The 57671-nt window shown below is 34.0% G+C and carries 66 protein-coding genes; 41 read left to right on the forward strand and 25 right to left on the reverse strand.

All coding sequences use genetic code 11. The features are described from left to right. Positions 1-36 precede the first annotated feature (36 nt). Positions 37-717: a hypothetical protein gene (locus tag AC6UD8_RS00525; RefSeq protein ID WP_500698984.1), complete on the forward strand. Its 681-nt coding sequence runs from the start codon at positions 37-39 to the stop codon at positions 715-717. Beyond that, on the forward strand, positions 683-1822 hold the full coding sequence (locus AC6UD8_RS00530; protein ID WP_500698986.1) for a helix-turn-helix domain-containing protein: 1140 nt from the start codon (positions 683-685) through the stop codon (positions 1820-1822). The genes AC6UD8_RS00525 and AC6UD8_RS00530 overlap by 35 nt, the downstream gene beginning before the upstream one ends. Before the next feature lie 55 nt (positions 1823-1877). On the opposite strand, the gene AC6UD8_RS00535 is transcribed toward AC6UD8_RS00530, so the two are convergent. Then, positions 1878-3005 carry a DUF3290 family protein gene (locus AC6UD8_RS00535; RefSeq protein ID WP_500698988.1) on the reverse strand — a complete coding sequence of 376 codons (1128 nt, stop codon included), beginning with the start codon at positions 3003-3005 and terminating at the stop codon, positions 1878-1880. 368 nt (positions 3006-3373) lie between these two features. Here AC6UD8_RS00535 and AC6UD8_RS00540 point away from each other — a divergent pair, with 368 nt between their 5' ends. The 5 genes from AC6UD8_RS00540 to AC6UD8_RS00560 all read left to right on the forward strand — a co-directional run bounded on the left by AC6UD8_RS00540 (position 3374) and on the right by AC6UD8_RS00560 (position 7541). Then, on the forward strand, positions 3374-3907 hold the full coding sequence (locus AC6UD8_RS00540; RefSeq protein ID WP_500693352.1) for a hypothetical protein: 534 nt from the start codon (positions 3374-3376) through the stop codon (positions 3905-3907). Then, on the forward strand, positions 3904-5103 hold the full coding sequence (locus tag AC6UD8_RS00545; RefSeq protein ID WP_500698990.1) for a hypothetical protein: 1200 nt from the start codon (positions 3904-3906) through the stop codon (positions 5101-5103). The genes AC6UD8_RS00540 and AC6UD8_RS00545 overlap by 4 nt, the downstream gene beginning before the upstream one ends. A 61-nt stretch (positions 5104-5164) precedes the next feature. After that, positions 5165-5338 carry a hypothetical protein gene (locus tag AC6UD8_RS00550; protein ID WP_500698992.1) on the forward strand — a complete coding sequence of 58 codons (174 nt, stop codon included), beginning with the start codon at positions 5165-5167 and terminating at the stop codon, positions 5336-5338. Then, a complete protein-coding gene (locus AC6UD8_RS00555) occupies positions 5338-5598 on the forward strand; it encodes a hypothetical protein (protein ID WP_500698994.1) in 261 nt (86 codons plus the stop codon). Before AC6UD8_RS00550 ends, AC6UD8_RS00555 begins: the two co-directional genes overlap by 1 nt. 107 nt (positions 5599-5705) lie before the next feature. Then, the gene (locus tag AC6UD8_RS00560) at positions 5706-7541 is read left to right on the forward strand and encodes a putative glycosyltransferase family protein (protein ID WP_500698996.1); all 1836 of its coding nucleotides are present in this window, start codon (positions 5706-5708) and stop codon (positions 7539-7541) included. Positions 7542-7593: 52 nt separating this feature from the next. Here AC6UD8_RS00560 and AC6UD8_RS00565 read toward each other — a convergent pair whose 3' ends face one another. Together AC6UD8_RS00565 and AC6UD8_RS00570 are read right to left on the reverse strand one after the other, a co-directional pair. Then, on the reverse strand, positions 7594-7740 hold the full coding sequence (locus AC6UD8_RS00565; protein WP_500723541.1) for a hypothetical protein: 147 nt from the start codon (positions 7738-7740) through the stop codon (positions 7594-7596). Beyond that, a complete protein-coding gene (locus AC6UD8_RS00570; protein ID WP_500699001.1) occupies positions 7724-8770 on the reverse strand; it encodes a zinc-binding alcohol dehydrogenase family protein in 1047 nt (348 codons plus the stop codon). The genes AC6UD8_RS00565 and AC6UD8_RS00570 overlap by 17 nt, the downstream gene beginning before the upstream one ends. 131 nt (positions 8771-8901) lie before the next feature. On the opposite strand from AC6UD8_RS00570, the gene AC6UD8_RS00575 reads away from it, so the two are divergent. From AC6UD8_RS00575 to AC6UD8_RS00595, 5 genes are all read left to right on the forward strand, one after another. Continuing rightward, the gene (locus AC6UD8_RS00575) at positions 8902-9399 is read left to right on the forward strand and encodes a methylated-DNA--[protein]-cysteine S-methyltransferase (protein ID WP_500699003.1); all 498 of its coding nucleotides are present in this window, start codon (positions 8902-8904) and stop codon (positions 9397-9399) included. Positions 9400-9528: 129 nt separating this feature from the next. Then, the gene (locus AC6UD8_RS00580) at positions 9529-10287 is read left to right on the forward strand and encodes a hypothetical protein (RefSeq protein ID WP_500699005.1); all 759 of its coding nucleotides are present in this window, start codon (positions 9529-9531) and stop codon (positions 10285-10287) included. Positions 10288-10482: 195 nt separating this feature from the next. Continuing rightward, positions 10483-10821, forward strand: a complete 339-nt coding sequence (locus AC6UD8_RS00585; protein ID WP_500699008.1) for a hypothetical protein — start codon at positions 10483-10485, stop codon at positions 10819-10821. Between the two features lie 16 nt (positions 10822-10837). Beyond that, the gene (locus AC6UD8_RS00590) at positions 10838-11278 is read left to right on the forward strand and encodes a helix-turn-helix domain-containing protein (RefSeq protein WP_500723543.1); all 441 of its coding nucleotides are present in this window, start codon (positions 10838-10840) and stop codon (positions 11276-11278) included. Between the two features lie 93 nt (positions 11279-11371). Next, the gene (locus AC6UD8_RS00595) at positions 11372-12355 is read left to right on the forward strand and encodes an AbiH family protein (protein WP_500699013.1); all 984 of its coding nucleotides are present in this window, start codon (positions 11372-11374) and stop codon (positions 12353-12355) included. A gap of 20 nt (positions 12356-12375) precedes the next feature. Here the strand turns inward: AC6UD8_RS00595 and AC6UD8_RS00600 are convergent, their stop codons facing one another. Continuing rightward, positions 12376-12972 (reverse strand): hypothetical protein, encoded by a 597-nt coding sequence (locus AC6UD8_RS00600; protein WP_500699016.1) that lies wholly within the window; start codon positions 12970-12972, stop codon positions 12376-12378. 239 nt (positions 12973-13211) lie between these two features. Here AC6UD8_RS00600 and AC6UD8_RS00605 point away from each other — a divergent pair, with 239 nt between their 5' ends. The 4 genes from AC6UD8_RS00605 to AC6UD8_RS00620 all read left to right on the forward strand — a co-directional run bounded on the left by AC6UD8_RS00605 (position 13212) and on the right by AC6UD8_RS00620 (position 17091). Further along, positions 13212-14726, forward strand: coding sequence for an FGGY-family carbohydrate kinase (locus tag AC6UD8_RS00605; RefSeq protein ID WP_500699019.1), 1515 nt, complete (start codon positions 13212-13214; stop codon positions 14724-14726). A 265-nt stretch (positions 14727-14991) separates the two neighbouring features. After that, positions 14992-15618, forward strand: a complete 627-nt coding sequence (locus AC6UD8_RS00610) for a CPBP family intramembrane glutamic endopeptidase (RefSeq protein WP_500699321.1) — start codon at positions 14992-14994, stop codon at positions 15616-15618. A gap of 76 nt (positions 15619-15694) precedes the next feature. Beyond that, the gene (locus AC6UD8_RS00615) at positions 15695-16738 is read left to right on the forward strand and encodes a ketopantoate reductase family protein (RefSeq protein ID WP_500699021.1); all 1044 of its coding nucleotides are present in this window, start codon (positions 15695-15697) and stop codon (positions 16736-16738) included. A gap of 155 nt (positions 16739-16893) precedes the next feature. Further along, positions 16894-17091 (forward strand): hypothetical protein, encoded by a 198-nt coding sequence (locus AC6UD8_RS00620; protein ID WP_500695384.1) that lies wholly within the window; start codon positions 16894-16896, stop codon positions 17089-17091. Between the two features lie 78 nt (positions 17092-17169). On the opposite strand, the gene AC6UD8_RS00625 is transcribed toward AC6UD8_RS00620, so the two are convergent. Together AC6UD8_RS00625 and AC6UD8_RS00630 are read right to left on the reverse strand one after the other, a co-directional pair. Continuing rightward, on the reverse strand, positions 17170-18498 hold the full coding sequence (locus AC6UD8_RS00625) for a replication-associated recombination protein A (RefSeq protein WP_500699023.1): 1329 nt from the start codon (positions 18496-18498) through the stop codon (positions 17170-17172). Between the two features lie 133 nt (positions 18499-18631). Then, positions 18632-19576 (reverse strand): NmrA family NAD(P)-binding protein, encoded by a 945-nt coding sequence (locus AC6UD8_RS00630; protein ID WP_500699026.1) that lies wholly within the window; start codon positions 19574-19576, stop codon positions 18632-18634. Positions 19577-19722: 146 nt separating this feature from the next. Between AC6UD8_RS00630 and AC6UD8_RS00635 the strand changes: the two genes are divergently transcribed. Further along, entirely contained in the window at positions 19723-19896 is a 174-nt protein-coding gene (locus tag AC6UD8_RS00635) for a hypothetical protein (RefSeq protein ID WP_500693369.1), read from the forward strand. 47 nt (positions 19897-19943) lie between these two features. On the opposite strand, the gene AC6UD8_RS00640 is transcribed toward AC6UD8_RS00635, so the two are convergent. Beyond that, complete coding sequence (locus tag AC6UD8_RS00640; RefSeq protein ID WP_500693370.1) at positions 19944-20465, reverse strand: HdeD family acid-resistance protein; 522 nt, start codon at positions 20463-20465, stop codon at positions 19944-19946. 314 nt (positions 20466-20779) lie between these two features. On the opposite strand from AC6UD8_RS00640, the gene AC6UD8_RS00645 reads away from it, so the two are divergent. The 4 genes from AC6UD8_RS00645 to AC6UD8_RS00660 all read left to right on the forward strand — a co-directional run bounded on the left by AC6UD8_RS00645 (position 20780) and on the right by AC6UD8_RS00660 (position 25763). Beyond that, positions 20780-23443 carry a YfhO family protein gene (locus tag AC6UD8_RS00645; protein WP_500699028.1) on the forward strand — a complete coding sequence of 888 codons (2664 nt, stop codon included), beginning with the start codon at positions 20780-20782 and terminating at the stop codon, positions 23441-23443. Between the two features lie 82 nt (positions 23444-23525). Continuing rightward, the gene (locus AC6UD8_RS00650) at positions 23526-24185 is read left to right on the forward strand and encodes a histidine phosphatase family protein (protein ID WP_500693372.1); all 660 of its coding nucleotides are present in this window, start codon (positions 23526-23528) and stop codon (positions 24183-24185) included. A 104-nt stretch (positions 24186-24289) separates the two neighbouring features. Next, positions 24290-25405, forward strand: a complete 1116-nt coding sequence (locus AC6UD8_RS00655) for a glycerol dehydrogenase (protein ID WP_500699030.1) — start codon at positions 24290-24292, stop codon at positions 25403-25405. Position 25406: 1 nt separating this feature from the next. Beyond that, complete coding sequence (locus tag AC6UD8_RS00660; protein ID WP_500699032.1) at positions 25407-25763, forward strand: MmcQ/YjbR family DNA-binding protein; 357 nt, start codon at positions 25407-25409, stop codon at positions 25761-25763. On the opposite strand, the gene AC6UD8_RS00665 is transcribed toward AC6UD8_RS00660, so the two are convergent. The 3 genes from AC6UD8_RS00665 to AC6UD8_RS00675 all read right to left on the reverse strand — a co-directional run bounded on the left by AC6UD8_RS00665 (position 25744) and on the right by AC6UD8_RS00675 (position 27632). Then, positions 25744-26529 (reverse strand): energy-coupling factor transporter transmembrane component T family protein, encoded by a 786-nt coding sequence (locus AC6UD8_RS00665; protein ID WP_500699035.1) that lies wholly within the window; start codon positions 26527-26529, stop codon positions 25744-25746. The genes AC6UD8_RS00660 and AC6UD8_RS00665 overlap by 20 nt on opposite strands. Continuing rightward, complete coding sequence (locus AC6UD8_RS00670) at positions 26522-27073, reverse strand: biotin transporter BioY (protein WP_500699037.1); 552 nt, start codon at positions 27071-27073, stop codon at positions 26522-26524. Before AC6UD8_RS00670 ends, AC6UD8_RS00665 begins: the two co-directional genes overlap by 8 nt. Before the next feature lie 415 nt (positions 27074-27488). Further along, a complete protein-coding gene (locus tag AC6UD8_RS00675; protein WP_500699039.1) occupies positions 27489-27632 on the reverse strand; it encodes a hypothetical protein in 144 nt (47 codons plus the stop codon). A gap of 72 nt (positions 27633-27704) precedes the next feature. On the opposite strand from AC6UD8_RS00675, the gene AC6UD8_RS00680 reads away from it, so the two are divergent. Both AC6UD8_RS00680 and AC6UD8_RS00685 read left to right on the forward strand, forming a co-directional pair. After that, the gene (locus AC6UD8_RS00680) at positions 27705-28034 is read left to right on the forward strand and encodes a DUF4260 family protein (RefSeq protein ID WP_500699041.1); all 330 of its coding nucleotides are present in this window, start codon (positions 27705-27707) and stop codon (positions 28032-28034) included. Positions 28035-28138: 104 nt separating this feature from the next. After that, complete coding sequence (locus AC6UD8_RS00685) at positions 28139-29311, forward strand: FAD-dependent monooxygenase (protein ID WP_500699043.1); 1173 nt, start codon at positions 28139-28141, stop codon at positions 29309-29311. A 155-nt stretch (positions 29312-29466) separates the two neighbouring features. On the opposite strand, the gene AC6UD8_RS00690 is transcribed toward AC6UD8_RS00685, so the two are convergent. From AC6UD8_RS00690 to AC6UD8_RS00710, 5 genes are all read right to left on the reverse strand, one after another. Next, positions 29467-29727, reverse strand: a complete 261-nt coding sequence (locus AC6UD8_RS00690; RefSeq protein ID WP_500699046.1) for an IS3 family transposase — start codon at positions 29725-29727, stop codon at positions 29467-29469. Further along, positions 29696-30070 (reverse strand): DDE-type integrase/transposase/recombinase, encoded by a 375-nt coding sequence (locus AC6UD8_RS00695; protein ID WP_500723545.1) that lies wholly within the window; start codon positions 30068-30070, stop codon positions 29696-29698. Before AC6UD8_RS00695 ends, AC6UD8_RS00690 begins: the two co-directional genes overlap by 32 nt. Before the next feature lie 13 nt (positions 30071-30083). Beyond that, positions 30084-30290, reverse strand: coding sequence for a hypothetical protein (locus AC6UD8_RS00700; RefSeq protein ID WP_500723547.1), 207 nt, complete (start codon positions 30288-30290; stop codon positions 30084-30086). Positions 30291-30427: 137 nt separating this feature from the next. Further along, positions 30428-30850, reverse strand: a complete 423-nt coding sequence (locus AC6UD8_RS00705) for a transposase (protein ID WP_500699049.1) — start codon at positions 30848-30850, stop codon at positions 30428-30430. Positions 30851-30920: 70 nt separating this feature from the next. Further along, positions 30921-31361 (reverse strand): flavodoxin domain-containing protein, encoded by a 441-nt coding sequence (locus AC6UD8_RS00710; RefSeq protein ID WP_500699052.1) that lies wholly within the window; start codon positions 31359-31361, stop codon positions 30921-30923. Positions 31362-31483: 122 nt separating this feature from the next. On the opposite strand from AC6UD8_RS00710, the gene AC6UD8_RS00715 reads away from it, so the two are divergent. The 18 genes from AC6UD8_RS00715 to AC6UD8_RS00800 all read left to right on the forward strand — a co-directional run bounded on the left by AC6UD8_RS00715 (position 31484) and on the right by AC6UD8_RS00800 (position 48223). After that, complete coding sequence (locus AC6UD8_RS00715) at positions 31484-32068, forward strand: TetR/AcrR family transcriptional regulator (RefSeq protein ID WP_500699054.1); 585 nt, start codon at positions 31484-31486, stop codon at positions 32066-32068. Further along, positions 32049-32741, forward strand: coding sequence for an MBL fold metallo-hydrolase (locus tag AC6UD8_RS00720; RefSeq protein ID WP_500699056.1), 693 nt, complete (start codon positions 32049-32051; stop codon positions 32739-32741). The genes AC6UD8_RS00715 and AC6UD8_RS00720 overlap by 20 nt, the downstream gene beginning before the upstream one ends. Continuing rightward, positions 32731-34812, forward strand: coding sequence for a beta-ketoacyl-[acyl-carrier-protein] synthase family protein (locus AC6UD8_RS00725; RefSeq protein ID WP_500699058.1), 2082 nt, complete (start codon positions 32731-32733; stop codon positions 34810-34812). The genes AC6UD8_RS00720 and AC6UD8_RS00725 overlap by 11 nt, the downstream gene beginning before the upstream one ends. 5 nt (positions 34813-34817) lie before the next feature. After that, positions 34818-35093: an acyl carrier protein gene (locus AC6UD8_RS00730; protein WP_500699060.1), complete on the forward strand. Its 276-nt coding sequence runs from the start codon at positions 34818-34820 to the stop codon at positions 35091-35093. A 1-nt stretch (position 35094) separates the two neighbouring features. Then, positions 35095-36564, forward strand: a complete 1470-nt coding sequence (locus AC6UD8_RS00735; protein WP_500699062.1) for a phytoene desaturase family protein — start codon at positions 35095-35097, stop codon at positions 36562-36564. Next, the gene (locus AC6UD8_RS00740; RefSeq protein ID WP_500699064.1) at positions 36557-37246 is read left to right on the forward strand and encodes an SDR family NAD(P)-dependent oxidoreductase; all 690 of its coding nucleotides are present in this window, start codon (positions 36557-36559) and stop codon (positions 37244-37246) included. The genes AC6UD8_RS00735 and AC6UD8_RS00740 overlap by 8 nt, the downstream gene beginning before the upstream one ends. Next, complete coding sequence (locus AC6UD8_RS00745; RefSeq protein WP_500699066.1) at positions 37243-37845, forward strand: hypothetical protein; 603 nt, start codon at positions 37243-37245, stop codon at positions 37843-37845. Before AC6UD8_RS00740 ends, AC6UD8_RS00745 begins: the two co-directional genes overlap by 4 nt. A gap of 24 nt (positions 37846-37869) precedes the next feature. Continuing rightward, positions 37870-38880: a 3-oxoacyl-ACP synthase III family protein gene (locus AC6UD8_RS00750; RefSeq protein ID WP_500699068.1), complete on the forward strand. Its 1011-nt coding sequence runs from the start codon at positions 37870-37872 to the stop codon at positions 38878-38880. Positions 38881-38882: 2 nt separating this feature from the next. Continuing rightward, positions 38883-40640, forward strand: a complete 1758-nt coding sequence (locus AC6UD8_RS00755) for an HAD-IIIC family phosphatase (protein ID WP_500699070.1) — start codon at positions 38883-38885, stop codon at positions 40638-40640. Position 40641: 1 nt separating this feature from the next. Next, complete coding sequence (locus tag AC6UD8_RS00760) at positions 40642-40887, forward strand: acyl carrier protein (protein ID WP_500699072.1); 246 nt, start codon at positions 40642-40644, stop codon at positions 40885-40887. Continuing rightward, positions 40877-41563 carry a 2-oxo acid dehydrogenase subunit E2 gene (locus AC6UD8_RS00765; RefSeq protein ID WP_500699074.1) on the forward strand — a complete coding sequence of 229 codons (687 nt, stop codon included), beginning with the start codon at positions 40877-40879 and terminating at the stop codon, positions 41561-41563. Before AC6UD8_RS00760 ends, AC6UD8_RS00765 begins: the two co-directional genes overlap by 11 nt. Positions 41564-41578: 15 nt before the next feature. Then, the gene (locus AC6UD8_RS00770) at positions 41579-43066 is read left to right on the forward strand and encodes a phytoene desaturase family protein (protein WP_500699076.1); all 1488 of its coding nucleotides are present in this window, start codon (positions 41579-41581) and stop codon (positions 43064-43066) included. Beyond that, positions 43067-43798 carry an enoyl-CoA hydratase/isomerase family protein gene (locus tag AC6UD8_RS00775; RefSeq protein ID WP_500699078.1) on the forward strand — a complete coding sequence of 244 codons (732 nt, stop codon included), beginning with the start codon at positions 43067-43069 and terminating at the stop codon, positions 43796-43798. After that, the gene (locus tag AC6UD8_RS00780) at positions 43791-44189 is read left to right on the forward strand and encodes a hotdog family protein (RefSeq protein ID WP_500699080.1); all 399 of its coding nucleotides are present in this window, start codon (positions 43791-43793) and stop codon (positions 44187-44189) included. Before AC6UD8_RS00775 ends, AC6UD8_RS00780 begins: the two co-directional genes overlap by 8 nt. Positions 44190-44202: 13 nt before the next feature. Then, positions 44203-44724, forward strand: coding sequence for a 4'-phosphopantetheinyl transferase family protein (locus tag AC6UD8_RS00785; protein ID WP_500699082.1), 522 nt, complete (start codon positions 44203-44205; stop codon positions 44722-44724). Position 44725: 1 nt separating this feature from the next. Then, complete coding sequence (locus AC6UD8_RS00790) at positions 44726-45628, forward strand: NAD(P)/FAD-dependent oxidoreductase (protein WP_500699084.1); 903 nt, start codon at positions 44726-44728, stop codon at positions 45626-45628. 27 nt (positions 45629-45655) lie between these two features. Next, on the forward strand, positions 45656-46546 hold the full coding sequence (locus tag AC6UD8_RS00795) for an MBL fold metallo-hydrolase (protein WP_500699086.1): 891 nt from the start codon (positions 45656-45658) through the stop codon (positions 46544-46546). Positions 46547-47005: 459 nt separating this feature from the next. Continuing rightward, a complete protein-coding gene (locus AC6UD8_RS00800) occupies positions 47006-48223 on the forward strand; it encodes a DNA cytosine methyltransferase (protein ID WP_500723549.1) in 1218 nt (405 codons plus the stop codon). A 51-nt stretch (positions 48224-48274) separates the two neighbouring features. Here the strand turns inward: AC6UD8_RS00800 and AC6UD8_RS00805 are convergent, their stop codons facing one another. The 10 genes from AC6UD8_RS00805 to AC6UD8_RS00850 form a co-directional block, all read right to left on the reverse strand. Next, positions 48275-50143, reverse strand: coding sequence for an ATP-binding protein (locus tag AC6UD8_RS00805; RefSeq protein ID WP_500699089.1), 1869 nt, complete (start codon positions 50141-50143; stop codon positions 48275-48277). Between the two features lie 153 nt (positions 50144-50296). After that, positions 50297-50644 (reverse strand): type II toxin-antitoxin system PemK/MazF family toxin, encoded by a 348-nt coding sequence (locus AC6UD8_RS00810; protein WP_500693377.1) that lies wholly within the window; start codon positions 50642-50644, stop codon positions 50297-50299. Further along, positions 50644-50910: an AbrB/MazE/SpoVT family DNA-binding domain-containing protein gene (locus AC6UD8_RS00815; RefSeq protein ID WP_500693378.1), complete on the reverse strand. Its 267-nt coding sequence runs from the start codon at positions 50908-50910 to the stop codon at positions 50644-50646. The genes AC6UD8_RS00810 and AC6UD8_RS00815 overlap by 1 nt, the downstream gene beginning before the upstream one ends. Positions 50911-50980: 70 nt before the next feature. Continuing rightward, the gene (locus AC6UD8_RS00820; protein WP_500693379.1) at positions 50981-51625 is read right to left on the reverse strand and encodes an amino acid ABC transporter permease; all 645 of its coding nucleotides are present in this window, start codon (positions 51623-51625) and stop codon (positions 50981-50983) included. Beyond that, positions 51622-52272, reverse strand: a complete 651-nt coding sequence (locus AC6UD8_RS00825) for an amino acid ABC transporter permease (protein ID WP_500693380.1) — start codon at positions 52270-52272, stop codon at positions 51622-51624. The genes AC6UD8_RS00820 and AC6UD8_RS00825 overlap by 4 nt, the downstream gene beginning before the upstream one ends. Further along, positions 52269-53132: a transporter substrate-binding domain-containing protein gene (locus AC6UD8_RS00830; protein ID WP_500699091.1), complete on the reverse strand. Its 864-nt coding sequence runs from the start codon at positions 53130-53132 to the stop codon at positions 52269-52271. The genes AC6UD8_RS00825 and AC6UD8_RS00830 overlap by 4 nt, the downstream gene beginning before the upstream one ends. A 17-nt stretch (positions 53133-53149) precedes the next feature. Then, positions 53150-53890 (reverse strand): amino acid ABC transporter ATP-binding protein, encoded by a 741-nt coding sequence (locus AC6UD8_RS00835; RefSeq protein WP_500699093.1) that lies wholly within the window; start codon positions 53888-53890, stop codon positions 53150-53152. Positions 53891-54091: 201 nt separating this feature from the next. After that, a complete protein-coding gene (locus AC6UD8_RS00840) occupies positions 54092-55315 on the reverse strand; it encodes a DUF2075 domain-containing protein (RefSeq protein ID WP_500699095.1) in 1224 nt (407 codons plus the stop codon). Next, a complete protein-coding gene (locus AC6UD8_RS00845; RefSeq protein WP_500699097.1) occupies positions 55308-56717 on the reverse strand; it encodes an MFS transporter in 1410 nt (469 codons plus the stop codon). The genes AC6UD8_RS00840 and AC6UD8_RS00845 overlap by 8 nt, the downstream gene beginning before the upstream one ends. Before the next feature lie 23 nt (positions 56718-56740). After that, positions 56741-57502 carry a pyrroline-5-carboxylate reductase family protein gene (locus AC6UD8_RS00850; protein ID WP_500693385.1) on the reverse strand — a complete coding sequence of 254 codons (762 nt, stop codon included), beginning with the start codon at positions 57500-57502 and terminating at the stop codon, positions 56741-56743. Positions 57503-57671: the final 169 nt, after the last annotated feature.

A 57671-nucleotide genomic window follows, 5' to 3' on the forward strand; every position in this document is an offset into this window, starting at 1 on the left:
GGAATAACTATACTATGTAATTAAGGAGAAGATGCAATGGTTTTGTTACAAGATTATTTGAAATCTCAATGTGATCCAAAGTTACCAGGAGTTCTTTCATTTGGAATTAAAAAAGCATATGAATATTTTGCTGTATTAATTGGCTCTAACCCGATTTTACAAGAAAGCGATATGAGAAATTCTTATGGACATTTGATCAATGGGTTTATTAAAATTGGGGTTAGGGAAGCTTTGGAGAGTTCTGGGATTTATTGTAGTATTAAAAATATTCCTACTAGCATGTATAGTAATGGATACTATTATCAGTACATAAAGGTAGATGGTGCTATAATCTCTATAGCGAAGACCAGAGCAGAGGGCAGTTTTCCTAGAGACACAAATTATAGAGATACAGAAAGAAATAATAGTATTCAAACAAGTTTATTTGATACTCAACAAGAAATTGAAAATTTAACTCCTAGTGAGGTACTTCCATATCTCATAGTAACCTATGGAGGTACAAATTATGAATTAGATTATGTAAATGTCGGTATTCCTAGTCCAACAGACAAAAATTGGATTGATACATTTTCAATTATTAACTCTCCTCTTTTAATAGATAACGATAGTTATCAAAGGGTAAATGATAATATTGATCTACGACTTACTGCCCATGGGGAGAAGCTTAAGGAAGGAAATAAGAATGGGAAAGAAAAGGGATTTATTCAACCCTTGTAAACTAAGTAGTGCCCGTAAAGCAAGGGGTCTTACTATAAAATCACTTGCAGAAAAGTCTGGTATATCGAGACAAATGATCTCACATTATGAGTCTGGCAAAACAATCCCCCAGGAACAAAATATTTTAAAGTTAGCTAAGGCTTTAAATTTTCCAAATACTTTTTTCTCTGGAGATAGTCAGCAATTAAACTTTGATGCAACATTTTTTAGGAGTCAAAGTTCAGTTACAAAGAAGAAAAGACAGATGCAAGGTGTTAGACTTGAATTCATAAAAACTATTTTTGACGTTTTTTCAGTTTACGTTCAGTTTCCAAATATCAACTTACCTAATGAAAGTGAGAAGGATTTTGAAGATTTAACTGATTCTAATATCGAAATGATGGCTAGAAATCTTAGAAAAAAATGGGGTATAGATAATACTATTCCGATTCCTAACCTTATTAGACTTGCTGAGGCAAATGGGATAGTTATTGCTCAAGCAAATATGAGTGATAAAAAGCTGGATGCTGTTTCAAAGTGGATAGATGGAAGACCCTTTATTGTTCTTACTGATAATGGTGAATCTGGTGTAAGAAGAAGATTTAATATTGCTCATGAAATAGGTCATATATTATTACATGATTTTGTAGAAAATACTGAAGATTTATCGTCTGATGATCTGAAAAAAATTGAAAAACAAGCAGATGAATTTGCTAGTTATTTACTTCTTCCCGATGATGCTTTTATGAGGTCACTAATGTCAACTTCTTTAGAAAGCTTTAAAAGGTTAAAATCATATTGGAAAGTTTCTATTCAAGCAATGATTTACAAGGCTAGTGATATGAATTTAATTAATGAAGATCAAAATTTATATTTAAATAAGAAAATTAATATAAATCATTGGAGGAAAGTAGAACCATTAGATGATAAAATCTCTTTAGAGAAACCATCTTTATTTAAAAAAGCATATAACATGATTATTAGTAATAAAATTATTTCAAATAAAGGATTACAAGTGAAACTAAGTCTTCCTAATGATGAGGTAAATAAGGCTTTGGGTATGAATGTTTTTAATGATGGATATAATGAAATTAATGTTAGTCCTAAACTAAAACTTATTAAATAAAATTTTAGTAATAAATAAGCCTAATCCAGATGGATTGGGCTTATTTATTTACAATCTATTTAGTTTTCTTCAAACTTTTTCTCTTTCTTGGATACAACACGAGGTCTAAATCACCTTTAGATCCAAATTGACCTAAGTAGACATCCTGAATGGTGCATCCCTGTTTCTCACACATTTGTTCAACTTGATCGTCGTTTAAGTTACGACGTTTAGCAACGTTTTCGTTTAGCTGACCATCGGTAATAATCGGGTAGTTCATAGTAGGTTCATCGTTTAACGTTACGGTCAACTGACCGTTTTCTTCAAGGGTGGCGTTCTTAACATCCTTGAAGTCATTAACTCCATGAGTTCTTAGTTTGAAAGCAAGCTGATTAGCAGTTAAACCGTTCCGCAGTGCACGGTTGACGTTTACGACACCATTTAAAATCAGTATCTGCGGACTTCCGTTGATCAACTTATTCAGCGTATTACTCGTTCCGGTTAAGAACTTACTTGCAAAGACGATAACAGACCAAATTAACAGAATGATGACAAATTGAATTGGAGTGATGTCTTGGTTGTAAATAACACCACCAATAATTCCACCAAGAATATAGTTTTGTAGTTGGTCGACGGCATTTGATGGAGCCAGGTTACCTTTACCAGAAAGGTTAATCTGTAAGACAATCATGATGAATCCAATCAGGAACTTCAAGAAGATGGTCCAATATTGAGAGTCACTACTACTCCACGTGAAGCCACCCTTGTTGATATGCTTGGGTTTAGATACTAGTTTAGTTGGGGTGACCGTGTAGGTGGTCATGTCAGTATTGAAGTGAACCACGTAGGCGTCTTTTCCCGCTTGAATCGTCATCCCATCAACCAGATTATTGCTACTAGCATACATCTGGTTTAGCGGAACTTTTTTCTGTTTACTGATGTTTTTCATGATTTGGACGGTCTGAGTAGTTTGACTATCAGCGTTTTTTTGCTGAAAGACTCGGCCCGTCTGCATCGCGATAATCAGTGCCCCTAACATCGTAACTAGGATGAATAGGCTTCGAAATCTTAGATTACTTCTATTTCGATAATAGAAGATCCCAGTTCCAATGATGACCAACGCAATCACAATGATTAAACCAATAAAGATGTAGTTGGTAAAATTGAAATTGTGGGAAATAAATGAATATGAATAAAGCTTCACTACTCTCACTCCAGTTCTGTATTAGTTATGTAACAATTATACTCAATTCAGGCGGTTTGTGTTTTATATTTAGCAAGAAATTAACTTTTTGTTTATTTTATTGTCTGGCAGGACGTGAAAATGGTATTAATCTAAAGCTTATGAAAGTGATACAATGGTTTGTGCTATAATATCTGTATTATTAACGTATCTATTAATTAAAAATAATATATACATTAATCGTATTATCATTTATAAGTAGGAGTGGTATTATCAAATATTCAAATACGCAATGGGTTATATACAAAGCCTCTGAGCTACTATCTAGCAAACTATTTGTATTATTAATATTACTGGTAGCGTTTGTTATTTTAGTCCTTGGATATGTTTTGATCAGAAATAGTTACTATCAAGACAAGGCAAGCAATAGCCATGGCATCAAACCAAATCATAAAAAAACAGGTGTATGGCTGGTTTGTATTGGGATCGTCTTCATCGGAATCTTTTTTGTTGGCTCTAAGTACGTTAAGGCTAGAGCGGTGGACCCGAATGAGATTGAAAGGACGAATCAAGTTAACTTTGATGAGACTGGTACGATCACCAACATTAATCAATCTGATGATAATTACTTGTATGAGATTAAGGTTAACGGTAAACGTAAAAATCAGACCGTCTATGTCTCGATGCTTGATAAACCCGTTAGCATGGACGTTCAACCGCCAATTCATCCCTTCAGTGGGACGATAATTACGCAACCAGTGATTAGTAATGCAACGGTGGGCAGTAAAGTAACATTAAGGTCATGTAAATACGACTTTAAGTATAAAAACCATAAGGATTTTGTGCCTAATGACGATTCTGCTAATAAACAATTGAAATTATTAAATGAGAATTACGTAAATGGAGTTGTAACCGAAAAATGATAAAAGATTCAATTTATTTTTTAAAAAAACATGAATCTTCTTTGTATCTTTGTGCTCTGGTAGTCGGAATCCTCGATGCATTAGTTGGGACCACGATGATCATTAAAATGCACCCAGTCATTGGACACGTGCTACATTTGGTGCTCCTGTTGGCGTTTGTCTATGTGTTTTTTAAGATTTTTTTCTTTGATAACTTAAAGCCGATTTATTTGGTGGGAATTTTTGTCCTAATTACTTTCATATTCATAAATGGTCATTTTGCTAGAGACCAAAGTTTGTTGTATACGATGGTGTTTCTTGTTGGTATGAAAGACGTTCCGATTAAACGAATTATTAAAACGGAAATAATTGTTACGATCTGTGTGATTGGGGTAGTTATTTTATTTTCCGCATTTGGCATTTTGCCAAACCTGCAATTCCCACGAAACGGATTAATTCGCAATAGTTTAGGATTTGTTTACCCATTATTATTGTCCTCAGCGGTCTTTTTCTTGAACGTTGCGTTAGCGAGTTATTTATTGATTAATAAAATATCGTTTAAGAACAAACTGATTGGCGCATTAATAATGGCGGTTGGAACGATTGCCATCTACTTGATTACTGATTCCAGAACCGATCTGTTGCTTAACATCGCGATCGTGATTGTTATCATCCTTTCATGTTTTTCCATTAATTTAAGAAATCGATACACGAAGATACTGGCGGAACTGACGCCACTATTGATTGCTTTCTGGACCATCATATCAATGATTTTTTATAAAAATGATAGTCTTTGGTTAACTTTAAATAAGCTTTTTAGTAATCGGTTGGCTCTGGTGCATGAAGCCTATTTAAAGTACATGCCAGGCATGCTTGGTCAATACATCAAGCAGCGCGGAAACGGCGGTAAGGTGAGTGATGTCTTACATTACTTTTACATTGATTCCAGTTTTTCACGGGTGCTGTTTATGGATGGTTACATTGTGTTTGTAATATTGATGGTTTTAATTACCATTGGACTCGTTCGTTTATTGTCGAAAGACAGTGCGGTGGCCTCTTACTTAGCCTTGATTATTATCATTACTCTAATCGAAGGGGTCTTTACCGACCACATGTTTTACGCTAACAACGTCGCTTTATTTATGATTGCCGGTCAGATCATGGAACTAATCAGTCAACGTGGTTCTAGTGAGAACCTTTTGAAGAGTGCTATATAAAGTTTATTGAAGTGTTTTGTAATTACTAGGGTGAATCTAGGAGTTACAGAGCGCTTTTTTTGTGAGTAAATTTGTTTCAAACATGCTTAATCGGATTGAAAATGATAAAATAGTTCAAACGAAACAACAGGATAATTTATTTAAAGCGGCTCAAAATTCAGTAATCTTTAACACGTGGACGACTGATCATCACGATTTTGCTACCAAAACGGGGAAACTAAAGGAGTCTTTTTAATGGAGTCAAAAAGTAAAGAGGAAGCATTAAACAAAAAGATTAAGAATCTGCATAACTTTGCGAATTGGGGTTTAACGCCACTGGTTGTGATCTTTATCGTTGTTTACTTTTTAACCAAGCCAACCTCGATCTGGACGATTTTATTGGCATTACTAGTGGTCTTTACGACGTTTATCGTCTGTGTAATGGCGCTAGTTTACATTCACCAGAAGAAGAAACTCCAAAAGGAAGCCAGTCAACAGAATTCTGATCAAAAATAGCGAGATAATGGCGGTACGATAGGTAACCGTCTTTTTTTGTGGCAATTAATTAGTGTATAATTGATGATAATTAAGAAGTTAATCACAATTACTTATAAGAGGAAATCATGAAGAAGAATAAATATGCTAAAACGACGCTAGCGGTTCTTTTAATTTTGTTAGCTGCCTTTTTCTTAGTTGGAATTCAGTACTTTTCACACAGTATCCTACTAGGAAACGACTCGCTCTTTCATTTTAATCGCATTTATGACGTTGAAAGACAGCTTCAGACTGGCAACTTCAACTATTTCATGACTAACTACGGCTTCAATCAGACTGGGCGAATCGTCAACGCGGTCTATGGACCTTACATGGCATTTATTTTGGGCGTAGTTTTGCTAGCGACTAAGAGTTGGTTTAGCTTCCAACTGGTGACAAGTTTTGTTCTGTATGTCATCGCTGGACTGGGTTCGTACGGCTTGTTTCGCCGGGTTAAAGTCAATCGTTTTTTTGCTACAGCTGGTGCCATTATTTATTTGTCACAGAACTTCATTACCGGTTGGCAGACTGATGCCCAGTTCCTAGCTTGGGGTGCAGCGATTCTGCCCTTTGCGGTGATGGTGGCTCTTGATTTAATGGATGGTTCACCGAATAAAATCCACGTGACGTTAGCGTTAGTCGTTGCGATTTTACTTGAGATGCACATCTTGAGTGCTTTGTTCACAGTCATTATGTTAGTCCCGTTTGCGGTCGTTGGTCTTTGGCGTTCCCGAGCTAAGTGGAAGTATCTGGGTAAGATTGCGTTGAACGTGCTCTTAACGTTGATTTTGGCTGGAAACTACTTCATTGGCTTCTTGAACATTTTCGGGAAAAACGAACTCATGCCACCATTTATGATGAAAGACATGAGTACGTATTCGGCTAATTTTAATTTTTATAATAACTTACCCAATGAAGTTGGAATCGTGCTGATACTGATTTGTGTCTTTCAGTTGGGATACATGATTATTGCCAAAAAAAAGAATCTGACTAACATCGTGGTCACGATTGTGGGTGGTTTGTTTCTTATAGTGTCATCGGCGATTCTCCCTTGGAACGCAATGGGTGAGAAGTGGACCTACATGCAGAACTTCATCCAGTTCCCATACCGTTTCTTTCCGTATGCGGCAATTTTGTTGATGGTGGGTTTTTTCATGTCACTCAGTCAGATTAATAGTGATTGGTACGAAAAAATCAGCGCATCGCACGGTAATATTCGCTATAACTACATGAAGATTTTTATGGGAATCGTGGTATCCGTCATGGCGGTTGTTGCCCTCTGGTTTGCATATTCAAACGTTCAGTATGGCGTTGATGTTTGGCATAACCCGAAGAGTTCCCCGATTAAACGTAATATGATTCGCGCCCTTCCAAACGTGGAGACACCACGCAAGTACCTGCCACCAGCTAAGAGTCCGTTTAAGAAGAATTTGAGCGTGAAACAGGTTCGCTTAGACTTTATAAGTGGCAACCTTGATAAGCCATTGCGCGACGTTTCTGAGTCAAACGGGGACTACTTGCCAAATGATTCTGGTAATCCCAACTTTAATTCGGTTGGATCGCAGTACCATGCTGATGTCATGAATAATCATGGTTTTAAAAAACAAGTGGACCATAATGGTGATTTAACCGTTAAGTGGAACACTGATACCAGTCAGACGAAGAATGATTATCGAACCGTTCCGGTAATTTTGTACCATAGTTCGACGGTTAAATTGAACGGCACCAAACTTAGTCGTAATCAATATCGCGTTTCCGATATTGGGGCAGCAAGGGTTAAAGAAAAAGCTGGTCAGAATCAGCTGATGGTTGGATACCAAAAGCCGGCACATTTCATGGCAGTGGTTGCTCTGTCGGTATTGGCATGGATTGTGACGGTCGGGTGCGTGATCATCAGAGGAATCTATAATTGGTTGAGAGAATAATAGACATACAAAAAGGATTGAGCCGTTGAGAAAGGTTCAATCCTTTTTAATGTTAAAGATTATTCCAGTTAATTCCCTTACTAATATCAGAATAGTGATTAGGATTCTGGTCTTTTTGTCCTTCAAGTGCCTCTTTGAGTTGACCATTCTTTTTTAGTTCTTCGGTTTCTTTTGTGGCACTACTATTTTTCATTTTCATCATTGGCCACCACAACCTTACCAATCATTTGTTTACTTTCGACTAACTTGGTAGCTTTTCGTAAGTTTTCAGCATTGATTGGACCAAACTGTTTGGTCATCGTGCTTACCAAATTACCCTCATCAAGCATGATACTAATCTTATCTAGGATTTCATGTTGGGTAATCATGTCAGGAGTATGGAATTCAGATTTGGTGAACATGTATTCCCAGGCAAAGCGGGCACGTTTTTCCTTTAACTTACTCATGTCGAGTGACTTGCCAGAGCCAGTGATTGATACGATTGTTCCAGATGGGGCAATTAACTCACAGATTTCATCCCAGTATGCGTCAATGTTACGTAAATCTAAGATGTAGTCAACGTATTTGAAACCTTGGTCGTGAATCTTTGAAACGATGTCATCGTGATAGTCAACAACGATATCGGCGCCGTGATCGAGTTCCCACTGTTTCGTTTCATCTTTGCCGGCAGTGGCAATGACTTTGAGGTTAGCGCGGTGGGCCAATTGGGTCGCAATTGAACCAACTCCACCAGCGCCGTTGATGATTAAGATGGATTTATTGTGGTTCTGTTCGTCACGGTCGTAAAAATCAATGTTCATCTGTTCAAACATGGCCTCCCATGCCGTCAGGCTAGTGAGTGGCATGGCGGCAGCGTGAGCATTGTCTAACTTCTTAGGGGCAATGCCAACGATGCGCTCGTCAACCACCTGATACTCACTGTCACTGCCAGGACGAACGTGTGAGCCAGAGTAGAAGACGCGGTCACCGACACTGAAACGATTAGTTTTAGAGCCAACTGCTTCAACGGTCCCGACGGCATCCCATCCGATAATTTTCGGTTCTTTTAGCGGTTCTTTCTGGGCTTCACGGGTGAAAACGTCCACGGGGTTAACCGAAACGGCGGTTACTTTTACTAACAAGTCGTGTGGTTCCGGCTTGGGTACTTCGGTGGTGAAATCAAATAAACTCTTGGGGTCATCAATTGGTAGGTATTTTGTGTAACCAACGGCATTCATTTCTTTAGTCATAAGCGTTCTCCTTTTTCGTATTCTACCCTTAGGATACCACGCGGACGGCGATAATTGTTTCCCTGGAGTTAGGTTACCATCACATTTTATGATAAAATGATGATATGGAAAGAGTGGGATGAGGTAAAAAAATGCAAAGATTGTATTGGGATTCCGTTCATGTTAACGGGGATAAAGTCTTCTTCACGATTGACGATCATGGATTGAATTTCGTAAGCAGTCCAGGTCAAGGAGTGTCTCAACTGCTTGATTTTTATACGAATGATCATTTTGAGTATGCCAAAAATAGTGAGCACAGCCTGCAGTATCGTAAGACAATTAAAAACTATTTGCGAGGTAAATCAACTAGTCTTGATTTACCAACTGATTTTATGGGATACGGTTCTGATGAGGACCGGTTGGTTTGGAACGAAATTGCCCAGATTCCATTTGGTGAATTAGTAACGGTTTCCGATCTGGCAGACCGTTCTGGTGTTAGTCAGGATAAAGTGGAGGCTGCCATTTCAAGAAGTCCCATCTGGATCGTGTTGCCACTTCACCGGGTAACGGATCGAAACGGCCGTTATCCATACCGGACAAACGAAATGACCCGTGATTTCTTGGTAAATCTTGAGCATCCTAAAAAATAAATAATGAACTCGAGATTTCAGTCGTGAAGTCTCTTTTATTTTCGATAAATTGATGTGAAATGACTTTTGTAAAAATGAGTGATGTTGTATAGTCATAATCACAATCAATTAATGAATGGAGTATTTAAAATGAAACATATTATTAAGGCAGATAACGGGCGAGTGTTTAAACGATTGGTAGCGACAGGAGTCAACGATAACAGTAATCAGTTTGATTTCAACAAGGTCAGACCGATTCCGCAACAAATTAGGGACGTAATCGTCGATAATTATTTGTCAAACGCTGCGATTGGGGTGTACATGGTTAACGTTGACTTTAACCGGGATGACATTCCGTCGACGGTGGAAGCACTAGCGGCTGATATGAATCACAACGGGGACGAATTCTACGACCACGTCCAGCGTGACCAGCAGAAGTTCCTTTCAACTTTCATGGAGGTCTACGGTCAATTTGAGCAACCCATGGATGACAAGATGAAAGAGGCCACCATTGCTTCGCTTCAACGTGGCTACATTGGGGCTAAAAAGTATTTGATTAAGGACAATATTGACTTAGAGGTCTTTCAGCCATATGACCCAGAAAAGATTTTGCAACCGGACTTAAGGGAAGGCTTTCAGGGAATTGACTTGAATGTGCTCGCTTGGTTATCCAAACAGGGTGAGATGTTGATTAATAACTACATTGCCTTTCAGGCCTTTAATCAGGAAGACTGGACCAACGAGAACTGGCGCATTACCGAGAATGCGTTTGATACTGAGATTGATAAAAAAGAAAACACCATTACTTTTCATACTAATGAAATTGTCGGCTTGACTGATTTGTTTGAGACCTTGTTGATTAAGTCGGATGCCCAGGCGGATGATGTGAAGTATTCGTATGAGTTGTAGGATGTAACAGAAAAGTATTTTTTATGAAAAAGTCTCTGTGAAGATAAGTAATTAATGCTTATATGCACGATGTAAACCATTTAGTTAATTAATTTAACTAAATGGTTTTTATTATGGGTTAATTTATTGTTTTGTTTCTGATTAGAAACAAATGGTATAATGATATTAGCCAAGGGAGATATGGTGATAAGCACCATGAATAATGCATCTAAGCGTAAAGTTAAAGGTGTTTTAAAGAAGATCAAAAAGAATCGATCAACTTGGCAGGTGAGCAGGCGCTCTAAAAACTTGGAAACTCAAATTAAACTAGAGATGGATTCAGTAGGAATCATGAATTTTATTTATAATAATCTTTATTGGGTTTGTGGTCCAGAAAGTGATAACCACATTCCACCAATTTCTGGAGACATTTGGGTATTCGGGTTAATTAGATTAAATTATGATTTGTATTTAAAATTTCAATTGAAGAAGAATTCAGTATATTGGATTTCAATTCATATTGCTGAATATCCAATACAGTATCGTTATAAGTAGGAAGGAGAAAATAATGATGAAATTGTTATATAATCCAGAAACAGACCAAACTGGTCAATACCAAGATGTCTACGAAAATAAAACTGTTATTTTTAAAGGCGCAGACATTAATGTTAACGAACATTTTCTCGTTGATGAATCAGGTGAAAAATGGCTTGATTTTAATGATCCAGACGAAAATATTCATAAGATATTTGACGCTTACCGTAAATTAAAGGGATTTATGGTACCAACAGATGTTAGAAAACTCAGGAAAAGTTATGGATTGTCTAGTAGGGACTTTGCTAAAACTTTGGGAATGGGATATGGAACACTGAACCAGATTGAAAATAATCACATTGTCCAGAGTACCCAACAAGATGCATTGTTTCAGATGGCTAAGAACAAGAGTGCTTTTGAGAGATTAGTGATTGAACATCATGATAATCACAAGCTAGCGATTGAGATGGGATTATAATAAATAATGTAGTGCCATCAGGTTAATCTGATGGTTTTTTTAATTCTAACTCGCTGTGATGTACTTGTGATATTAATCATAAAGGAGTTTTATATGAGTAAAGATAATGTGAAATATAATGTTGGATTATTTTTTATTGGAAATGGTGTCGATATGGCTTCTGATCTAAATACAAGCTTAAGTTGTTTTGGGAACTTTGTATTAAAAAATTGCCCAGATTTATATTACAAAATGTATGAAACTTATTATAAATTTGATGCCAAAATTAAACATGATGAAAAGAATAAGGATGAGGAAGTTAAATCAATTCAAGATAAATTTAATAAAATGTTTTGGAGTGATCTAGAGGAAAATCTAAATCATGTTCATGTAAATAATAAGGTTAATTATGTACAGCCAGATTGGGCAAATAATGATGGAAAACGTTACTCATCATTATTGGAAAAAGAAATTTTTGACTGGTCTGTATTAAAAAACAACAAATTGTATGAAGAATGCAGAAGCAACTTTTTTAAACAAAATATATCAAAAGCATTATTAGATAATTCTACAAGTAGTGGCATTTATCTTAATTTGAATTATACAGACACTTTGTCACAGATTTATGGAATAAGCGATGATTTAATATTTCATGTTCATGGAAAGGCAAATACTAACTGTAATGACGAAAGCCCTCAAATAGGTCATATTGATAATAAGGAAAGTCTACAAAAGATTGTAAATGATTTATGGAAGTCGGACATAATAGAAGAAAATGGCATTCAATATAACGTGTCAACAGTATATGAAATACCTAATTTTTTAACATCAACTATCAAAAGCACTGATAAAAACTATAAAAGATTTCAAGATTATCTACATATGAAAAGGATCAAGTATTTTGATGTTGTCACGATATTAGGATCTTCATATGGAAAAGTTGATATGGAGTATTTTGAATATTTAAAATGTAACGGATTTATAAACGAAAAAACCAAATGGAAATTATATTATCATAGCAATAAAGATAAAAAGAATGCAATGAATAATTTGATAAAGCAACTGGGATTGAGTCATTATGAATTTAAACATTTGTAATTATAATTTTGTTTATTAAGTTATTTATAATTATTTTTAAATTCATAGTATTTATAATCAGGAATTGCATGGTCAACACGTTCTATCCTAAAGCTTTTTGAAATTATTTTGTTTGTAGTTATAATCTTTAATTGAACTGGAAATTCTGAGATTTTGTTGTAGTGATAACCCCATAATGGAATACGAATTGGTATAAAAAGTGTGTCATACCCGTCTATTCTAACTGGGAATTTTATCTTATTTGGAAAGTTAATGGGAAGATAAGAATTATTATCGCTAATTTGAATTAATTGGAAAAGATTAAAGTCTGTCTCAGAAATTGGATCCCATTTTGAGAGCACCTTGTTTTTGTAATTAATTGATTCTACGGTAACCGGTTGTTTGCTGGTGTTTGTTATTTTTAACGATAATAAAGCGACTGGTTGATCATCATTTTCAAATCTTTCAAAAGATTCTATATATTTGTCTTGAACGACAAACGATTGATAGTTTATACCAGGACTTTTGTAATCTTTTAATATTGATACGGTTAGTCTGGGCAATGATTCCCATATGTTAAATACTAAACTCCCACTTCCTGTTAATGCACCAATGGTGGCTATAATAGTTGTAAACATGTTTTTACATCCTTCCAATAATTATTTTTTAATTTTATCAATTTTTTAAGTGGACATAAATAATTAAATAAATGACCTTTTATTTATTGAATAAAGATATTTAAGCATAATGAAAAGAGATGACTATCTCAACATCTCTTTTTTATTCTATTTTATGTTCACTCATTAACAAATTACACCCAATAAGCTAAACTTAAGTCATCAAAACAGCTCACTTTATTTCTCAAAGGAGACTTCCCATGACCCAATACATTTTAGGAATTGATATCGGCACCTCAAGCACCAAAGCCATCTTGATGACGACCACTGGTGAAATTATTGCTCAAGACAAAGCTTTATATCAGTTAGAAACACCACATCCAGAGTGGGCGCAAGAGAATGCTGACGACTGGCTTCAGGCGGTGACGTTCTTGATTAAAAAATTAGCCCAAAAAGTTGATAGTACCCACATCATTGGCATTGGCATCGACGGTCTCTACGGTGGTTCTGGGGTTCCAATTGATAAAAACGGTCAGCCACTCGGTCCCGCGTTAATTTGGATGGATCGCCGGGCCACAAAAGAAACCGAAGAAGCACTGAAACTTGTCAGTAAATCAGAACTGATGGACGTCACTGGCAACTTGGCTGACCCGTACTACGGTTACACTAAAATTATGTGGCTGAAACAAAACGAACCCGAGTTGTATCGCAACACCTATCAGTTTTTACCACCTGAATCGTACGTCATTTACAAGTTGACTGGAAATATCAGCATTAATTACTCAGCGGCTGGTAATTTAGCGGGGATTTTCAACATCAATGATGATGAGTGGTCACCTGAACTGGCCACTAAATTAGGCATTGATTTAAATAAATTGCCACAGAAAATGATTGCTAGCACGGATGTTGCCGGCACAGTCACTGACGAGTGGGCGCAGGAATTAGGCGTTAAAGTGGGGACACCAATCTTTAATACAGGCGTTGACGTCGGACCAGCAACAGTTGGAACCGGTGTCCTTGATACTGGCCACATGACGATTGCATTAGGTACGTCAATGAATGCGGCACTTGTGACCGACAAGCCACTTAAAGATGACAATTTGATTATTTGGCCGTACGCTTACAAGCCGAAGGAATACTACTATAACTTTGCCGGAGCTAACACGGCTGGCGCGGTAATTGCGTGGTTCACCCGTGAATTCGCTCAGGAAGTTGATAATAATAACAGTACCAAAATGTTGGACGAAGAGAGTGAGCAAGTTCCCGTTGGTAGTAATGGCTTGATTGTTTTACCGTACTTTATGGGAGAACGTAGTCCGGTTTGGGATTCCAACGTTCGTGGAACCATCTTTGGGATTTCAATGACGACGAAGCGTTATGAGTTATTTAAGGCGTTTCAAGAGGCCATTGCCTATTCCGTTCGTCAAAGTATTGAACAATTTAGTGATCACATTGGCGACTCCTTTACCTTGGTGGGTGGCGTTAGCAGTTCTAAAAAAATGGTCCAGATCATTGCGGACGTGACGGGTAAGACCGTCAAGACAACCGATTCTGGTGGTGAAGCCGACCTCGGAAGTGCCATTCTGGCTGGAATTGGATTGAATCAAATTCAACCTCAAGCAGTCCAAAAGTGGGTCAAAATTAATGAAAAAATTGAACCCAATCCAGAAAGACACGAAGAGTATAACAATTACTATGAGTTGTATCGTTTGGCGTATACGGATACGAAGGACTTTTATAAAAAATACAACAAGCTAGTTAATAATCATGATTAACTAAATTTCACACTGAAAGATGTTTTATTATTTTATAATTAAAAGATAAAATGAGTGCCTATCAACACTCATTTTTTATACCTAAATACTTAAGGATGTGTTTTCAATTAAGTCGTTAACCAAAAATCATTTATTTCAATTAATTGTGTTTTACTTTGCTATTTTAATTTCATTTCCATGTGTTCACTTAATTTATGAACTTACCGATAAGGGAATTATCATATTCGCGGTTACATACATTGGTTTATTTTTATTTTTCTATTTGGTGAATTTTTGGTGGTTAAAACAACCAGTTTACTTAAAATCAAACCTTCCGTTTAAAAAGCAGTGGATAATTGATTTAATAATACTAATTTATATTTGCTTAGTTGTATTGCAACTGTCTTCCGTAGATATCTTTAGAACGGCAACGATTAAGCCATTGATAATTTCGTTAGGCTCAGGCGTTTTAGAGGAATTTCTTTTTAGAGGAGTCATTTTGACAATGTTACTGTCAATCTTGCTTTCCGTTCTAAAAAATAAACCCCATCTTTTTTGCCTCATAGCGGTCGTGGTTAGTAGTCTGATGTTCTCGGGAACTCATTTAATTAATATTGAAACCCTTCATCAAGGATTATGGGTAACGCTGGTTCAGGTCCTGTTCACGCTCTCAATGGGAATCATTAATGGTGTGATTTATCTTCGGACCAGAACCATTCTTTTGCCGATGTTGATGCACTTTTTATGGAATTTTACGACTTCAGCTAATAATGGAATTCAGGAGGTGATTCCCGCTAGTGAAATTGTCTCAGCTGTTATGACGATGTCAATTGTGGTACTGGTTAGTTTATTGTTTATGGTTTGCTTTATTAGAAAATCTAATTCACAAAATATCATTAATGATTTTTTATAAGCCCACATTTTTGACATTCCCACTTCACAGCTACATACTTCCCATGTATTCCAAAAAAGAAAGAAGTATGGTAATAATGAAAATTGCAGTCTACGGCGCTGGTTCACTTGGGACCATTATTGGTGCATATCTCACCAAAGCATACGGCAAAGACAACGTGGATTTGATTGCCGACAATCCCCAACACGTTAAGGATTTAAATGATCAGGGTGCTACGGTCACCGGTACGGCTAATTTTACCGTTCCTGTCACCGCCAAAACTCCGGATGAATTAAAATCGGACGAGTATGATCTCGTCTTACTTTTAACCAAGCAGACTCATAATGATGAAGTTCTTTCCAAGGTTAAAGAAGTGTTGAAACCAAATGGAACTTTGGTTTCGCTTCAAAACGGGGTTCCAGAAATTGCGATTTCAAAGGTCATTGATCCCGCAAACATTGTTGCTGGTTCGGTTGAATTTGGTGGGACCCAACTTAACCACACGGAGTCGGAATTGACCACGGCACTTCCAGCTTTTGAAAATGCGGCGTTTCAGATTGGTGAACTTGACGGAAAGGACACGGACCGCATTAAGAAGGTCAAAGACGTGTTGAGTCACGTTGGTGGCACCGCCATTTCCGATAACTTGCTTGGAACCAAATGGTCTAAACTTTTGGTTAACTCATCGTTTAGTGGGTTATCAGCCGCAAGTGATGCAACGTTTGGCCAGGTTGCTGACAATGAGGTGGGCTTAAAGAGTGCGCTAAATATCGTAAGTGAAGGATTAAAGGTCGGTCATGCTGACGGTGTGAAATTTGCCAAAATGGGAAATCATGACCTCAGTTCACTTACTAGTGAACATCCCAATGATGAACCAGCACAGTTGGCCTACCTGAAGTCCGCGATGAACAACAGTAAGAATCTAAAGGCCAGTATGCTGCAAGATTTGGAGAAGGGCAGAAAGACTGAGGTTGATGACATCAATGGAGTGATCTCCGAGACGGGCAAGAAGTATGGAATCAAGACTCCATTCAACGACTTGGTCATTAAGATTGTTGAAAATGCCCAGGATACGGGTAAATTACCGAAGTTTGATGATACCATGGACCAGTTTCAACAACTACTTGATAGCAAATTGTAATTATTGTAATGAGGCTTCTTACAGCATGTTAGAATTATTCGTTGTTTACTTTTAAAATATGTAATATTATGAATCTCTAAAGGAACTTTGAGAGGTTCATTTTTTGTGTTTAAATATAAAGTGTATGAATTAATCGTATCTTAGAAAGGCGAAAAATGACTGTTGCAATATCAATCTTTATTTTTTTGTTTCTGGTCTGGCTACTGTTTGAGTTTATCAGCAGTGCCGCTTGTGGTTGTCTTTTGTTGATGTTTCTATTAGCCGCTACGATTGGTTTGTTTGCGGCTAATTTCTGGATTCTCGGACTGATTATGTTGGTATTAGTTGTATTTGGAGCGTTATTTAATTATTAGTGGCGTCGATTTTTCTTAAAATTACAGTAAATTAAAATTGTCAGCTCTGATTAAACATCGGGCTGGCAATTTTTTGGCTTAATTTTTATTATCATGTTGTTCATGCCACTTCTTGATTTGTTCCAAGCGTTCCTTGAACCGGATCTCATGGCCTTCACTAGTGGGTTTGTAGTAGACGTGGCCCTCAACTGAAGGTGGCATCGTTTTCATGGTGGTTAACTTATCTTGATAATTATGGGCGAGTTCGTATCCTTTTCCGTAGCCCAAGTTTTTCATTAACTTAGTGGGAGCGTTTCTGATTTGCAGTGGAACGGGATCATCAGCAGTTTCCTGGACGTCTTTCTTGGCCGCCAGTCGGGCTTTATAAAGGGCATTTGATTTTGGTGCGAGTGAGAGGTACGTAACGGCCTCTACGAGGTGGACGTCACACTCGGGCATTCCTAGAAACTGACAGGCCTGAAACACGTTAATGGCAACGTTTAAAGCATTCGTGTCAGCTAAACCAACGTCTTCACTGGCAAACCGCACCAGTCGTCTCGCAATGTAAAGCGGGTCTTCTCCGCCATCTAGCATACGGGAAAGCCAGTAAATGGCGGCGTCAACGTCACTATTACGCATCGATTTATGCAAAGCTGAGATAATGTTGTAGTGTTCTTCGCCATTTTTGTCGTACAGCACAAACTTGTTACCAATCAGTTGTTTCAGGCCATCAAGTGTAATGGTAGTTACACCGTCTTTTTTGTCACCATTGAGGACAGCCATTTCTAGTGTGTTTAACGCCTTACGGGCGTCACCGTTAGCAAAATTAGCAATCTCGTTAATTTCATCTTTGCCAATCTTGATGTTCTGTTTGCCAAAGCCGTTCGGGTTCTTTAAGGCGTTGTTTAAGAGCGTTACCACGTCGGACGATTTTAAGGCGTGCAGGACGAAGACCTTACAACGTGATAGGAGTGCAGAATTGACTTCAAACGAGGGATTCTCGGTAGTAGCCCCAATCAAGATGATGCTACCCTGCTCAACGTAGGGTAGAAAGGCGTCCTGTTGAGCTTTATTGAAACGATGAATTTCGTCGACAGAGACAATCGTTTTTTGTCCAATTTGCTGATCCTGTTCGGCCTGACGCATGATTTTTTTAATTTTGCTGATGCTGCTGTCGGCCGCACTGAAACTGTAAAAGTTCGATTGCGTTTTTCTGGCGATAATTTCGGCCAAAGTGGTTTTACCAACCCCGGGTGGTCCCCAGAAAATCATGGAAGAAACCTGGTCGTTTTCAATTAGTTCTCTTAAAATTTTTCCCTCTCCAAGGAGATTTTGCTGTCCCACAAATTGGTCTAAAGTCTTGGGACGAACCCGACTGGCCAAGGGGACGTTTTGGTCTTGATTGTTAAAAAGTGATTCTTGCCGCACGGTTACTCACTTCGATTCTGCTAGAAAGTTTAGTAGTTAATTAAGTTTAAGTTAATATACTTGGATAAATCATGCAATCAATGGGTTTAAAAAAGCTCTCTGACTAAAATTTTATTCAAAGAACTTCTTTTGCTTAGATTTCGTATGATGGTTTAGTGGATAATAAATCTTTAACCTGTTCATCAAGGGTTGGTAATGGTCTACCAATGACCTGCGGCAGGTCCGGATCGTTGTCAGTATTGTTTTCTAGGATTTCTTGATGAGTCATGCCAAATTTGACGGCCTGTTCGTCGATGTTTTCATCTAAGACCCCGGCCCTGATCATGTCTTGAACGCCGACCATGAAATCAATTGAACCCTTGTCATAGCCACGTTTTGCTAAAGCTTGGCGGTAGTTGTCATCGTTTAACAAGTTCACTTTAAAGTCCCTGTTGGTGTTGGCAATGACTGAGGCTGCTAGGTCAGCGTAGGTGTGTTCGTTACCGTAGAACTCATAGACATCCTTGGTCTTTTCGTCGCTTGCCATGACCTTGGCCGCCGCAAACGCGTAGTATTTCTCTTCGGCCCAGCCAACTTTGCCGTCACCAGCAGAGAAGATAAAAGCCGCTCCCTTAGCGGAACGTTTGATGAGGTCGAGGTCGTTTTCTAGGTACCAGTTGTTTCTAAGAAAGGAATGGTTGATGCCAGTTGCCTCAATTAATTTTTCGGTCTTGGCGTGGTCCTCTGCTAGTGGCACCTTGGCGATGTCAGCATGAGGGAAGCTCGTATAAGCGATAAACTTGACCTTAGCTTTGACGGCGGCGTTGACCACGTTTTCGTGTTGGACGTAGCGGGGATGTTCTGGATCAGGTTGCGATGAGACGAAAAGAAGCTTATCAATTCCATCAAAGGCCTGATTCAGACTTAAAGTGTCATTGTAGTCACCCTTTCTGATTTCCACTCCCGCAGGATACATCTTTTTTGCTTTTTCCGTGTTTCTAGCGATTACGACGATGTCTTCGACAGGGACCAATCGAATCAACCCCAAGATAGCACGTTCACCGAAACGACCCGTTCCGGCAGTAACTCCATATTTCATAGTATTTTCTCCTTCATTTTCGTTATCTAGAAACTAGCATTAATCTTTTCAAAAGGCAATTAAACCATTTTTGGAAATGATTCTTTATGAAAGCCGTGGTGATAATGATATAATAGGAACGTATAAACAGAAGAGGAGGGTTTAGTATGAGTGACAGAAGACCTAGTGAAAAACAAGAAAAGAACTTATTGCATAAGTTAGAAAAAGACGATCACAAAAAGGATCGTGGCCATGAAAACCGTTCAACCGATGGGAAAGAGATTCATAAACACATCGAACGTAGTGACCGTCCTGAAGAACCAAATAAGGATCGCAAATAATTAATGGTACAAAAAAAGATCGCGAATCCGCGATCTTTTATTTTTGATTAGAATGAACGAACAATTAACAAAATTCCAAAGAACATGAAGTAAAATGCCACTAAGAATAATGCAACTGACATTGCCATGGCTGGTTGGAATAATAGAACAATTCCTAAGATCAAGCCAATAATACCAAGAATGACTTCAAACCAGAAGTAACCCTTGTGGTTTCTTTCGGCAAATCGACTGTACCATAGTTCAAACAATGAATCGATGATGAACCAGATTGATAACATCAACCAAATGTAGATTCCACCAACGGCAGGGTCTAAGAAGATCAGGATACCAATGATGATATCAAGCACACCGTTAATGACAAGCCAAACTGGTGACATCCCTAATGATTTGTCTAGTTGAGAAATTTCAGCAATCTTGAAGATCCCTTCAACGATTGACAGGATGGCAATGACGAAAACTAATGCCTTAAATGAGTTCAATGGATTCTTCAAAATGAAGAGTGATAAGATCACACTCAGGATTCCGATAACCAGTGAAAACGGGTCAAAGCCCTTTGTTTTACTAAACATATGAACACTCCTTTTTATTTATTAGCCTAAGCTTAAATTCATTTTACCAAAATTTAAGAAATAAACCACCATTGAAATGTTAAATGACGTAATTTAGGGAGATATTTAACTTTAAGGGAAGTTAATTGGAATAATTGACGTATCCTAGTTATGAAAGCTAGCTGGTTTTGTCAAAGACGCTAGCGTTAAATGATTGAACTAACAAATTATTCCTAAAGAATTGTCACATTTGTTAGGTTACGTCACAAAAATATAATACAATGAACTGTGGTTACATAATTTTACAAATATTAATATCGAGGGATTTTTTAGCTATGAAAAAGAAAATGCATGTTTGGAAATACTACGCGGCCGCTTTTATCATTCCGGTCGTAGTGGCTTCCATCGTCTTCGCAATTTACGGAATAACACCATTTGGTAACCATAATCTACTTATCAGTGATTTGCTCACGCAGTACATGCCATTTTTTAAGTTACTTCGTGATCAAATGCTCCATCATACCTTTAGTGCATACTCGTTTTTGGTCTCGATTGGTGATAATACCGTTCCGATCTACACTTACTATTTAATGAGTCCTCTGAACTTATTGGTTTCATGGTTCAGTGTGGTTCACATGCCAATTCTGATCTCAATCATCATTTTGATTAAGATCGGACTAATTGGTTGGTCAATGGCCTTCTTTTTGAAGGTAAAGTATCACAGACAGGACATGATGCAAATCATGGCTGCCATAGCATACAGTTTGAGTGGTTACGTTGCCCTCTACTTTTATGATTTCATGTGGCTTGAGGCCTTAATGATTCTACCGCTTTTAACCCTTGGAATTGAACGACTGTTTTATAAGGGGAAATGGGGCGGATACGTCGTCGCTTTGACGGCCATCATTATCATGAATTACTACATGGGCTATATGCTGTGTATTTACTCTTTGATCTATTTTGTCTACCTCGTCTTTTTGAACCGTCCAGCTAAAACTGGGTTTTGGCATTACTTAAAGGTTCATGGTTCCATGACGTGTAAGTACGTCGTTAGTTCGATCATTGCCGCCCTGTTGTCGTGTTTCATGTTGATTCCATCAATTGTGGGGATGCTTTCAACCAGTAAGGGATTATTCAAGATCTGGGACTTTCTGCCTTATCCAAGGTTTAGTCCTGCTGTTTTTGTTAATCTTGGGGTGGGAGCCAATAACTTTATGGGACGTTTGTCCCATGATCCTAGTATTTTTGTGGGCACGATCTTCATCATGGGCCTCCTGGTGTTTTGGTTATCGAAGAAGATTACGAAACGACAGAAACACGCTTCCTTCTGGCTAGTTGGGGCAATTTTCGTCGGGATGTGGATTACCACTTTTAACACTATTTGGCACATGTTCCAAAATCCAGCTGGATTCCCGTATCGAGAAGCCTTCATGTTCGGTTTTGTGACCATCATGTTTGCCTATGAAGCTTACATTAACGGAGCGTTTAAGGACAATCGAGTTGTTAAAAACGCTGGTTTAATCGTTTCCTTCCTGTTAGTAATTGGTTATGGTTGTGGCGATTTGGTTGCCTTATTTAACCACATGCATCAGTATGGCATTCAGCTTATTGCTGGGAATTCCCACTTGATCTACGCCTTAATCTTTGTCTTAATAACCACGTTGTTGTTAATGGCAACGAATCGCTATGGCAAAAAGATTTGGTACCTGCTTTTCGCAGTCCTGTGCGTTGAGATGGGAGTTAACCTCTATCTCTCGCTTCAGGGACGACGGATTGATGCGTTTAGGAATGCTCCTGCAATGTTTGGGAATCAGAAAAAATTTGAAAATGCCTATAACCAGTCTAAAGGCATTATTGACCAAAAAGTTGATAATAAGAAGAATCAAACGACGTTCCATCGTAATGACGTGAATAATCAACTGTACAGTGGGATCTTTGATCAGGATTACAACCAGTATAATGATGGAATTATCTTTAATTACCGTGGGGTAAGTGGCTATAGTTCAACTTTAAACATGCATACTCAAGCAGTCCTTTCTAATCTGGGATTATCGTCAAGAAACGTGCGCCGGGTTAGCGTGATTGGTAGTTCGCCGATTACCGACCAACTACTTGGAGTTACTAATCGGTTAACCATTTTGAAAAATGGTCAGACGATCAATAAAAAGAATGAACGCTATAGTGGACTGGGCTATGCGGTTTCTGATCGGATTGTTAAGACCAAACTAAACAAGGGTCATGTTTTTAAGAACCTGAATCGTTTCGTTCAAGACGAGTCCGGAACCAAGAAGAAGTTCATGCATAAGGCTCAGGTTACCGTTAATAATTCTGGTAAGTACCGTTATCAGACGGTTGATCCATACGATACTAGACAAATGGATACGGTGGACGGATACAAGTATAATTTGACGGTTAATCCGATTATTTCCGGTAACCAATACATGTATCTGAGTCAGGCCAACCTCTACAAGGATAAAATCTTTGTGAATGGCAAGAAGATTCCTGAAAGATACCGGATGATCGGGACTGAAAACGTTAAGTTAGGTCATTTTGATAAAGGACAGAAATTTACGGTTAAGATTATTTCTTCTAATAGTTTGAAGGAGAAGAGTCTATTAAAGAGCTTCTCTGGCTTAGACGGTGTGGCTTTCAATCAATTTGTTGACGAAACTCAGCCATACAAGCTGAGAGTGGATCATCCTGAGAACCTGAAACTTTCAGGAGCCGATTTCACTGGTCACGTTAAGACGAGTTCAAAGCGCAACGTGCTCTTATTGAGTATTCCTTATGACAAGGGATGGCACGTGACTGAGAATGGTAAGAAAGTCAAGACTTTGATGGTTGCTGACGGCCTTACTGGGATAAAATTAAAGCCCGGTAAACACACCCTTCACTTCCATTACCGCACTCCAGGATTAATCCTGGGATTGCTTTTGACCCTAATTGGAATTTTGGGGGCATTCTGCGAGTGGCTATTCTACCGAAAACGAAATAAATAGAAATTAGCATTCCCAAAATACTTTGGGAATGTTTTTTGTTATAATTGGGTTAGAGTTAAGGAAACGAGTGAGGTAATAAATTATGAAAGTAACTGCATACTTAGTACGACACGGACAAACCTATATGAATCTTTATAACAAGGTACAAGGTTGGATTGATTCACCCTTGACCAAAAAGGGACTTGAGGACGCCGATAACGCTGGTGAACGATTGAAGGACATCAATTTTGATGCGGCCTTTAGTAGTGATTCTGGTCGAGCCATTCAAACCGCCCACCATATTTTGCAAGCCAACAACAATAACATTAACATCATTAGTTATCAGTTCCCCGAATTACGGGAACAGTTCCACGGCTACTTTGAGGGTGAAAACTTGGAGCAGATGTGGCAATTTGTTGGTGAACAGGTCAAGACGACTTCTGAAGCCGGGGTTCTCAAAAACTTTGGTCTTGAAAAGGCTCGTGATTTGATTGCCAGAGCCGATTTGTACAATAATGCGGAGGACAACAAGACGTTTTGGAAGCGAGTTGACCGTGGAATTGATCGAATCCGAAAAAACACCAAGGATGGTGACAAGATTCTGATCGTTTCTCATGGGATGACCATTCGCTCCATTGTTGATCGGTATAATCCAGCGCTTGATATTGGTGAACCAGCTAAGAACGGTAGTATCACTAAGCTGATTATTACTGATAAAGATATCAAGGTTGAGTATTTTAATAGTTTAGATGAACAAGTCTAAAAAGTCGGGACAAGCGTCTCGGCTTTTTCTTATGCCTTTTTCAAATGGTTTACTTCTTAATTTGTGAATAATATAATTATGACAGTTTAAAGGAGGAGTAAAAAATGGTTGAATTATATGCAAGTCCTAGTAATTATGTCCAAGGTTCAGATGTATTAATGAACAGTGCGGACCGAATTGGTAAGTTTGGGCAAAAGGTGCTACTTCTATCAAGTGGGACGGCACTAAGAATGGTTGGAAATGACTTTGCTGATTACTTGAAACAACATGACTTTGAAGTAACCGTCGTTGATTTTGCCGGAGAATCATCTGAAAGTGAGATTGATCGGGTCACTAAGATTGGGCAAAATAACGATGATGACATTGTCATTGGTCTGGGCGGTGGCAAGGTGTCCGATAGTGCCAAAGCGATTGCTGACAACTTAAACACGACCGTAGTGATTGCCCCAACGATTGCCTCGACGGATGCGCCATGTTCGCGGTTATCGGTAATCTACACTGATAGTGGTCAATTTGACCACTATCGTTTTTATAAGAAGAATCCCGACATGGTGATTCTTGATACCAAGGTGATTAGTCAGGCGCCAGTCAAGTTTCTGATTTCAGGAATGGCTGATGCCATGGCGACTAACATTGAGGCGACAGATACCCGCAAGTCGAACGGGACGAACATGCTGGGTGGAAAATCAACCCTTGCTGGCGAAGCGATTGGACAAATGTGTGAACAAACGTTGTTTAAATATGGCAGTTTAGCAGTGGCTTCAAACGTGGTTGGATCGGCTACTTCCGAACTTGATAAAGTCGCTGAAGCCAACACGCTTCTTAGTGGAATTGGTTTTGAAAGTGGTGGATTAGCAGCTGCTCACGCCATTTATAATGGCTTTACGGCTTTAAGTGGTGAGATTGACCAGTTATCTCACGGACAGAAGGTCGCCTTTGGAACCCTATGTGAGTTGGTTCTGACTGGTTCTGATCACCGTCAATTTGAGAAGTATTTGAAATTTGATCTGGAGTTTGGCTTACCAACGACGCTAGCGGATCTGAAGTTAGGGAAATCTAGTGATGAAGAGTTAATGAAGGCAGCCACTCAAGCATGTGATCCAAGTGACACCATGGCTAATTTACCAGTTTCAGTAACACCAATAGATGTGATGAATGCCATGAAAGCTGTTTCTGAATTCAGTCATGAGTATCAGGTTAAGAATGGGTTAGGTAATTAAAATGAATAATCGTGATGATGTAGTTGAATACATTAAAAAGAAGTTTGATGTTGAACCAGATCGACCTTTTAAAGAATATCCGAAGTACTTGGCTTTTCGTCACAAAGATGACCAGAAGTGGTTTGGCTTGGTCATGAACGTGCCTCAAAATAAGTTAGGATTAAACGGGACTGATGAGATCGATGTCTTAGACGTGAAAGTTGATCCAGATGTTGCCGGACTTTTGAAACAGTCTAAGGGATATTTACCGGCTTATCACATGAACAAGGAGCACTGGATTACGGTTGTGCTTGGTGAAGTTGATTCAAAACAGGTCCAAAAGATGATTCAAGATAGTTTTAAAATGACCTTAAAGTAAGAATTAAAGCTAAGTAGATGATGACACAGCCGTCAAAGATAGTATCTCGCATACTAAACTGGGTTTCGTGATATCTAGTTGATTGGGATTTAGGCGTGTAGCCACGGGCATCTAAAGTATTGGCTAGCTTATTAGCGTGGTTTGTGACGGCGTACAACAGTGGAATAATGAGATGAACGTGGAGTTTGATTTTCTTAGTCATTTTTGATGAAGTGAAGTCAACCCCACGGCTGGTTTGGGCAACTTTCAGGTCGTTTAGTTCACCTAAAATGATGGGAATAAACTGCAGGGTGAGGGTAATCGTTAACGAAAACTGAGATACAGGTAGCTGCAGATAAGTTAATGGTCTCAGTAGTCGCGAGATTGCCTGTGATAGATCAGATGGACTGGTCGTAAACGATAAAAGAGCGGCTACCAGAATCAGGAGAATGATTTTAACGCAAAGCTTGCTTCCATAAAGCCAACCGCCCACGTTCATTTGATTTATATATAAATCGTGATTGGTTGGGAAAATTCCATGATAAATTAAAATAAACACTAAAATGAATAAAATGGGTTTGATGGAACTAAGTGCCATGCTTACCTTGATATGTGCCAGGTGATACAGCCCAATTAGTCCTAAAGCATCAATTCCAATTTGAATGGTCGTGGTTGACCACATGAACGTGATCGTTACGAGCGTGATACTGATGAGCTTGGTTCGCGGATCTAATTGCTGCATGAAGGAATGATTGTTTGCGTATGTGCCAAAGATAAAATTATTCATGTTTGAGTTGTGATACCAGACTGATTTTCTTGGTGGAAGCACAGATTAGACTAACGATCACGGCTTTGATGATATCACCAGGGATGAAGGCTAAGTTTGAAACTAGTGAGGCCGTTACTGACATGTGGGCAATCACTGAAAGGTACAGGGCCCCAAAAACATCAATCAGAATGACACCACCGATGACATTAGCGATGAGGTACTTCCAGAAATTAATCTTTTTCCATGATATTTCGACCAAAAGCCCAATGAGAAAGGCAGCAATGGGCCAAATGATGAAGTAACCACCGGTTGGTCCAGCTAAAATTCCTAAACCGCCACGTCCGCCAGAAAGGACTGGCAGACCAAGTAAGACCAGGATGACTACCAGTAGGGCACTTAGAAAGCCGTTTTTCTTACCTAGAAAACTTCCCTGAAGCATGATGCCCATACTTTGTAGCGTAATTGGAACTGGGATAAACGGCAGTGTTAGCGGTGGAAAGAGGCCTAACACAACGACGATTGCGGCAAATAGTGCGTCATAAACAAGTTCTTTGGTTTTCATGATTGTTGCTCTCCTTAATTAATTACTTGAATGTCTTTATTTAAGATTATCGATTAAATTCATGAGAAACAATCATTTCATTAAATGATGGGAATTAAATGTTGTTATACTACTTGGTTATACGAAAATAAAATTGAGCCACATATTTATTTTTGCAACTTATTAATACAAGAAAGCAGTAGACAAATTGTCTGCCGCTTTCTATTTCATTTAGAATAAATAAAAGCATGGTTTATTCTAGATTAACAAATTGTGTGATAGTGTTTATAATAAAATTGAAATTGTATTAGAGTTATCCAATTGCATGTTACTTTTGTGGAGTCGTTATCATGCAATTAAGCTTCTAGTCAGTTGACTAGAAAGGATCCATATAAAAAAGAGGTCACACCTTCGTGTGACCTCTTTTTCGTACCCTTTAAAAGAACTGTTTAATGTTATTAGTAATTTTCCGCATGTCCCGATCGTCTAACTTCGCGACCAACTTGGTTTCACTTCGAACTTCCATGTCCACGGTTCGGACGTGCTGAAGCATGGCAGTCCCATGAACATTTTTAAGCACTTATTTTGTAATTGCTTTTAATTCAGTTATTAATCATAATGAAGTATCCTACTATTAAGGAGAGTGGTTAATATGATTAACTTTTATAAATTAGAAAACTTATTTTTATTTTTTTGTATTTTAAATATATATATATTTAATTTGAATTATTCTATTTTTGTACTTATATGTACTTTTCTATTAGTTGATTTATCTGGAATTGGTTTTTTTATAAATGTAAAATTTGGTGTTATACTTTATAACTTATTTCATAATTTAATACTTCCATCTTTATTATTAATTTTTGGATATATATATAATAATAATTTTCTTATCGCAGTTAGTCTTATTATTTATATGCATGTTTTACTTGATAGAAGTATGGGATTTGGTATTAAAAAGATCAAGAATTTTGAAAATTGATTTTTATTTATACTAAAAATTTAAATATTGACGTATATTTTTTTTAAGTTATTATATAACCACTGGTTACTTTTATATAATGTGACATTGGAGGGAATTTTATAATGAATGATATTGTTATTGTGGGTGCAGGTCCAGCAGGAATGCTTGAAGCATTGTTATTAGTTAAAGAAGGTTTAAATGTTGTCTTGGTAGATAAAACTTGTGATTTTAAAAGAGAATTTAGAGGAGAATTTTTACAACCTGGAGTTTTGAATATTTTCGATGAATTAGGAATTTTAGAAAAAATAAAGCCCTATGGAGAAGTTGTAAATAAATATTCGATAGTAGATGACGGTGAATATATATTAGACTACAAATTACCATTTTATGGAATGAATATAAGACAATCGTACATTCTTCCTATAATGTTAGATGAAATAAACAAATCTGCTCATAATAATTTTAAATTCATTAAGAATACTAAACTAGATGATTTGATAATGGATGGGAATAGATGCAAAGGGGCCCATTTTACTAATATTGAAACTAATAAAAAGTTTAATTTATATTCTAAGTTGTTAATATCTGCTGATGGAAGAACATCTACTGTAAATAAATTATTAAAAAGCGAAATTGCTAATCATCCTTTCAATATGGATATATTATGGGTTAAAATACCAAAGCCAAATGATTTAAAAATGGATAAATTTGAAATAAGAATATATGATAAAGGAAATATTGTGATTATGCCCTCTTTTCCTAATAAATTGCAATTAGGTGTAAATCTTCCTAAGGGTGGTAGTAGAGAATTAAGATCTCAACCTATTAGTTCATATGTCTCCCAAATTTCCAATGAGTTTCCTGAAGCTAAAAATGAAATCATATCGACTATCAAAAGATGGAGTGATTTTACATATTTGAATGTTTCTGGAGGTGTAACAAAAAAATGGAGTTATGATGGATTAACTCTGATTGGAGATTCTGCGCACACTATGGGTCCTGCTCTAGGTCAAGGTATTAATCAAGCAATTAAAGATGCAATTGGAATGAGTAAAATAGTTTTAAATAATTATGATTCTCATATGAGATTTTACAATGAAAAAACATTAAATAAATTACAAAATGATAGATTTGATGAGCTTGTAAAAATGCAGACTATGCAAACTATGCAAGAAACACTTATAAATGATCGGGGGAGAGGATCTAAAGAAAGAAGAAGAAAATTTGTTCATGAATTAATTTCATCATCTAATAATTTAGATAAAGATATTACCATGAACAATATAAGTTTATAGTAATTTATATGATTATTGTATAAAGTTAAAGAATAATTATTATTGTTTAATGTATTTAATTAGTAAGATTTAAATCAAATGTTCATTATAAAATATCGCTTAAATTAGACAACAAATTGATGAAGTGATATATAAGTTAGACATTTTATACAGATTTATACTTTTAAGGATTCATACCGATATTCAATCAGTGTGAGTCCTTTTTTCTTGCCAAAAATTCTTTTGGTATTAAACCATTCAACATATTCTTTGATTGTTTGCTTTAACGTAGTTGAAGACAATACTTGAGTGCGGTTTAAATATTCTAGTCTTAGAAGATTAAAATGGTTTTTCGATGGGCACATTATCATGACAGTTTTCCTTACGTGACATGCTTTGTTGGTCTCAATGACGTTTAAGCAAACTGCGATAGGCATAAGTTTGATAATGAAATCCTTGATAAGAATGAATTAAAGGAAGAGCTTCCTTCGGAAGCTGATTACTAAGATTGTCTAACATCTCAGAAACTAATTCATAGGTAGGAGTTTGACTAATTGAAGTAGCTAAAATTTCATTGGAAGCCTCATAAATGACAGCTGAAATATAATCCCATTTGTGAGTCGCTAATTTCACTTGCGTAATATCAGTATGAATTACGCGATAAGGAACTTTTTCGTTAAACTGCTGTTGTAAAATATTCGGAGCTATTTTTCCAATCCGTCCTTTATAAGAGCTATAGCGATGACGATGTGAAGAGTAGATATTAGTTTTAAGCCCCAAGCTTCTCATTAGTTTACGTATCCGTTCCGGCACAAAGCTTAATGCCTCGCGGTTTTAACGTTAACAATACGCGACGATAACCGTAGGTTTTGTGACTTTGACGATAAATTTTCATAATTTGACTTTTGATACTAGAATATTTATCAGGTTTTTCAGCCCGTTTAAGACTGTCATAGTAAGTAGAACGTGGAAGTTGAAAATGCTTTAATAGTGTCTCCAACGGGTATTTAAGCCTTAAATCTTTAATGACTAGAACTAGATCTTTCGTCTTTTCCGATCCAAGGCGATCAATTTTTTTAGGATATCAAGCTCCATTTGTTTATCATACAAATCTACTTTTAAATTAGCGATTTCTTCCTAGTAACGTTCTTCTTCAGTCTTAGGTAATCTCTTTTTTGACTTTTTGGGTGGTTTTAATTTTGACATACTAGGCCTACCTTTCGTTTTTGGTCGCAACGCTGTTACACCATCTTTTTCAAAATCTTTGGTCCATTTCCAAACCTGAGTTGAATTTAAATTAAAGTGCGCTGCCACCTTAATAATTCCCATTTCATGAGTTTTATAGTAGTTTATCACACCTAATTTAAACTTAGTTGAATACTTTTTATGAACCCGGCGGGTTCTAAGTGCTGACATTCCTTGCTGATTGGCTAATTCAATCCAGTGTCGAATTAGAGAAAAGTCAAGTTGGTATTTCCGTGATAATGCTTTTATTGAAATATTGCCTAGCTGATACTCATTAACTATTTGAACTTTAAAAATATTTGAATACTTAACCATAAAAAAATACCCCATAATTATTAGATTATGTCTAACAATTATGGGGCACTTCAATTTTTAGAATGTTTTTTTATTTTATCTTATTAATTAGATTAATTGCAATATTAAGTCTGTTTTTATCATCATTATTAATTTCTTGGTCAATATATATATTTGGATGAATTCTTTTAGCCATTTTTGCTTTTAAAATATTTGAAAATGCGTCAACAGATTTGCAATAATCATCTCTATAGTATATGTCACCTGATCCAGTGCAAAAATAATATTTATTAGGTAAGTCATTGCAATTTTCTAATAAATTATAAAAAGACTGAGCCTCATCTGGAACATCACTTCCCTCATAGGTATATGTGGCACATATAATAATGTCCGTATTCTTTATATCGTTTATTGTAATATCGCACATTTCTATTTCATAACAATCATTTGAAAGTGATAATTTTTCGGTTAAATATTCAGCAATATCTTCGTTGTTACCAGTTAATGAACAAAAAGCAATTAGAATTTTCAAAATTAGTCTCCTATTTTTTATAATAAGTTATTTAAGTATTGACACATTATAGCACTGTAGTTAATATATAACCAATGGTTAGTAACCATTGGTTATATATTAATGCAAAGGTCTTAGATTGGATGGATAAAAGTAAATTTACTAAAGAAAAAATATTAAAAGTTGCAAAGGAACTTTTTTCTAAGAATGGAGTTGAAAATACATCTGTAAGAGAAATTGCAAGAAAATCTGGGTATTCACATACAACTATTTATCTATATTTTAAAAATAAAAATGAATTATTTAATGAAGTTGCATATCAACCCCTAAAAGAATTATATAAGAAAATGAAATATATAAATAATTCTTATTCTGATGATTCTAAAAGATTTAAATATTTATGTATAGAATATATAAGATTTGGTATAAAACAAAATAAGTTTTATCCATTAATAAGTACATTTGGAGGAGAAAAAATAGATAAAGCAAACTTTCAACATAAAATAAATTCACTTAGAGTAGAAATCTTAGATTTAATTAATAAATCAATTAAATCTGTATTACCCATAGAAGTTAATTCTGAAGTTACTCTTACTTTAACGAGAGGCATTTTTTATTTTTTACACGGAACTGTAATGACGTATGTTACTTCTGAAGAGCCTTTCAATGAATTAATGCCTAGAGTCGAGAAAATAGTAGGTGATTTTATTGATTTCACAATTTTATAAACTTATTTATCATCCTAAAAGAATAAGTAAACATATAATTCAAATCGAATTTAATGTTGGATTCTTAATTATTAATACTTGGATAGTAGCAAAGAATAATTCTATATGTATTATTGATTCAGGATTAGGGGGCATGGGTTTAGTAACATATGAATATGCTAAAAGTCTAGGGAAAGTAAATGGTATATTTCTAACACATGGTCATGTTGATCATGCAAACGGTATTAATTCAGTAGAAAATAAGTATAAAAATGTTCCGGTTTATATTAATAAAAAAGATTTAGACTTTGTTTATGGAAATAAACCATTTCCCAATAGGAAAGTTCAATACTCCATAATAAGTAAGAACATATATCTCCATGACATAACAAAGGGTGAAAAATTATTAAAAGAAGTTGGGCTTCTTAGTTTTTGTTCTCCAGGGCATAGTCCAGGTCATGTATCTTTTTATCAATGTGATGATGATGTTTTTATAGCAGGAGATTTGTTTACTTCGAAATATGGAAAGTTAAAAGGACCTATGAAAGTTTTTACAGCAAATGTTTATGAAAGTGAAAATAATGGAAAACTTTTGCTTGATAAACTCAATCCACATTTAATAGTGGTTAGTCATGGAAAAATTGTTAATTTAAATAATAGTAATTTTAAAGGAGGTGATAATAGTGAAAGATAGAAGAGTAGTAGTAACTGGAATTGGTATTATCTGCAGTTTAGGAAATAATAAGAAAATCGTATTAAAAAATATGTTAAATAATAAGTCCAAAATTAATAAATTAAGTGTTATCAATACAGATGGATTTAATACTAATATCGGTGGTGAAGTTAAATTAGAGACCAGTTACAAATCCAGATCTGAAGATTTGGCTGATATTGCATTTGATGAGGCAATATCTGATTCAAAATTAAATGAAAAGAATTTAATGAAATCAGGATTAATATATGGTACCTGTAATGGCGGTATAAGAAATATTGAAAACAGTTATGGCTTTTCTGGTATTGATAAAGATTATTTATTAAATTATCCATTTAATCAAATTGCTGATAATTTAGCAAACAAGTTTAATTTGCATGGACCAGTTGAGACTGTGAATACGGCATGTTCTGCAAGTGGAAACTCAATTGGATTAGCTTATGACAATATTAAAAATGGACATAATTTTATGATTGCTGGTGGAGCAGACGCTTTATCAAGAGCAGTTTATGCTGGATTTGATAGTTTACAATCATTGTCCTCCAAACCCGGTGCACCATATGATGTTAAAGATGGCCTCAGTTTAGGTGAAGGAGCTGCTTTTGTTGTATTAGAAAATTTAGATACTGCTATTGACCGTGGAGCAAATATATATGCTGAAATAATGGGATATGGATTAAGTAATGATGCTTATCATCCAACTGCACCAGATCCAAATGGTTCAGGAGTAAAAACAGCTATATCTAGATCATTGCGTAATTCATCCGTGAAAAAAGAAGATATAGGCTATATTAATACTCATGGTACAGGAACTTTATCTAATGATGGTGCTGAATTAAAGGGGATAAAGGCTTTTTTTGGAAACTTAATTAACGATATTTATGTCAGTTCTAGTAAAGGATATTTTGGACATAATCTTGGTGCAGCAGCAGTTATTGAATTTGCAACTACTCTTCTTTTGATAAAGGAAGGATATTACCCTGCAACTATGAATTTTACTAAGATAAGAGATGACTGTAATGGCTTTAAAATTATAACTAATAATAAAAAAGAGATTAATCATAAAGATAAAAAATTTATGATTAATAATAGTGCTTTTGGTGGATATAATTGTTCTATTGTCTGTGATTTATATCACGCACATAGTTATAAAAAAAGTAAATATAGAAAAAAGAATTCTGTATTTATTAATGATATGTCAGTAGTTACTGGGAATAAAATTAATCATGCAAATTATTCTCACATTGATGGAGATAAAAGCTTTTCTTTAAAATCATTTAATAAAAATTTATATAGAAGAAGGATGAACACGTTAACACAGGAGGCAATTGCATCTGTATCTTTGTTAAATAAAAAGCAATCATTAGATTCTATAGGATTAATTATTGGTACTCAATTTGGTAGTCTTGAAAGTTCTGTGAAATATTTAGAATCAGTTTGGAATAGTGATTTCACTAATGCAAGTAGTATAAGATTTCCAGATGTAGTTCTTAATTCTACTGCTGGGAAAATACATGAGGCATTTGGAATAAAGGGATATGCTTCATCTGTTACAACTGGTGGAAATGAGTTATTAACAAGTATTATTAATGGGAAAAATGCAATATCAAATGGTTATTGTAAAGAAGTAATTGTTGGTTCAGGATATGAAAATTCAGAATTTGAGAAAATATTAATCAACCAACTTAATCAAACATCATTAAAGCAGTCATTTTTTGAGTCATTTGTGTTAAGTGACAATCCAAATAATAGTATTTTTGAAATTATAGATTCAGGACAGTTTTTTAATGATATGAATATTTTAAAAAATTATATCTTCAAATATTTAAATACTTCGAAAGATAATTTAATAATTAATGCTTCTAAAGATAAAATTATACGAAAAAAATTAACTAATTTTATTAGAAAAGAAATTAATGATTCGATTGATATTAAAGAACTAGGCCTTGATTTTTTGCAATATTTTAATTCCTTAAGTGAACATAAAGAATGTTTGATTTTAGATGTTACAAAAAATGGAAATAATACAATTTTAAATATAAAAAAGAGGTAAATGAGTTGGAAAAAGCATATATTAAAAAAGTTCTAAAGAAAAATATTTTAATTGATAGATTGGAATTGGAAGATATCGTTCCAGACGATATAAAAGATAATGAACATATTTTTGGAGATGGCTTGGGTTTAGATTCAGTTGAGGCATTAGACATAGTTGCAGGAATTCAAGAAAATTTTGGAGTTAAAATACCTAAAATGAATATTAAAGAAACTCAGAAAAATTTCGAAACTGTTGATAAATTAACCAATTATATTTATGAATTAGTTAACAATAATTAAAATGAAGTATGATGATGTGATTATTGGATCTGGTATTGGTGGACTAGCAGTGGGAGCATTTTTATCAAATAAAGGCAGGAAAGTTATTTTGATAGAAAAAACTAACAAAATTGGTGGTTATTCCACTACCTTTGATTCACATAATGGAAATAATTATGAGGTATCTCTTCATTCCATAGGCAATTTAGATAAAACGGGATCTCTAAGAAAAATTTTAGATGAAATAAATTTTTTTGATAACATCAAATTTATTAGAGAGAAAACTTTATACTCATTCATTGATGATCAAAACAATATTATAAAAATTAAAGATATAGATACGTTAAAAAAATACTTATATTCAAAGTATAAGTATGAAATAAAAAATGTAAATACTATAATTAGTACTTTTATGGAGATTAAAGAAGAAGTAGATAAAGTAAGTCTTGACAAAAATATTGATTTTTTTAATGAAATTCCAATGTTATTAAAATATAAAAATATGACATTATATGAATTCTTACGATCATTCACTAATAATTATGAATTAATAAATGAGTTTTCAAGGTATTGGATGTATTTTGCATTGCATCCAAAAGATTTGAGTATGGTTTTTTATGCCTATGTATGGTCAGAATATTTTGTTCATGGTTCATATTATCCTATTAATAAATCATCCGAAATATCTAGGAGATTTATAGAGATAATTGAAAATAACGGAGGAAAGATTTGTAGAAGAAATGGCGTAAAAAAAGTGATTATAAAAAGTAATACAGCAAAAGGAGTAATAACAAGAAAGGGAGATATATTTTATGGTAATAATGTAATCTCAGCAATTTCTCCTAACATATTAATTAATAATTTAATTGAAAAGGGAAAATTAGAACCCACGTTTATAAGTAAAATAAATAAACAAACTCCTAGCAAGTCTTCCTTTGTCGTATATATACATTTAAAATCATCATTTAATAGTTTGTATAATAATTCGAGTAACGAAATATTTTTTAATAATGATGTATTCTCAACTTCATTTGATGGAATTGATAATAATGATATTAAAAGTATGCCATTTAATATGACTATATATGATAATTTTAGCAAAGATTTATCCCTGGATAATAATGTTTCTCTTTTTACGTTATCAAATTATGACTATTGGAATTCCCTTAATTATAATGATTATTTATTTCAAAAAAAGTTTTGGGCAAAAACACTTATTTCGAGAGTAAATAAAAACTTCCCTGATTTTTCAAAATTTATAGACGAAATTATTATTGCTACCCCAACAACAAATGAAAGATATACTTCTAATCTCGCTGGAGCTATTTATGGAAGTGCACAGACAGTAAATCAATCATTAAATAATAGATTAAGGCATAAAACACCTATAAAACATCTTTGGATGTGTGGTGCATGGACTAAACCAGGTGGGGGCTATAGTGGATCTATATGGAGCGGATATCAAACAAGTAAGGAAATTTTAAATGAATAACAAAATATTGTTGACTGGATCCACGGGTAATATTGGGAGCTCAATAATAGAAACATTATCAAATTATAATATTATTGGGATATATTTGAATAATGAAGATAAAGCAAATGAATTATTAAAACGATATAGACACTTAAAGTTAATAAAAGGGAATTTAAATGATGATAATTTTTTAAACAAACTATATAATGCTGAACCTAATGTTGATGTATTAATAAATAATGCAGGAATAAATGAAGATAATCTGTTTTTGAATATGGATTTGAAAAACTGGCAAAAAGTATTAGATATAGACTTATTTTCTCCACTATTACTCACATTAAAATATCTTAATAATAACAAAAAAATAACAATTATAAATATCCTTTCTGTTTCAGCGGTTTTTGGACGCGAAGGTCAGTCTAACTATGCTACGTCAAAAGGCGGAATTGTTGGATTCAGTAAGTTAATTTCTACTATATATCCAAATATAAGGGTCATTAATATTGCACCAGGAATGCTTGATTCTAGAATGGTCGAAAAAGTTTCTAGGGAAAGCATAAATACATTTTTAAAATTTACTTCTAACAAAAATTTAGGCAGTCCAAAAGATGTTGCTGATATTGTGAGACAAATTATTTCTAATGATAGCAAATATTTTTCCAATATAACTATTAAATTAGATGGTGGGTTCTTAAGATGAAAAATAAAATTTTAATTACAAATGAATGTAATAAGTTTAATAAAGATTTAGGTATTTATTTAAGTAATGACTATGATGTTTCTTTTGTAAATTTTAATTATAAATTAGAACACAATGATGAAATATTTTCCTTAATTAATGGTCTGTGTGTTTTAGACGAAGAGATACTACTTAAAGATCCAATTAAGTTAGTCAATTTGTTAAAAGAAGAATTAAATAATGTATTTTTAATTAATAAAAGTATTTTAAATAATATGCTTTTAAAAAAAAGAGGAAACATTATATTTATCCTTAAATATGATGCGCTAAGATATTCTGGATTACACACTTCACCGATTTATAATAATGCAATAATTTCTTTTGTTAAGTCTTTATCTAAAGAAATTTCAGCATTTGGAATTTGTGTAAATATAATAACTCTTGGAGCAAATTTTTATTTAAATAGTGAAAATAAAAAAAATTTTAAATTATTTTCTTTAAAACCAAAGAAAATTGAAAATGGTAAAGCGTTTTCGTTTATAAACAATTTTATAAATAATAATGAAATAATAAGTGGACAAAATATTGAATTATCTCCAGGGACTGAAACATCCTTATAATTAAATGGAAGGAAATGTATCATTATGAGTGTTTATATTAACAATGTAAGTACGTCTTTGCCTAATAATTTAGTTACAAATAAAGATTTGGAAAAATATTTTAAAATTCCTGAACAATGGATCTATAGCTTTACAGGCAATAATGAAAGATTCTATTCATTTAACTTTAATACTGGAAAAATTGAAAATACAACACTAGATTTAGCAGTTGAAGCATGTAATAAATTATTTAAACAAAATATTAATGTCAATCTAGTTGATGCACTAATTGTTTCTAGTGGGACACCTGAATATTTAATGCCAGCAACTGTTAATTTATTAGCAGATAAATTAGGTATGAATAATATTCCAACTTATCAGTTGCTTTCTGGATGTTCTGGAGCAATTCAAGAAATAAAATTAGCTTCATATTTACTTGAATCCAATAACATTCATAATGTCTTAGTAGTAGGGGTCGATAGTATTGCTAAATTTATTGATCTTGATAAAGAATTTAATAAAATAAAAAGTAGCGAAATAGTCAACTATGCATTGTTTGGTGATGGAGCTGGAGCAGCAATTATATCTGATAAATCAAAAATTGGGTCTCAAAAAGTAGAATCTATTTTGAACGAATTTACTGGATTAAATGTTAAAAGTGCTCAACAAATAAATTGGATGGGATATGTACCATTTAATAATAATCATAATGAAGACTTTTTATCTGCGAATGAAGACTATAATTTAATAAAAGCTAAAGTTCCTAAGTTATCTAATTATGTTTTACAAAAACTGGGAATTGAGAATAAAAAAATAAATTATTTTTTGCCACCTCAACTGAATAATATTATGACAAAAAGTATAATCGAAGACTCTAATCTTCATTTTGATAAGGTTATAAATGCTGTTGGAGAAGTAGGAAATTGCGGAAATGCACTCCCATTTTTTCAATTAGAAAAACTAATTAATAAATCACATAATGGTGATGTATCTTGCTGTATTGCTATTGAATCTAGTAAATGGATTATTACAGGAATGGTTTTAAAGGGTGTGTAGTAGTGAAAATTATTAAACAAATTAATCATGATTTTAAAAGTAAAGATAATATTGGCTACTCATTTTTAAAAGACAATTTAAATAAAGCTAAAAATGCAGAAAAAATTAAGATTGCAATTATTGGTAACTTCAATGTAGACAATATAAAAAATTATATATCCTTTAACTTTGGAATTAATGATAAATATCCAGATATTTTTATTGGTGACAGTAGTAATTATTTGTATGAATTACTAGATACGAATAGTAGACTATATAATTTTTCTCCAGATATTTGTTTAATACTAATTTCAGATAATGGAATTATATCAAACACACAAAAAGATGAAAATTATTTAATTAATGAAAGTAAACTAATATCTCTGGGTATTAGAAATTTAAAGGAACATTGTAATCCTGATATATTTATAAATGATTTAGTGATTTCCGAAAATGAATTGCACTCATATATTTCTATTGATAAACAAGTTAATATAAAACGAAAAATAATGAGTTTTAACTCTACTTTATTTGATTTATTAAAAGATAAGGTCGTATGTAATGTTTTTTCTACAGCTACTATTTTTCAAGCAACATCAACTAATATTAAAGATTTTGAGATGTTTTACGCCAAACGAATGTTTTCTAACAGTGTTATGAACAAATTTGCAGAAAGCATTATTATGAATGAAATTTCTTCATGGGGTCAAAATAAAAAATGTATTGTTGTTGATTTGGATAATACTCTGTGGGGAGGAATAGTTGGTGATGTTGGATGTCAAAATATAGAGATTGGCGACGACTATCCAGGTAATGATTATAAAAAATTTCAAAGATTTCTATTATTTTTAAAGGATCAAGGCGTTTTGCTAGCGATATGTAGTAAAAATGACATTAATACTATACGGTCAACGTTTAATAAAAATGATGATATGATTTTAAAAATTTCTGATTTTGTGTGTATCAAGTCAAATTGGAAACCAAAATTTGAAAACATTAGTCAGATAGCTAATGAATTAAATATTAGTGAATCAAGTCTTGTTTTTGTAGATGATTCTAAATTTGAATGTCAATTAGTTGAGCACAATACGAATGCGTTTGTCATAAATGAGGATACTCCTAGAGACAATATATCTTCAATTCTAAATTATGGATTTTTTATGAAACAAAATATTACCAATGAAGATAAAGAAAGAACACAGAGTTACAAGGATGATCGAAACAGAAGTAAATTAAAAAATAAATTTTCTTATGAAGAATACTTAAACAATTTAAATTTAAAATTAAGAATTGTAAAGATGAATAATTCCAATATAAATAGGTTTGTTCAGTTAGGATTAAGAACTAATCAATTTAATATGACAACTAGAAGAGATAATAAAGACTTTTTTAATAAAATATTAAATAATAGTAAAAATTATTTAATACGTGGATTTGAATTAGAAGATAGCTACGGTAACTATGGAATCTGTGGAATGATACTTATCAAGTTAGAAAGTAATTCTGCTACAATTTTAAATATGGTTCTAAGTTGTAGAGCCTTTGATAGGGGAGTTGAAAGGGCTTCTTTGTATTATATACTAAAGTACTTAAGGTCTCTAAAGATAGACGAGGTTAATGCTAAGTATATAAAAACAAATAAAAATAGAAGATTTCAATATTTTTTTAAAAATTGTGGATTTGATGTGATTAAAGAAACCAATAACATATGTCTTTATAGATTAAGTAATTTAAGTAATTTAAATTACTTAAAAGTTAAATGGATTAAATTGGAGAAATGATATGAAAAGAAAAGAAATAAGAGATAAAATAATTAGTACTATCTCTTCAACGTTAGATGTAGACTCCCATTCTTTAACAGAAGAAACAGCTCCTTCAAATTTATCTGAGTGGGATTCTGTTAATACCTTAAGAATATATAGTAATATTAAGACTAATTTTAATATTAATATTAATTTTAAGGATTATATGAATTGTAGAAACATTAAAGATCTAGTTAATATTTTAGTGCAAATTAATGTTAAATAAAAAAAGAAAACATACATTATTTTTCTTAAAAAAGTTTAAAAAAGTTCCCGCAGTGACGATAAGTACTGATATAAGTACAAAAAAAATAAAAATAGTGAAGCAAATAAATAACTTAAGTTATTTATCTATATTTGTTTATATTTCACATAAAGTTTTAAATAATTACCCTCAAACAAAATATTTTGTACGATCACTTTTTGGTTATGAGAATCTTATCCCTCTTAGTAGTGGAAATATAAAGTATACGGTTGATAAAATCAGTGAAAATGGGATTCAAGTAGTTGATACACAAGTTTTATTAGATAAAACGATGAATAATATTTATGATATTAGCAAACAAATTTATAGTAAGAAAAACAACCGTAATATGTCAAGCTCACTAAATCTACTTGATAATTTGCCCTTCTTTTTAGGTTACTTTCTTTTTAGTTTATTAGTTGATATTAAAAATTATAGAGATAAACTCTTGGGAACGTATTCAATTACTTCTTTAGGAAAATTCGATGTTAAGAGTGTTATACCAATTAGTTCCTCAAGCATATGTTTAGCATTTGGGAGAATTAATAATAATAAAATTACAGTAACGTTAACGTTTGATCATAGAATTATTGATGGGGCTCTTGCCGCTTCAATTTTAGAAGAATTGAAATATGAAATGGAAAATTTTGAATTATAGAAAAGAGATGATTATATGTTAAGTTCTTCCTTAGAATATGATGATGTAATAATTGGTGGTGGCATTAGTGGATTATCAATTGGTATTTATTTATCAAAACTTGGTCATAAAGTTTTGATATGTGAAAAGCACTATAAGCCAGGTGGTTATGTGCATTCATTTACTAGGAATAATGGTAATTATTTATTTGATTCTGCAGTTAGAATAGTGGCTGGTGGGAACAGTGGATTATTGGGTGATTTATTACATTCGATGGATCTTCAATTAAATGATTTGTTTATAAAGTTACCTAATGTTTATAAAGCAAGTTATCCAGATTTTTCTTATAACTCTGGAAACACTAAAGAAAAGTTTATTAATTCATTGGAAAAGTTATTTCCAAAAGAAAAAGAAAATATATTAAATATATTTAATGAAATGCAGAAAATATATGAATCTGTTTTAAATATACAGAAAAATAGTAATAAATCTGTCTTAGATGATGACATGTTTATAAAATACTATAATACATCATTTTCTGATTTGTTATCACAATATACAAACAATTTAGAATTGAAAGATGCAATATCAGCTCTTTGGGCTTATTTTGGAACAATTCCAAGTAAAGCCTCCGCTATATACTATTCTTATGCCATTTTATCATTTTTTAATGAAAATGCTTATTATGTAAAGGGCTCTTTTTCTGAATTTACTAATAATTTAGTTAAAAAATATAAAGAAGTTGGTGGAACATTAATACTAAAATCTCAAGTGAAAAGGGTTCTATTAGAAAACAATGTAGCTAAGTATGTTCTTCTTAAAAGGAATAGAAGGATAGAAATTAAAGATAATTTGATTGTTGCAAGTGATTTATTAAACTTTATTAACAATATATTACCAGATCAAACATTCCCTAAGCGATATATTTCTAAAATAAGGAAATTAAAAACTCCTTTATCTGCTTTTCAGACGTATCTTGTTGTAAAAAAGAGAATAATTCATGATACTGATTTGAAACATGAAAATTTTTATTTTGGTTCTTATAATAATGAAGAAGTCTTTAATAGTTTTTCAAATTTTAACGAAAAAAATAATAGATTTTTAGCATTTTCTATATCGTGTCCAAGCCTTGTAGATAAATCTTTAGTGCCAAATAATATGGAATCCATCGTATTAACAACTTTTGTTCCATTTAATTTAGTTAATGATTGGAGAACAATAAAAAAAATAACTGAAGATAAACTTATAAAGCAGGCATGTGAAGTGATTCCTAATTTAAAAGAAAACATTCTTTTTAAAGAAAGTTCAACACCAAATACTTGTTTACGATATACATTAAATAATAATGGGTCGCCATTTGGTTGGGAACAAGATATAAATCAAATGTTTAAAAGACCACAAAATATTACTCCAATAAAAAATATTTTTTTAACTGGTCATTGGACTAGTACTGGAGGAGGAATTGTATCATCAATTTTATCTAGCTATAATTTATTCAAATACATTCAGAATTCGGAGAAATAAATGATTGATTTAGAGGAGAAAGTATATAAGATTAAGTTGAATTATTCAAATGGTAATATATTTAGTGTTAATTTTATAAATGGATTAGTAGAATCATTTAATAAGGCGAATAACTCTAATGCTAATATAATTGAAATATCAAGTAAAGATCGTGTCTTTTTTTCCAAGGGACCAGATTTGAATGCATTAAATTTGTTATCTAAAAAATCTATCACAGACAAAAATAATTATTTATTATATGTCCTTAATAAATTAAATGATTTGATAATTGATTTTATTAAGTCTGATAAATTAATTATTTTAAAAGTATCTGGAGCTGCATATGGTGGAGGATTAAACCTATTTTTATGTTCTGACTTACGTTATGCTACTAAAAAGACAAAAATATTTGAACATTTTACTACCTTTGGATTACCTATTGATTTAAGTTCTAGTATTTTCCTTCCAAAGTATATTGGTATAACAAATACTCAAAAATTAATTTATATGAACAATATTATAGGAGGAGAAGAAGCTACAAAGTTAGGTATTTTCCATAAGTGTTTTGATAATAGTAAAGAAATGAATCAAAAAATTGATTTAATTGAAAAACAAATAACAGAAAAACAAATACAATCTATAAAATTATCTAATAAGCTAATGTTAGGAGATTTAGACGAAATAAAGAAGAAGTTACTATTAGAATCTAAGTATTTAAGGGAACAACTAATAAAGGGAATTTATAATGAATGATATTATTATGGACAAATTGAAACAACGTCCGCCATTTTTAATGGTAGATGATTTGTTGTATGTGGATAATAAGAAAGTTGTGACAAAAAAGTTTTTAACTAGAAATGATTGGTATTCTACTAGTAATCAATTATTAAATGTTTTATTGGTTGAATTTGCAGCTCAGTCAAGTATGCTCTTAAAATTCGATAATAATATTGTTAATGGATATTTAACTGGCATAAAGGAATTTTGTTTTTTTAAAAGAGTTAAAGTTGGCACAACATTAAAAGCTTATATCGAGTTAGAAAATATTATTGGTAATTTTGCTCTAGTAAGGTGTGTCATTTATGATAATAAAAAGAATAAAGTTTCCGAGGGAACTATTAAGTTCTATTTGCAATTTAAATGAAAATGATATTCTTATGATTGATTTAAGACTATTTTATAAGCATAAATCTTTAAGAATAAGACAAAAGATCATTGAGAGGGATATAGTTAAATTATTATTTGGAGTTGATTGTTATTTAAAGAAAAACAACAAAGGGGAACCATATGTAGTCTCTATCAATAAAAACAAGGTATCCAATTGTAGTATTTCACATAAAGATTATTTTTTGATTTTTGCTTATTCCTCTAAATCCATTGGCATAGATATAGAAAGTGTTCATAATGAAATTGGTGATTGGTCAGTTCTTAATTACTTTTTTTCTGATTATGAAATATATTCTTTATATCATACAAAAAATACTATTATTGATTTTAATGTTATGTGGTCCCTTAAAGAATCCTATTTCAAGTGTCTAGGAACTGGGATGCAATGTTCAACACCCTTTAGTATTGATTTAAGAAAATTTAATTTTAAAATACCATATAATTTTTTGGCAACAGCAAAAATTATTTATGACAATGATTATGTTATAACTAGTGTTATTAAGGAGGCGTGAATTGAAAAAAATTGCTGTAATTGGAGGGGGACCAGTTGGATTATATGCTGCTTATTGGGCATATAAAAATGGTTTTGAAGTTTCATTATTTGAATCTACAGATAAATTAGGTGGACAACTTGTTAATGCATATCCTAATAAAATAGTTAAAGACCTTCCGGGAATTGATGAGATAAAAGCAGAAAAATTTTCTCAAAGAATGATGAATCAATTAATTAACACTAATGTAAAAATATATTTAAATAGTAAAATAACACAGATCAAATGTATAAAAAAGAATGTTAAAATTTTTTTGGAAAATGAAACAAGTTATGTTTTTGATGGATTATGTTTAGCTGTTGGATGCGGTAATTATATTCCTAAAAAACTGGATATTACAAATGCAGATTATTTTGTGAAAGATGTTGATAAATTTAAAAATAAAGATGTCGTAATATTTGGTGGTGGTGAAGCTGCACTTGATAATGCACTTTTGTTATCTAATATTGCTAAATCTGTTTCGATTGTACATCGGAGAGAAAAATTTAGAGCTACACCAAGCATGCTTTCAGAAGTGGAGAAAAGTAATATTAAAGTTTGTAAGCCATATTTAATTAGCAACATAATTTTTACTGATATTTATGATATAAAATTAAAGGAAATTCATACTAGGCAAGAATTAAGAATGATTTCTGATAAAGTTTTAGTAAATTATGGATTTAGATTTAATTTACAATTTTTGAATAATTGGGGAATTGAATTACGTAAAAATAAAATAAAAGTTGATCGTAAAATGGTTACCAATTATAGAAATATAGTAGCTGTTGGAGATGCCACGATATATGATGGCAAGATTTATAGGATGATAAACGGATTTGGAGAGGTTCCAATAGCAATTGAATCTCTTAAGTTTAATATTGGTTAATAATTATTCATGTAGGGGTATTATCAGATGGAAAAAATAAATAAAAATATATATAAATTTACTTTTCCACAAAATAATGAATTACCAAATGTAAATACTTATTTCTTTTTAAAAGAAAGAATATTGATAGATGCGGGGCCTAGTTCAATTGAAGCATTGAAAATATTAACTAATAATTTAAAGCAATTTAATTTAAAAATTAGCGATATAAAATATATAATACTTACACATCATCATGTTGATCATTGCGGATTGTTAAAGTTTATTCCAAATAGCATTCCAGTTATATTTGACGAGAGTATAAGATTTTATGGTAGTAGTTCATACTTAAAGTCTATTTTGGATTTTGTAAAACCAATAAGAGTTTCTAGTAAATATAAATCACAAATTGTTAATGGATTAGTAAGCGAGTATATTCCGTGGATTTTTAATAAAAAGATAATAAGTATTAATAATTTAAAGCGACTTGGTTTTTCATATAACTGTATGAAAGGTCATTCAAGTTTAGATCTCATTTTAGTGATGGAAAATTATATATTTAGCGGAGATGTTTTGGTAAAGGGTATATTATTTAATTATTTATTAGATTTTTCTACTTACAGTGAAACTATTATAAATACACTAAAATCTGATTATAAAAAAGAACTTAAATATTTATTTAATTTTTCAAATAAATATTTTATTTTCCCTGGACATCGAAATCATATGAATTATGAGATCAAGAACAGAACGATTAAAGTTAATTTTAAAAGAATGAATGAAATGGAATTACGAATATTTAGTATTTTCAAAAAAAATCATGACATATCGAATGTTCTTAACACAGCATTTCCTGTTATTTCTAGTTATAATGCCTTTTTATCTTATTCTGAAGTATATGAAACATTAAATAACAATTTAAAGTGGGAGAAAAAGTAATTTTATGAAATATTTTATATTTTCGTGTGAATTAATTGCGATGGTTGTATGGTTAATTTATGGTGTTAAGCCAATTCTTGGTAAAATTATAGGTATCATTATTATTATTATTATTTCACAATTAGCTCATATTACCTTCAATGCTAGGTGAATTTAGATAAAATTATTCTTTAATTTTATTACAGTGAAAATATGATTTAAAATTATGGAGTATTTTAATGCTTGATTGCTTAGATATAGAAGTGTTAATAATTAATGAATATGTAATCCTCTTTAATACTAATCTTGTTTAATCTTAATAAAACCAATATTTATCATGATTTTAATATAGTTTATTTGATTGTATTATTAATATATTATGTAAATTTTTATAAAGATAGTGTTTTTAAAGTGCCGTCATAGTAGAATAAACATAAGAAAGTTTTAAAGAGTGGGTGACAGGTAGTGAATATACTGGATTTGTTTTCTGGAGCTGGAGGATTAACAGAAGGTTTTAGAGATAAAGATTTTAATATAATTTCTCACATTGAGATAGATAAAGATGCTTGTAAAACTCTTAGATTAAGAGATGCATTTTATTATTTAAAAAGTAATGGACAAATGACTGTTTATGCTTCTTTTTTACATGGGGATATTTCCTATGATGATATGTTGAATTTTGTTCCCACTAATTTGATTAATAAAACTTTAAATTATGATATTTCTGCAAATAATTTAAAAAAAATATTTGCAGAAATTGATAAAAGAAACAATAATAAACAAATTGATGGAATTATAGGTGGACCACCTTGCCAAGCGTATTCTTTAATTGGAAGAGCTAGAAACAAGCCCAAGTTAGCTACGGATAGAAGGATATATTTATATAAATACTATGTTGAATTTTTAAAAAAATACGATCCTAATTTTTTCGTTTTTGAAAATGTTAAAGGTTTGCTTTCTTTTAAAGATATCAATAACAAAAAAATATTAGATGAAATGATAAATGATTTTAATAAAATTGGATATTTTATCCAATTTAAAGTAATTAATATGATAAATTATGGTGTTTCTCAGAGGAGAGAAAGAGTTATAATTTTTGGGGCAAAAGATAAATCTATTGTGAATAACTTTTTTAGTATTTTATCTAATTTTCAAGAAAGTTCAATGTCTGTTAATGATCTATTTTCTGATCTTCCCTTTATGCACAGTGGGGAAATAGATAACCATTATGCATCTAACTTAAATATTGGTTCTTTAAAGAAGAAGTATTATAGAAGATATAATTTACCTTTAACGATGAATGTTGCACGAAAACATCGATTAAAAGATTTAGATATATATAAGTTTGTTGCCATTGCTAAAAAACATGGAGAAACTATAAGATATAATCAACTAAAACCTGAATGGCAATCTCATAAGAATAAGACAGGATTTTTAGATCGATATAAAGCAATAGATGGTAACGATGTGTCTCATACTGTAGTAGCTCATATTGCTAAAGATGGGAATTATTATATTCATCCTGATCCAAATCAAAATAGGTCTATAACTGTCAGAGAAGCAGCTAGGTTACAAGGATTTCCCGATGATTATTATTTTGAAAGTAGTAGAACAAGTGCTTTTAAACAGATTGGTAATGCTGTTCCTCCTATCATGAGTAAAAAAATTGCATTAACAATCCTTAACTTGAATAATTAAATATATTTCTTAATAAAAACGCTTAAATAAATACTTATTTAAGCGTTTTTATTACTCTTTAGTCTCCATGATTTTAAATGCTAATACTAAATTAGTTCTTAATTGATTCCAAATGCTTTGTAGTTCATCAAAAGAAATAATGTAGTAAGGGTCATGTTGAACATTATTTAAATTAGGGAAAGTGGTACAATTGTCAATATTTTTTAACGAAACATTTTTACTCTTTTCTTCTAACAATCCCTTTTCAGTTAGCAATTCTAATGTAATTCTGTATTTTTCTTTTAGAGATAATGAAGTTGAACATAAAGAAGTTAATGAATTTAAAATTTCATCAGATTTTTTAGGATCAAAATGTTCATTGCTTTTGGGCATCATATCTTTTATATTTTTTGTTGTAATTATAGCATCCTTTTGTTTTTTATTATAATTATTTTTAAGGTATTCCCAATTGTTTTTTACTACTAAAGTACATGTATTATCAATCATTGCACGAAGAAGAAGAGCTTGCGTGTTAATGAATTTATTTTTATTGGTTTTAGGAGCAGTTGCATTAAACATTTCTTGACCAATCATTTTTATTTTTTTGTTTTTTATATTCCCAGTAATGAAATCTGATGGAATTAAATCTGTATATATACTGTTATCAATTTTTGACGGTTTAGAATTATCTACTAATATGTTTATTATTTTGTTTTTGTCTGATACAGACATATCAGTATTGTCTAATTTATTTATATTATTGATTAATATTTCTTCTGTATTATTATTAAAAAATTTAGATTTTTTCAAATTTTCAAATTTTTTGTTTTCTTTTAAAGATTGTTGTGATCTCTTTTTACGAGAATCTTTTCTATGTTTTCGCCATTTGTTTTCAACTAATTTAATTAAACTGTTCATTTCTTTTTTAATTTGTCTTATATCATCATTTGAATCCCAATTAATCGATTGTCTATCTGTTGATATAGTATCTTCAGAGTAATTATCAATGCAATCTATATCAAAATAACCAACTGAATAACTATAAAACAGATCGTTAGCACGATCGCTAAATTGTTTTGTTGATAGTTCGCTAGCTAATTTTCCTCTAACAATGACACTAAATCCAGATTGAGATGCATAAAATGGTGTTGCTCGAGTAAATATTTCTCCCCTTACTTTTTTATTATTTAGTTGCTTTAAATCGTTGTTACTTTTTATTTCATCTTGGAAGTCTTCAGGGAATCTATATGTCTGTTCTAATTTATTTTTTTCTGGCTTTATACTGTCTATAAAAGATTTTGAATTTAAGATTTTCTTTTTATTATGGGTTATATCTGTTAAAGTAGCTCTAAAGTCATTATCAGAATATTTGTTAAATCTTTTTGCTAGAGAATTTGCTAAAGATTTTATGTCCATTATTTTCTTTAACTTTAAATCTTGAATCTTTATTCTGGTTCCAGAATGATTTGATGTTCTTTCTTTTACATATAAAGATTTAGGATGATATCGTTTACTATCTGGGGTTTGAGTAATTTGTAGGTAATCCATTTCGAAACCATTTTTTTCACCATCTTGAATGCTTGTGACCGATATTTTGTCAGCAATTCCAAATAAAGCCAACTTTCCTAAACCTTTTCTCCCAGTTACTAGTCTTCCTGAAGGTGATACATTGCCATTTTTAGGTTGCAATCTTCTGTTTCTTGAAACTAGTAAAAATTCATTATTTAAGTCTTCGTATGACATTCCAATTCCATCATCAGAAATGGTAATAGTTTTATTACTATAATCAATGTCTATAGTAACTTTATGAGCATCAGCATCCCAAGAATTTGTTATAAGTTCATTCAAAGCTGCAGGGAGTTGTTTATATAATCCAACGCCTAAAGACTGAACCACACTTGGAGCATAATTTAATGTATATTCATCTTCTTCTTTTTTCATAAATAATATCCTTATCTTAATTATTTTTAATTGATTCAAAGTTTGTTAAAGTTTTACTTAATGTAATTATATGAGTAAATATTAATAATCGCAAGATTACAAATATAATTAAAAAAGAGGTCACACCTTCGTGTGGCCTCTTTTTCGTACCTTTTAAAAGAACTGTTTAATGTTATTAGTAATTTTCCGCATGTCCCGATCGTCTAACTTTGCGACCAACTTGGTTTCACTTCGAACTTCCATGTCCACGGTTCGGACGTGCTGAAGCATGGCAGTCCCATGAACGTTTTTGTTATTAACCTGAAAGTATAGTGGTGATTTCACGTACTTCTTTTCTTCCAGGTACTTAGCGGAAGAACTGATTGGAATTACAATCACCGTGTTCATTAGATGATTATAGTGATTATTACTAACAACCAGACACGGACGTTTTTTCTTGGTTTCGGTGCCAAGTGCCGGTTCAAGATTAACGAAGTAAATCTCACCTTGTTTATAATTCATTAATCGATAACCTCCGACCCCTGATCAGGGCCCCAATCTTGTTCCGAACTGCTGACGTTACCGTATTTCTTTTCCTGATCTTCAACGATTTTCCAAAACCCTTCAAAGGATTCTTTAGGTGCCATTGTTACCGAACCATCTTTTTGAATTGTAAATTCCAGTTGGTCGTTCTGCTTAAGATTGAGAATGTCACGGACGGTTTTTGGAATCGTAATTTGATTCTTACTCGTCATTGTTGCTGTGATTTTAATTTTGTTTGTCAACATGCATTAACCTCCCATATGCCCTCATCCAATGTAGCTCAAAATCAAGGGAAAGGGAAGCAATTTGTGCAGGCTAAACCATTCTTTTGTCGAACCATTTTGCAAGTAAGGAAAGTCCGTAGTTAATAATGAAGTACATAATGGCAATCGTGACAAACATCGGAATCATGTAGTTAGGGTTCTGACCGTAGATGACCTGAGACCTAAAGGTTAGTTCTGGAAGGACAATGGCGGTTGCTAACGAAGTATCCTTAACTAGTGAAATGAATTGGGAAATCAGTGGTGGAATGGACTTCTTTAGGGCCTGTGGTAACAGGATGTGCCATAACGTTTGGGCCTTATTCATTCCGGTAGAAAGGGCACCTTCAGCCTGGTCAACTCCAACTGAGAGTAAGCCACCACGGATAATCTCACCAACCATACTGGCTTCAAAGACCGACATGGCAACGACCGTGGCCGCAAAGGAATTCAACTCGACCCCTAACTTTGGTAAAGCGAAGAAGGTGAAGAAGATAAGAAGCAGTAAGGGAAGATTTCTGATGGTGTTGGAAATGAAACGAACCGTTTTGGTAAAGTAGGGAACTTTTTCAAATAGGATAATTCCGATTAGAGTTCCCAGGATAAAACTAATAATAATTGAAATCACTGATACCAGAATGGTAACGACTAGACCACCCAGTAAATAGTGCATGTTAATTAAACTAAATGCTCCACTCATTGTGTGACACCTCCGTTCACTTTGCGCTCAATCACGCTCATGCATTTGGAAACGGAGACGGTGATGATGAGGTACAAAATTCCAACGATGATGTAGGTGTTAAATGGGTCAAGATTTTCACCAGAGATAACGTTGGCCTGGTACATTAAATCGAATCCGGCCACAAATGACAGAATTGATGAGTTTTTAACCAAGTTAATGAACTGGTTTCCAAGCGATGGAATGGCTAGCTTGAATCCCTGGGGTAAGACCACTTGAATCATGGCCTGAGTGTACGTTAATCCGTTCGCTCTGGCACCTTCCATCTGGCCCGGATCAACTGAATCAACGCCACCTCTAATACACTCAGCGATAAACGCAGACGTATAGAGGATTAATCCAATGGTCCCAGACCAAAATCCAGAAATGTGAAAATCAGCTGCGACCACCACGTAGAAGAATAAGGTGATGACCAGAAGTGGGATGTTTCTAAAGAATTCGACAAACGCACTTCCGATGAATTTAAGTAATTTATTTGGAGCCATTTCTAGAAGGGCAAAGATGGTCCCCAAGACTAGTGATCCAACTAATCCAATGATTGAGGATAGGATGGTAATCCAGAAGCCGTCTAGAAGAGTTTTCCAATTTTCAAGAAAGATATTTATCATTTTTCAAGACTCCTCCAATCTAATCCAGGCACGTTTGAGAACCATTTCTTAATCAACTTGTTGTAAGTTCCGTCGGAAATGACTTGTTCTAAAGCTTTATCCATGGCGGCCTTCAGTTCAGGTTGGTGCTTGTTCATTGCTAGTCCGTAGGGTTGATTAGTGAATGGTTTTCCAACAACCTTGGTGGAACGATTTTGATCAGCGAGACCATATAGAATGGCGTTATCGGTAGTCACGGCCACTCCCTGACCAGATTCAAGAGCACTTAAGGCCTGGGAGTTATCTGGCATCGAGATGACCTTCGCCTTTGGAGCAAACTGTTTCATGGTTTGAATCGCAGTGGTTCCAATGGTCGTGATAACAGTGTATTTAGGATTGTTTAACTGACGAATGTCCTTAATTGGGGAATCTTTTTTAACCAGAATTGATTGGCCAGCTGGAAAATACGGTTTGGTAAAGTCAATCACTTTGGCTCTCTCGGGTGTGATGGTCATCGTTGCGGCTACTGCTTCAACCTGATTGTTTTTTAGTAATTGGATTTTAGAGTTAGTGGTGACCGAAGTGAATTCGGGCTTGATTTTCGTTCCGGCGTCCTTGGCCATTTGGGCGGTGACGGCGCGCGCCATGTCGACATCAAATCCTTCACTTTGACCGGTCTTGGGACTGATTAAGCCAAATAATCTGGTATCACCCTTAACTCCCCAGTGCATGACGTGGCTGTCCTTGATCCTGGCGTAGTCATTGGTTGCGACCGATTGATGTTTCTTAGCCTCAAGTCCGGTAAAAATGCCGCCAATGATTATGACAATTAGGATGACGGAGGCAATCAAACCCACTCGTTTTAACTTAAATTTACTCATGGAATCTACCTCACTTTTTATTTATGTTCAACTTGTGATAAGAACTTGCGAGCTCGTTCGGTCTTAGGGTGATCGAAAAATTCATCGGTTTTAGAATTTTCCAGGATTTTCCCGTCAGCCATGAAAATAACGCGATCAGCAACGGATCTGGCAAAGCCCATTTCATGAGTAACAACGAGGGTCGTCATGTCAGATGTGTTGGCGATGTCCTGCATGATGTCTAACACACTTCCGACCATCTCGGGATCAAGGGCAGAGGTTGGTTCGTCAAACAGCAACACCTTAGGATTCATTGCCAGGGAGCGAGCAATGGCAATTCGTTGTTGTTGACCACCAGATAATTGAGCTGGGTATTTGGCTCCTTGTTCCGGTAGGTTAACTCGTTCAAGTAGTTTTTTTGCTACCTTTTCGTTTTCAGTTTGAGGACGTTTTAAGACGATTCGTGGAGCCAACGTGATGTTTTCGGTGATGGTTTTGTTGTTGTAAAGGTTGAAATGCTGAAAGACCATCCCAACGTCAGTTCTAAGTTTATTAAGGTTGGTTTTGTTGCTTGACAGATCTTTGCCGTCAACAATGAGTTGTCCCTGTTGAATGGTCTCTAGTCCATTAATGGTTCTAAGTAAAGTTGATTTACCCGATCCAGATGGTCCGATTAACACAACGTTTTCACCTTCGTGAATATCAAGGTTAATGTTGGTTAACGCGTGAAATTTGCCGTAGTACTTTTCTACGTCTTTGAATTGAATGATTGATCCCATTAAATTGTCCTCCTTATCATAAGCTCCAAAAAATGTATTTTGGGGTTATGACTAGATTATACGCATTGAAAGGAAATTACTAGCACTGATGGCACATTTTGTTACACAAAAGTAAATTTTTTTATCAGAACAACCAAAAAAGCCCCAAAATACGAACATTATGGGGCCCTTTGGCTTAATTATCTTTAAAATGGAACTTACTTAGTGGTTGATCTTTTGAAATGATTTCATTAATGCTTCTCTAAGCTTCGGATCGTGAGCAAAGATGAAAGTCCCAAAGACACCGCGCTTCATTAACACATTCACGGAGTTCAGGATGATTTGCCGCCCTATTTGTGCAAATTCTTTCGGATCCGTGATGTCTTTTCGGTGTTTTTTGCTTTCAACATCGGTTTGCTTTTTTAAATCGACCTTTACGCGATGATCTTTAGGGTCAAGATAGATTGGCGGACCTAAAATAATGCCAACGTAGTTCAAATCAAATCCCTGACAGGTGTAAATGGAGCCAACTTCATTGATGGTTTGAGGAATTTCCGCCCACGGAGTACTGGTGTAATTGTACTGATCCCACGGCATTTTGAAACCACCAAGTTCTTTGATGTAATGTTTTCCGCCATCTAAAGTTGATGGATAGCCGGTGGTCGAAACAATTCGGGATAAGCCCACCTCATGGTTTTTCTTCACAATCGCTTGGCGCATTTTTTCAGCGTCATCAAAGATTTGAAAGTCGTAACCAGTATCGGCGTCCTTGGGGATTGGCAGCAACTTGCCTCTCGTAAATTCATTGATCCAGTGAACCAAGTCTGGTTTAGCGGTCATGCGAAACTGATGGGTCAGTTGATAACTTTCGTGATAGTAGGGTTCAAGTAGTTTGTTTAAACGTTGCTTGTCCCAGTAACACTTGGTTCGTAGTACCTGATTCATGTCAAAGACGGCAATGACGACCTTGCTTGACTTAATGATTTCTTCTAACTGGTTTTTCTGATAGAAATTATTGTAATGGTCTGGTGAAGATAGTAGTAAATGGGCCTCATCAACAATCACAACGTCAGCACGTTCGTTTCGCTTGTGCATTTGGTTAATAAATGAGGTAGGACGCATAAAGTTCTTTTTTAAAACATTATCTTCGGATCCAGCAATTTGTTTGTAAACCTTCAAAACTTCTGGATGGTTAACTAAGAAGTAGTTCTTAGTGTCATGAAGCTTGCCTTTTTTCTTTGCGGCTTGTTGAATGTTGAAAAAGAGTTGACTCAAAATGACACTTTTACCCGTACCGGCATCTCCAAAGATCGTGAAAACGGACGGTTGTTTTTGATCGATTCGTTGATTAATAAATTGTTCGATTTGATTAATTAATTGTTCCTGTTCCGTAGTTAAATGGTGAAGGTTGGGAGCAAGTTTTTTAATTGCTTGATTGTTATGCATTTTTTGCGAGGTGCTTTCTTTGAATGGTCCAGTTAACTAGTGCAAGAATTAAGCCGAAAACGGCCAGTACGAACAGGAGTAAGAAGTCCATGTGACCACCCATGACCGTCTTTGAGACGTATTGGGAGTAACCATTAGCCTGATTCTGGTTAAAGGCGTAGATCGTTGCCAGGACACTAGTACCGATTGAACCAGCGTATTGTTGGAGCATGTTAAAGAGCGAGTTCACGTCGGCTGAATCAGATTGTGGAGCGGTTTCTTGAGCGTTGGTAATGGTACAGGAGAACGCGCAGTTAAATCCAATTCGTAAAAGTGTGAATAACAGCGTCAACACGACCACCGTGAAGGCTGCGGTCATGGAACTAAACAAGAACGTGGCGATTGACAGCAGAACCATCCCAATCATGATTGGTTTAAAGGCTCCGAACCGGTCATAAGCGCCTCCCGCAAATGGCGAAATGAGGCCACCAATGATTGAACCTGGCAGCAGAATCAGTCCGGCAACCATGGCACTGGTATGAAGAACCGTCTCAGCGTAAATTGGAATTACGAATGACGCCCCAATATTAATGAACATCAACAAGAAGTAGTTCACGGCGTTCAGTGAAACCGTGGGGATCTTGAGTGGGTGAAGCGACATTAGCTGTGAATCACCATGACCATTGAGGTAGATAAATAAGACTAAGGTGATTAATCCAATGACGATGGGAATGAAGCCACTCATAAACGTTGCACCCTTGACGCCAAACTGGTTAGCACCCCAAACAAATGAAAATAGGGTCACGATCAAGAGGGCAAAGCTAACGAAATCAAATCGTTTGGAGATTCCCGGAGCTTTAAGATCAATGCTCTTAAGTCCGATAAACAGGGTAATTAGGACGATTGGGAAAGCCACGATGAAGATGTAACGCCATGAAAGTAGTGATGATAGCGTTCCCCCGTAAGTTGGTCCCAGTGCGGGAGCTAGTGAGATAACCATTGAAGCAATTCCAGTATAAAAGCCGATTTTTGGTCGGGGTACTTCAGCAAAAATGATTTGATACATCATCGGAAGTGAGATTCCGGTGGCAGCTGCTTGAATTAATCGTCCGACTAATAGGAGCCAGAAGTTGGGTGCGACCGCACACAAAATATCACCAAGGATAAACGCGGTGACCGCAAAGACGAAAATGTTTTTTAGTGGGAATTTCTTTAAAAGGTATGCTGTCGTTGCCATGGTAATGGTAACGACTAGTAGGTATCCAGTTGAAATCCACTGAACTAAGTTTAACGAAATGTGAAAAATTTGTGAGAGTTCTGGAAACGTAACGTTCATTGAAGTTTCTAATAGAATTCCACAAAATGATAGTAACGCGGTGGCGAGGATCGCGATTTTGGTTTTTAAGCTTACTTTTGAATCCAAATAATTTCCTCCATTACCATATTTTATTTGTTGGCGTCGTTAACCGCCTTGTTGACGGCATTTCTAAAGCCGGTGGCGTCTAAAGCGACCACCCCACGAATGGTAGAACCACCAGGTGAGGTAACTTGGTCTTTCAAAGTTGCCGGTGAAATGCCAGTATCGAGTGCTAATTTGCCACTGCCTTGAACCATACTTGCAGCGACCTTAAAGGCGGTCTCACGGTCAAGGCCATTTTGAACGGCGGCGTCAGCTAAGGCGTCCATGAAGACGTCGACAAAAGCTGGGCCACATCCAGCAACCGTTCCCACGATGCCAAGGTTTTGGTTACTGGTCTTAATGAGCGTTCCTAGGTTAGTGACAACGTCTAAAGCCGACTTAACGTCTGCTTCATTGGCATTCTTAGATTTACCAACGGCGATGCAACCGGCGTTCACAGCAACCGGGATGTTAGGTACGATACAAACCACTGAGTTGTTTTGGTGCACGTCATTAATGGCTTGTTCACTAACCCCCTGGGCCGCTGAAACGATCACAGTTTGGTCTGGCAATTTGGTGTTCTTCAGCACTGCCACTGTGATTGGTGCGGGAGTTGTTACAAATAGGACGTTTAAGTCACTTGGAAAATCATCGGTGACAATTGTGAAGCCAAGGTCTTTTGAGAAGTTTTTGAGCTCGTCGGTTACGTGATGTCCCTTTACTAAAATGTCACTCGCGTTATATTTGTTGACAAGTCCTTTAATGATGGCGCTGCCCATATGGCCGGCACCTAATACTCCAATTTTCATGTGATTCACTCCTTAATTTATCATTATGATAATAATGATACATCATTGTTAATTGGTTATGTAAGCAGGAATTAACAAACCAATGATTTTACCGAGAGAAAGTTACTATTGGTAAGCGCTTACAGCTAATGATATAATGAAAGTAATAATTCACAAACCAAACATCAGA

It is taken from the genome of Fructilactobacillus sp. X1R3C1, assembly GCF_059901545.1.

Coding starts and splice junctions, on each gene's coding strand:
- AC6UD8_RS00740 (WP_500699064.1), top strand. CDS start 36,557: ATGAATAACAAAATATTGTTGACTGGATCCACGGGTAATATTGGGAGC.
- AC6UD8_RS00545 (WP_500698990.1), top strand. CDS start 3,904: ATGATAAAAGATTCAATTTATTTTTTAAAAAAACATGAATCTTCTTTG.
- AC6UD8_RS00640 (WP_500693370.1), bottom strand. CDS start 20,465: ATGTTTAGTAAAACAAAGGGCTTTGACCCGTTTTCACTGGTTATCGGA.
- AC6UD8_RS00630 (WP_500699026.1), bottom strand. CDS start 19,576: ATGAAATATGGAGTTACTGCCGGAACGGGTCGTTTCGGTGAACGTGCT.
- AC6UD8_RS00645 (WP_500699028.1), top strand. CDS start 20,780: ATGAAAAAGAAAATGCATGTTTGGAAATACTACGCGGCCGCTTTTATC.
- AC6UD8_RS00820 (WP_500693379.1), bottom strand. CDS start 51,625: ATGAGTGGAGCATTTAGTTTAATTAACATGCACTATTTACTGGGTGGT.
- AC6UD8_RS00735 (WP_500699062.1), top strand. CDS start 35,095: ATGAAGTATGATGATGTGATTATTGGATCTGGTATTGGTGGACTAGCA.
- AC6UD8_RS00810 (WP_500693377.1), bottom strand. CDS start 50,644: ATGAATTATAAACAAGGTGAGATTTACTTCGTTAATCTTGAACCGGCA.
- AC6UD8_RS00705 (WP_500699049.1), bottom strand. CDS start 30,850: ATGGTTAAGTATTCAAATATTTTTAAAGTTCAAATAGTTAATGAGTAT.
- AC6UD8_RS00635 (WP_500693369.1), top strand. CDS start 19,723: ATGAGTGACAGAAGACCTAGTGAAAAACAAGAAAAGAACTTATTGCAT.
- AC6UD8_RS00580 (WP_500699005.1), top strand. CDS start 9,529: ATGAAACATATTATTAAGGCAGATAACGGGCGAGTGTTTAAACGATTG.
- AC6UD8_RS00830 (WP_500699091.1), bottom strand. CDS start 53,132: ATGAGTAAATTTAAGTTAAAACGAGTGGGTTTGATTGCCTCCGTCATC.
- AC6UD8_RS00590 (WP_500723543.1), top strand. CDS start 10,838: ATGAAATTGTTATATAATCCAGAAACAGACCAAACTGGTCAATACCAA.
- AC6UD8_RS00560 (WP_500698996.1), top strand. CDS start 5,706: ATGAAGAAGAATAAATATGCTAAAACGACGCTAGCGGTTCTTTTAATT.
- AC6UD8_RS00565 (WP_500723541.1), bottom strand. CDS start 7,740: ATGAAAATGAAAAATAGTAGTGCCACAAAAGAAACCGAAGAACTAAAA.
- AC6UD8_RS00745 (WP_500699066.1), top strand. CDS start 37,243: ATGAAAAATAAAATTTTAATTACAAATGAATGTAATAAGTTTAATAAA.
- AC6UD8_RS00760 (WP_500699072.1), top strand. CDS start 40,642: ATGAAAAGAAAAGAAATAAGAGATAAAATAATTAGTACTATCTCTTCA.
- AC6UD8_RS00815 (WP_500693378.1), bottom strand. CDS start 50,910: ATGTTGACAAACAAAATTAAAATCACAGCAACAATGACGAGTAAGAAT.
- AC6UD8_RS00650 (WP_500693372.1), top strand. CDS start 23,526: ATGAAAGTAACTGCATACTTAGTACGACACGGACAAACCTATATGAAT.
- AC6UD8_RS00555 (WP_500698994.1), top strand. CDS start 5,338: ATGGAGTCAAAAAGTAAAGAGGAAGCATTAAACAAAAAGATTAAGAAT.
- AC6UD8_RS00670 (WP_500699037.1), bottom strand. CDS start 27,073: ATGAAAACCAAAGAACTTGTTTATGACGCACTATTTGCCGCAATCGTC.
- AC6UD8_RS00660 (WP_500699032.1), top strand. CDS start 25,407: ATGAATAATCGTGATGATGTAGTTGAATACATTAAAAAGAAGTTTGAT.
- AC6UD8_RS00605 (WP_500699019.1), top strand. CDS start 13,212: ATGACCCAATACATTTTAGGAATTGATATCGGCACCTCAAGCACCAAA.
- AC6UD8_RS00525 (WP_500698984.1), top strand. CDS start 37: ATGGTTTTGTTACAAGATTATTTGAAATCTCAATGTGATCCAAAGTTA.
- AC6UD8_RS00690 (WP_500699046.1), bottom strand. CDS start 29,727: ATGCCTATCGCAGTTTGCTTAAACGTCATTGAGACCAACAAAGCATGT.
- AC6UD8_RS00655 (WP_500699030.1), top strand. CDS start 24,290: ATGGTTGAATTATATGCAAGTCCTAGTAATTATGTCCAAGGTTCAGAT.
- AC6UD8_RS00620 (WP_500695384.1), top strand. CDS start 16,894: ATGACTGTTGCAATATCAATCTTTATTTTTTTGTTTCTGGTCTGGCTA.
- AC6UD8_RS00530 (WP_500698986.1), top strand. CDS start 683: ATGGGAAAGAAAAGGGATTTATTCAACCCTTGTAAACTAAGTAGTGCC.
- AC6UD8_RS00835 (WP_500699093.1), bottom strand. CDS start 53,890: ATGGGATCAATCATTCAATTCAAAGACGTAGAAAAGTACTACGGCAAA.
- AC6UD8_RS00570 (WP_500699001.1), bottom strand. CDS start 8,770: ATGACTAAAGAAATGAATGCCGTTGGTTACACAAAATACCTACCAATT.
- AC6UD8_RS00595 (WP_500699013.1), top strand. CDS start 11,372: ATGAGTAAAGATAATGTGAAATATAATGTTGGATTATTTTTTATTGGA.
- AC6UD8_RS00780 (WP_500699080.1), top strand. CDS start 43,791: ATGAATGATATTATTATGGACAAATTGAAACAACGTCCGCCATTTTTA.
- AC6UD8_RS00575 (WP_500699003.1), top strand. CDS start 8,902: ATGCAAAGATTGTATTGGGATTCCGTTCATGTTAACGGGGATAAAGTC.
- AC6UD8_RS00685 (WP_500699043.1), top strand. CDS start 28,139: ATGAATGATATTGTTATTGTGGGTGCAGGTCCAGCAGGAATGCTTGAA.
- AC6UD8_RS00615 (WP_500699021.1), top strand. CDS start 15,695: ATGAAAATTGCAGTCTACGGCGCTGGTTCACTTGGGACCATTATTGGT.
- AC6UD8_RS00785 (WP_500699082.1), top strand. CDS start 44,203: ATGATTGATTTAAGACTATTTTATAAGCATAAATCTTTAAGAATAAGA.
- AC6UD8_RS00585 (WP_500699008.1), top strand. CDS start 10,483: ATGAATAATGCATCTAAGCGTAAAGTTAAAGGTGTTTTAAAGAAGATC.
- AC6UD8_RS00765 (WP_500699074.1), top strand. CDS start 40,877: ATGTTAAATAAAAAAAGAAAACATACATTATTTTTCTTAAAAAAGTTT.
- AC6UD8_RS00680 (WP_500699041.1), top strand. CDS start 27,705: ATGATTAACTTTTATAAATTAGAAAACTTATTTTTATTTTTTTGTATT.
- AC6UD8_RS00715 (WP_500699054.1), top strand. CDS start 31,484: ATGGATAAAAGTAAATTTACTAAAGAAAAAATATTAAAAGTTGCAAAG.
- AC6UD8_RS00770 (WP_500699076.1), top strand. CDS start 41,579: ATGTTAAGTTCTTCCTTAGAATATGATGATGTAATAATTGGTGGTGGC.
- AC6UD8_RS00795 (WP_500699086.1), top strand. CDS start 45,656: ATGGAAAAAATAAATAAAAATATATATAAATTTACTTTTCCACAAAAT.
- AC6UD8_RS00840 (WP_500699095.1), bottom strand. CDS start 55,315: ATGCATAACAATCAAGCAATTAAAAAACTTGCTCCCAACCTTCACCAT.
- AC6UD8_RS00805 (WP_500699089.1), bottom strand. CDS start 50,143: ATGAAAAAAGAAGAAGATGAATATACATTAAATTATGCTCCAAGTGTG.
- AC6UD8_RS00850 (WP_500693385.1), bottom strand. CDS start 57,502: ATGAAAATTGGAGTATTAGGTGCCGGCCATATGGGCAGCGCCATCATT.
- AC6UD8_RS00775 (WP_500699078.1), top strand. CDS start 43,067: ATGATTGATTTAGAGGAGAAAGTATATAAGATTAAGTTGAATTATTCA.
- AC6UD8_RS00750 (WP_500699068.1), top strand. CDS start 37,870: ATGAGTGTTTATATTAACAATGTAAGTACGTCTTTGCCTAATAATTTA.
- AC6UD8_RS00665 (WP_500699035.1), bottom strand. CDS start 26,529: ATGAATAATTTTATCTTTGGCACATACGCAAACAATCATTCCTTCATG.
- AC6UD8_RS00825 (WP_500693380.1), bottom strand. CDS start 52,272: ATGATAAATATCTTTCTTGAAAATTGGAAAACTCTTCTAGACGGCTTC.
- AC6UD8_RS00600 (WP_500699016.1), bottom strand. CDS start 12,972: ATGTTTACAACTATTATAGCCACCATTGGTGCATTAACAGGAAGTGGG.